The following is a 56,697-nucleotide window of genomic DNA, read 5'->3' on the forward strand; positions in this document are numbered from 1 at the left end:
GCAAGGAAATTTGGCGACCCTACGGGGATTCGAACCCCGGTACCTACCGTGAAAGGGTAGTGTCCTAGGCCTCTAGACGATGGGGTCTTAACCTTGGAACTTCCGGCGCAGGCTTTTTAATTCCTGCTACAAAAATTTAAAAACTTTCTCGACCTTGGTGGAGGTAAACGGGATCGAACCGATGACCTCTTGCATGCCATGCAAGCGCTCTCCCAGCTGAGCTATACCCCCTTAGTCACCAATTTCTCAGTAACCTGTCGAGCCTCAAATTATATCGACAAAAATCAGGCTTTTGAAAACTTTCAAACTAAATTCAATTTGGCGATAACTTTTTCTCGCGCCATGAGTTCGACCACGGCATCGAGCGACGGCGTTTGCGGCGTTCCCAGAAGCAGAACGCGCACCGGCATCGCCAGTTGCGGCATCTTCAGGCCGGTGTCGAGCAGCACTTGCTTGATGGCTGCGGCAATCGCCGGCCGGTTCCATTCGCAGCTTGAGAGCGCCTGCGACAGCTTTGCCAGCGCGGGCCGCACTGCATCGGTCACATGGGTGCTGATGTCTGCCGGGCTGGCTTCGCCGCCGTTGACCAGCAGCTTGAGCCAGCCGGCCAGTTCGACCAGCGTGCTGCAGCGGTCCTTGAACAGCGCGCAGCCGCGCGCCAGCCAGGCAGGATCGACATCACTCACGCCCTGCTGCGCCAGGAAAGGCTGGACCAGTTCCGCCAGTGTGTCGTCGGCCATGGCTTTCAGATGCTGGGCATTCACCCAGCGCAGTTTGGCTTCGTCGAACTGCGCGGCACTTTTGCCCAGATGGTCGAGGTTGAACCACTGCAAGAACTGCTCACGGCTGAAAATCTCGTCGTCGCCATGGCTCCAGCCCAGGCGCGCCAGGTAGTTCACCATGGCAGCGGGCAGGTAGCCCTCGGCGGCATATTGCGTCACCGGCTTGGCGCCGTTGCGCTTGCTCATCTTCTCGCCCTGCTCGTTCAGCACGGTCGGCAGATGGGCGTAGACCGGCACTTCTTTGCCCAGGGCGCGGAAGATGTTGATCTGGCGCGGTGTGTTGTTGACATGGTCGTCGCCGCGAATCACATGCGTGATCGCCATGTCCATGTCGTCAACCACGACGCAGAAGTTGTAGGTCGGGGTGCCATCGGGCCGGGCAATCACCAGGTCGTCGAGTTCGTCGTTGCTGATCTCGATGCGGCCCTTGACCTTGTCGTCCCAGACCACTGCGCCGCCTTGCGGATTCTTGAAGCGCAGCACCGGCTTCACGCCTTCGGGCATGGCCGGCAGCGTCTTGCCGGGCTCGGGCCGCCAGGTGCCGTCGTAGCGCGGCTTTTCCTTGGCGGCCATCTGCGCTTCGCGCAGTGCATCGAGTTCGGCCACGCTCATGTAGCAGGGGTAAACATGGCCAGCGGCCACCATCTCGGCCAGCACCGCCTTGTAGCGCTCCATGCGCTGCATCTGGTAGAACGGGCCTTCGTCGTAGTCCAGGCCGAGCCAGCGCATGCCTTCGATGATCACATCGACGGCGGCCTGGCTGGAGCGCTCCACGTCGGTGTCCTCGATGCGCAGGATGAAGTCGCCGCCGGTGGCGCGCGCGAAGGCCCACGGGTACAGCGCCGAGCGGATGTTGCCCAGGTGGATGAAGCCGGTGGGCGAAGGGGCGAAACGGGTTCTTGTTTTTTGTGTCATATCAAGCTGTCCAGACCGCGTGCGAGGTCGGCTTTCAAATCGTCAATGTGTTCCAGGCCGGCCGCAAAGCGGATCAGGCCCTGGCCGATGCCCGCCGCCTGGCGCTGTGCTTCGGTCAGGCGGCCATGCGAGGTGGTTCCAGGGTGGGTGATGATGGACTTGGTGTCGCCCAGGTTGGTGGCAATGCTGACCACCTGCGTGCTGTTGATCACATGAAAGGCGTTGGTGCGCGCCGTTTCCGCGTCGCTGCCGCGCACGTCAAACGACACCACCGCGCCGCCCAGTCCAGACTGCTGGCGCATCGCCAGTTCGTGCTGCGGGTGCGACGGCAGGCCGGGGTAATGGACGCGCGTCACGGCCGGATGCGTTTCCAGCCATTGCGCAATGCCCAAGGCCGTGGCGCTTTGCGCCTGCATGCGGATGCGCAGCGTTTCCAGGCCTTTCAGCACAACCCACGCATTGAAGGGCGCCAGCACCATGCCGGCGGTGCGCACGATCGGGCCGAACACATCGACGATCAGCTTCGAAGGTCCACAAATCGCGCCCGCCATGACGCGGCCCTGGCCGTCGAGGTACTTGGTGCCCGAATGGATGATCAGGTCGGCGCCCATCTCGGCTGGCCGCTGCAGCGCGGGCGAGCAGAAACAGTTGTCAACGGCCAGCAGTGCGCCGCCTGCATGCGCTATATCGGCCAGCGCCCGGATGTCGCAGACTTCAGTCAGCGGGTTGGTAGGCGTTTCGGCAAACAGCAGTTTGGTATTGGGACGCATCGCCGCGCGCCACTGCGCGATGTCGGTCTGCGAGACAAACGTGGTCTCGACACCGAACTTGGCGAATTCCTTGGCGAACAGGTTCAGCGTCGAGCCGAACACCGACTGCGAACACACCACATGATCGCCAGCGCGCAAGAGGCCCATGCCCATCATCAAAATGGCGCCCATGCCGCTCGATGCGGCAATGGCCGCCTCCGTGCCTTCGAGTGCGGCCAACCGCTGCTCGAAGCCGGCCACCGTCGGGTTCGCCGTGCGCGCATAGGTAAAGCCTTCCTCGGTGCCCGCAAAGCGGCGCGCCGAGGTTTCAGCATCGGGCTGCACAAAGCCGCTGGTCAGGTACAGCGCTTCGGAGTTCTCGCCGTACTGGCTGCGTTCGACGCCGACACGCACGGCCAGCGTGTCAGGGTGCAGGTTGTCGGGTAGTGCGCGTTGCGTCATCTCAGGCTTCCTGCGGATTGGGCAGTGCCAGGCGCGAAACATCGACGTCGCTGTCCTCGCCAACTCTTTCAGCAGTGTCGGCACGCCCCGAATTCATCGCGGCAATGGTCTCGGCCGTCACGTCGCCGGTAACATACACGCCGTCGAAGCAGGACGCGTCAAAGCCATCGAGTTCCGGGTTCAGCGAACGGATGGCGCGCTTCATGCCCTCGACATCCTGGTAAATCAGCGCATCGCAGCCGATCACCTGGCGGATTTCTTCAATGCTGCGGTCATGCGCGACCAGTTCACCCGGCGTCGGCATGTCGATGCCATAGACGTTTGGAAAACGCACCGGCGGCGCAGCGCTGGCCAGATAAACCTTGCGCGCACCGGCGTCGCGTGCCATCTGCACGATTTCACGGCTGGTGGTGCCGCGCACGATGGAGTCATCGACCAGCAGCACGTTGCGGCCCTTGAACTCGCTGGCAATCACGTTGAGTTTCTGGCGCACCGATTTCTTGCGAACGCCCTGCCCCGGCATGATGAAGGTGCGGCCCACGTAGCGGTTCTTGACAAAGCCTTCGCGGTAGGGAATGCCCAGCAGGTGCGCCAGCTGGGTGGCGCTGGGTCGGCTGGATTCGGGAATCGGGATGATCACGTCGATGTCGCTCGGCGGCACGGTGGAGACGACCCGCTTGGCCAGCGTTTCACCCAGGTTCAGGCGCGCCTGGTAGACCGAAATGCCGTCAAGCACCGAGTCCGGGCGCGCCAGATAAACAAACTCGAAAATGCAGGGCTTGAGCTGGGGGTTGGCGGCGCACTGTTCGGCATGCACCTTGCCGTCCAGGTTCACATACACGGCTTCGCCAGGCGCAATGTCGCGCTCGAACTGGTGCGCGGTGCCTTCGAGCGCCACCGATTCGCTGGCCACCATGACGGTTGCGCCGTCTTCGTTCTGGCCATGGCCCATGCACAAGGGGCGAATGCCGAACGGGTCGCGAAACGCCAGCAGGCCATGGCCGGCAATCAGCGCCACCACGGCATACGAGCCCTTGACACGCTTGTGTACGCCGCGCACGGCGGCAAACACGTCGGCCGGCGTCAGCGGCAGGCCGCGTGTGGTTTTTTCCAGCTCATGCGCCAGCACGTTGAGCAGCACTTCGGAGTCGCTGTCGGTGTTGATGTGGCGGTGGTCGGTATTGAACAACTCGGCTTTCAGCTCGGCTGCGTTGGTCAGGTTGCCGTTGTGCGACAAGACCAGGCCGAACGGCGCGTTGACATAGAAGGGCTGCGCTTCGTCCTCGCTGAAGGCGTTGCCCGCCGTCGGGTAGCGCACCTGGCCCAGCCCGACATTGCCCGGCAGCGCGCGCATGTTGCGGGTGCGGAACACATCGCGCACCATGCCCTTGGCCTTGTGCATGTAGAACTTGCGTCCCTGCTGGGTGACGATGCCGGCGGCATCCTGGCCACGGTGCTGCAGCAGCAGCAGCCCGTCGTAAATCAGCTGATTGACCGGAGCCCGGCTGACGATTCCAACTATTCCGCACATGGTGTGTTACTCATGGTGTGTTGATTTCTCAACGTAAAGACAAAACAACAAAACAATCAACCCAGAAACCTTGCAAAGGGCTCCGGCAGCAGCGGCTTCAGGCTGGCAAGCGCCGCCGTCAGCGCTTGTGCCCCGGTGGACTCCTGCCACCAGTCGCTGGACTTGAGCGCCGTCATGTCAATCACGACGGTGGCGGCCAGCAGCAGGATCATGCCGCGCAGCATGCCGAACGCCGCACCCAGCGTGCGGTCCACAGGCCGCAGGCCGATGGCGTCCACCAGCCGTTTCAACAAGGCGGCCAGCAAACCGGCCGCAAACAGCGCGGCGATGAAGACGAGAACGAAAGCGGCTGCATAACGCATCGGCTCGGTGGCCGACGGCCAGGGAAGCAGCAGCGCCACCTGCGGCGCAAACCATTGCGCGGCATAAAAAGAAACCGCCCAGCCCAGCAACGACAGCACTTCATAAACCAGCCCGCGCCAGGCACCCAGCAACAGGGAAAAAAACAAAACCCCCGCCAAAATCCAGTCAAGCGTCATCACAGCGCCGCACTCAAGACTAGAAACTCAGGATGGCAACCGGCAAATCAAGTGCCCTGATCTTGTTCACCGCCCTTTCAGCCTCGGCCTTGTTGGCAAAGGGCCCAACGCGAACCCGAACGCGCTTGCCGTCCTTGGTGTCTGCCACCTGGGTGTAGGTGTTGAGGCCGGCCTTTTCCAGCTTGCGGCGTGTTTCCTCGGCCTTGGCGGCATCGGCAAAAGCACCCACCTGCACCACCATGCGGCCCTTGGTTTCAGCGGCAGCGGCCTTGGTTTCTTCGGTGGCCACCGGCTTGGTCGGCGCCGCTACCTTGGGGGGCAGCGCTGCAGGCCTGGCGTTGAGCAGCGCCATCGCCCGTGCGCCGTCGTCGCTTGAAGGAGCCGGCTTGACGGGCTCGGGCTTGACAACCGGCCGAGCTTCAACTTTTTCGACGGGCCTGGGTTCCGGCTTGGGTTCCGGTTTGGCTTCGGGCTTGGGTTCCGGACGCGGCTTGGCCTCTGGCCGGACTTCAGCTTTCGCCTCTTGCCGGGGCTCCGGCTTTACTTCTTTTTTAATAGCTGGAGAAGCAGGCTCAGCAAGCGGTGGTGCGGGTTTTGACGAGTAAATCTCTTCGGTGGGCGACAAGCTGGCGGCCGCCGTCACCGTCTGCGCTGCAGTCGCGGTCGTTTTGGCCGGTGCAGGCGCAGTGGCCACCGCAGGCGCAGGCGCGGGAACCACCAGCGGCTTGAGGGCATTTTTTCCCGGAATTTCAATCGGAATGTCGACGTCCACCGGGCGTGGCTGGGTTTCGAACAGGATTGGAAAGCCGACGACGCCCAGCAGCACCAGCACCGATGCACCGATCAGCCGGTGCTTGGCGCGCTTGCGCAGCACTTCCACGCTTTGCGCCTGGGTGGCTGAACCGGCAGGAGGGGTTGGACTGGCGTCGCCCCGGCGGAACTTGAAAAACGGCATGGTGTGTATGGAATCCGTTGAGGGCCAGGTAGGGGTGGCAGACCGCTTGCCGTTCTGGCGCAGGCGGTGGCTCCGGTTGATTCGGCCTCAGGCCGAAAAGTGTGGCGCGGAAAAACGCGGCACGCCGTTCTTGAGGATTCCGCCCACGGTGTAGAACGAGCCAAAGACGACGATTCTATCAGTGGGGTTTGCCGCCTTGACAGCTGCCTGCAATGCTGAGTCGGGGCTTTTGTAAGCACTGGCTGTCGCGTCTGTCCGGGTGTTGCCAGCCTGCCAGGCGGCGCACAGCGCCTCGCCGGTGGCCGCACGCGGCGTCGGCAGGTCGGTGAAATACCACTTGTCGACCAGCGGGCCGATGCGCGCCAGCATGGGGCCGACGTCCTTGTCAGCCATGGCGCCAAACACCGCATGCGTGCACGGATAAAAACCCATGGCGTCAAGGTTTTCGGTCAGCGCGGCCACCGAATGCGGGTTGTGCGCCACGTCAAGCACCAGCGTTGGCTGGCCGGGAATGATCTGGAAGCGTCCCGGCAGTTCGACCAGCGACAGGCCGTTGCGCACTGCCTGCGCGGTGATGGGCAGCCGGTCGCGCAGCGCCGTCAGCGCCGCCAGCACGCCCGAGGCATTGACCAGCTGGTTGGCGCCGCGCAGTGCCGGATAGGCCAGTCCGGCATAGCGCCGACCGCGGCCGGCCCAGCTCCACTGGAGCTTGTCACCCGAGAAATTGAAGTCGTTGCCAAAGCGCCACAGGTCGGCGCCCAGGGCGGTCGCATGGTCCAGCACGCTTTGCGGCGGCACCGGGTCGCTGACGACGACGGGCCGGCCGGCGCGCATGATGCCGGCTTTCTCGAAACCGATGGCTTCCCGGGTCTGCCCGAGCAATTCCATGTGGTCCAGGTCGATGCTGGTGATGACGGCGCAGTCGGCGTCCAGGATGTTGACGGCGTCGAGCCGGCCGCCCAGGCCGACTTCCAGGATCACCACGTCGAGCTTTGCATTGGCCAGCAACTGCAGGATGGCCAGGGTGGTGAATTCGAAGTAGGTCAGCGAGATTTCATTGCCATTTTGGCTTCTTGCGCTTTCCACACGTGCGAAGTTTGCTATTAAATCCGTAGCGCCGACAATATCGCCGCGCACCCGGCAGCGCTCCTCGAAATGCACCAGGTGCGGCGAGGTGTAGACGCCGGTCCGGTAGCCGGCTTCCATCAGGATGGCTTCGAGCATGGCGCAGGTCGAGCCCTTGCCGTTGGTACCGGCCACGGTGATGACCGGGCAGTCAAACTTCAGCCCCATGCGTTCGGCGACGGTCCGGACGCGGTCCAGGCCCATGTCGATGCTTGTCGGGTGCAGGCGCTCGCAATGCGCCAGCCAGTCGTCCAAAGTAGTCAGATTTTGCATAGAGATGCGCATTGTCGCGCAAGGCGCAATACCCGTGTTCGGAAGCGTTTCAACGCGCAAAGCGGTCGGTCGCGGCGAGCAGTTGCGCCAGGATGCCGGGCTCGTTGAAGGCATGGCCGGCGTCGGCAATCAGGTGAAATTCGGCCTCGGGCCAGGCGCGGTGCAGGTCCCAGGCGGTTTTGGTCGGGCAGGCCATGTCGTAGCGGCCCTGCACGATGACACCCGGAATGCCGGCCAGCTTGCCCGCATCGCGGATCAACTGGCCCTCCTCCAGCCAGCCGCCGTGCACGAAATAATGGTTTTCGATGCGCGCGAACGCCAGCGCAAAGTCGTCGCCACCGTGCTTGGTCGCGCCCGTCGGGTCTGGCAGCAGCGTGATGGTCTGCCCTTCCCACAGGCTCCAGGCGCGGGCGCAGGCCAGTTGCGCGGCCCGGTCACTGCCGACCAGCCGCCGACGGTAGGCAGCCATCAGGTCGCCGCGCTCGGCCGATGGAATCGGTGCCAGAAAGTCTTCCCACAGATCGGGAAACAGCCAGGACGCGCCTTCCTGGTAATACCAGTTCAATTCAGCGCGGCGCAGCGTGAAGATGCCGCGCACGATCAGTTCGGACACTTGCGCCGGGTGCGTCTGCGCATAGGCCAGCGCCAGCGAACTGCCCCAGGAACCGCCAAACACCAGCCATCGCTCCACGCCGATCAGGCTGCGCAGGCGCTCGATGTCGGCGACCAGGTGCCAGGTCGTGTTGTGGTCCAGCGACGCATGCGGCGTTGAACGGCCGCAGCCGCGCTGGTCGAACAGCAGCACGCAATAGCGTTCGGGGTCGAACAGCCGCCGGTGGTCTGTCGAGCAGCCCGAACCCGGTCCGCCATGCAAAAACACCGCCGGCTTGCCTTGCGGATTGCCGCACAGCTCCCAATAGATCGAATGGCCGTCGCCAGTGTCGAGCGTGCCGGTGCGAAACGGCTCGATGGGCGGGTAAAGCGCAGGAGCGGCAACGGTGGGGACGGAAGAAATCATGCGGTTTCCCTCAAAATAATCCAGGCAACGAAGGCACGGTGCCAGGGCGCTGGCAGATTCATGCATTATTCCAGCACGCAGCTAGCTAGCCAAAGCTACACAATCAATAGCTGCTTGTGCCCGTGGATATTGCGCAAAGCCACTATTTCTTAATAAAAACCTGAAAGCGACGACATGACCATTCTGTACGGCATTTCAAACTGCGACACCGTCAAAAAAGCCCGCACCTGGCTTGCGGAACACGGACAGGAGCACGTCTTTCATGACTTCAAAAAGCAGGGCGTTCCTCCGGAGCAACTGGCGCAGTGGGTGCGCGCCGCCGGCTGGGAAAAGCTGCTGAACCGCAAGGGCACGACATGGCGAAAGCTCGATGCGGCCACGCAGGCCGCCGTGGTCGATGCGGAAAGCGCCGAAACCCTGATGCGCGCCAGCCCGAGCGTGATCAAGCGGCCAGTGATGGACTGGGGCCCGGACATCACGGTCGGCTTTGATGCCGCCGACTGGGCCGGGCGGGTTTGAGCCGGTCCGGCTGCGTTGGCAGGTCACCAGCTTTACAGTGTTGAAACCGAACTTTGTGCCTCGAAACAGGTCGAATTCACTAAAATCTGGAGTTTCCGGAAGTCCGAAGACACAGCATTTGCCACAACGCATTTGCACGATGGGCGAGTTGAATTAAAAGGCCTGGCTATGAAAAACACCTTCATCAAAACCTGCATCGGTTCCGCAGTCACGGCTGCCGCCATGGCATCGGCGCCTGCATCGGCCATGGACATCCTGGCACGCGTCATCTCCAGCACGCCAGTGGTTCAGCAAGTGGCCGTGCCGCGCCAGGTGTGCAGCAATGAAGCCGTCGTGGTGCAGTCGCCCCGGTCGGGCGCAGGCGCCCTGATGGGTGCCATCGCCGGCGGCGCGGCGGGCAATGCGATCGGCAACGGCGGCGGCCGGGCGGCGGCCACCATGATCGGCCTGGTCGGCGGTGCGATGCTGGGCGACCGCATCGAAGGCCCGAACAACCAGTTGCAAAACGTCCAGCGCTGCAGCACGCAGACGTTTTATGAAAACCGCGCCAGCTATTTCAACGTGGTGTACGAATACCAGGGCACGCAGTACAGCGCGCAAATGCCCACCGACCCGGGACTGCATGTGCGCCTGAATGTCTCGCCGGTCGGCGCCATCGAAGCCGCGCCGCAGCCTTTCCAGTCGCCGCCGCAAAGCTATTACCCGCCGGCGCAAGTGCAGCCGCAGCCGGTTTATGTGCAACCTCAGCCTGTCTACGTGCAGCCGCAGCCGGTTTACGTACAGCCGGTGATGACGGCACCGGTCTACGAACCGGCCTATTACGCCCCCCGCCCCTACTACGCCCCGTATTACCCGCCCATCGGCCTGTCGCTCAACTTTGGCTACAGCCGGGGCTTTGGCGGCGGGCATCGAGGCCACTGGCGCTGAATTTTTTATCCTGAAAACAAAAAGGGACGCTCCCGTGAGCGTCCCTTTTTAACGTTTGGCCTTATGTTGCACCAGCCCAGCGGCCGGGCTCAGGCTATTCAGGCGTCCTGATCAGCGCGCCCTTGAACAGGATCGGCCCGGTGGCCGCTGTTCCGGCCGGCACGCCACCCTTGGGTTCGAGCGTGATGGCCAGCACGGGCGATCGGCGGATGTCGCTGTCGGCAGCGGTCAGCTGGACCACCGCGTCGCCGCTCATCACGCCCAGCGACTTGGCCGGCGCGCCCGGCGGCAAGGCCCACAGTTCGAGCGACTTGTCGGGCTGCTCGCGGAAATCGCCCACGCGTTTGAGCATCAATTTCTGGCTCTTGGGGTCAAACGTCACCAGGATCGATGCATTGGCCTTGTCGTCTGCCAGCACGGCGACGTATTCAATGGCCGGGGTGTTTGTAAGTTTGGCGCTGAGTTCCTGCACCTGTCCGCTCAGCTGCCGGGTGAAATTCACGCCGGTCACCACGGCCAGCAGGGTCGCAAACGCGCCCGCTGCGGTGGCGCCGCGCCACAGGCCCAGGCTGGACCACCAGCGGCCCCCGGCAGGCGCTGGCACGGCAGGTACGTTTCGGGCCGCCTGCATGGCGTGGGCCTGTTTTTCTGCATGGATGAGGTTTTCGATACGCTTCCAGACCACCGGGCTGGGCGCCACTTCAGGCTGCAGTTCGGCCACCGATGCCAGCCGGCTTTGCCAGATCAGCGCGGTCACGCGCAAGGTCGCGTTGTCACGCGCCAGGGTTTCAAAGCGGCGCCGCGCGCCACCGCGCAAGGTGCCCAAGGCGTAGCTGGCGGCCAGTTGATCCATCAAGCCGGGATTTTTATGGATATTCATGAAGCTGTTTCAAAAAAAGGCGCACGCCAACCGGCAGGCGAAGGAGCTGCGCTCCAGCAGGGGCCACGGAACTGTCTTCGCCAGGCCGCAGGCGCAGCGGCCCCCTCGGGGGGCAGCGCAGTACGCGAAGTGGGGAGCGTAGGCGTGCCCGTACCCAACCAGCAGGGGCCGCGGAACTGGCTTTGCCAGGCCGCAGGCGCAGCGGCCCCCTCGGGGGGCAGCGCAGTACGCGAAGCGACAAGCGTGGGGGCCACACTCATGCGAACCTCGCCATGCAGCCGCGCAATTGCTCCAGCCCCCGGCGAATCCAGGTTTTCACGGTTCCCAGCGGCAGCTTGAGCTGTTCGGCCAATTCGCTGTGGCTGAGGTCGCGCAGGTAGGCCAGGCTGACCACTTCGCGCTGTTTGTTTTCGAGCTGGCTCAGGCACTGGTGCAAGGCCCAGGCCTGCTCGCTGGCCTGCGTGGTGTCCATCGGGTTGGGCGAGTCGCCCGCCACCGTGTCGGAAATCACTTCATCCAGTTCCTGCATGCGGTCGGCGCGGTCGGAGGCGCGGCGACGCAAAAAGTCCAGCCCCCGGCTTCGCACCAGCAGGCCCATCCAGGCCATGGGCGGCGACAGCGTGGCTTTGTAGGTTCCGGCAACCTTCCAGATGTTGAGGAAAGCCTCCTGCAGCACGTCTTCGGCCCACTCCCGGTTGGTGACCACGCGCACCGCCACGCCGTAGAGCTTGGAAGACGTCAGGCCATACAACTCTTTGAGGGCCGATTCGTCGGCCAGCGCCACGCGGTCAAGGAGTGCAATCAATTGGCTATCCGGGCTTTCTGGTTTCATGAACGACATTGTCCACACTATTCATACGCCGCAAACAGGCGATTGGATTCATGCGGCGCCCGGCCAGGCTGCGGGCTGACCTAAAATCCGGGCCTGATCCGCCCGCCTGCCCTGCGCAGCGTTTACACCCTGAAAAATCCTCATGACCACCGAAAAAATCGACAACGTCAACATCACCACCCAAGCCAATGTGTACTTCGACGGCAAATGCGTGAGTCACAGCTTTACGCTGGCTGACGGCACCCAAAAATCGGTGGGTGTGGTGCTGCCGTCCACCCTCACTTTCGGCACGGGCGCACCTGAAACCATGCAATGCGTGGGCGGCGCCTGCGAATACAAGCTGGCGGGCAGCGACGAGTGGCTGAAGTCCGTCATCGGCGAATCCTTCAGCGTGCCCGGCAACTCGAAGTTCGATATCCGCGTCGAGCAGGCCTATCACTACATCTGCCACTACGCCTGAACCCCGAATCACGCAGCAACCAGGAACACCCCATGGCCACCATTCTCCAAAACCTCCCCGCCGGCCAAAAAGTCGGCATTGCCTTTTCCGGCGGCCTCGACACCAGCGCCGCATTGCACTGGATGAAGCTCAAGGGCGCGATTCCCTATGCCTACACCGCCAATCTCGGCCAGCCCGACGAGCCCGACTACGAAGACATCCCGCGCAAGGCGATGCAGTACGGCGCTGAAAAAGCCCGCCTGATCGACTGCCGCCAGCAACTGGCCGCAGAAGGCCTGGCCGCACTACAGGCCGGCGCCTTTCACATCACCACCGCCGGCGTGACCTACTTCAACACCACACCGCTGGGCCGCGCGGTGACCGGCACCATGCTGGTGGCCGCCATGAAGGAAGACGACGTCAACATCTGGGGCGACGGCAGCACCTACAAGGGCAACGACATCGAGCGCTTTTACCGCTACGGCCTGCTGACCAACCCGTCACTGAAAATCTACAAGCCGTGGCTTGACCAGCTGTTCATCGACGAACTGGGCGGCCGCGCCGAAATGTCCGAATTCATGACGCAAGCCGGTTTTGGCTACAAGATGTCGTCCGAAAAAGCCTATTCGACCGACTCCAACATGCTGGGCGCCACGCACGAGGCCAAAGACCTCGAATTCCTCTCCAGCGGCATGAAGATCGTCAACCCGATCATGGGCGTGGCCTTTTGGAAAGACGACGTCGAGGTCAAGCGCGAAGAAGTCAGCGTTCGCTTTGAAGAAGGCCGCCCGGTCGCGCTGAACGGCGTCGAATACACCGACCTGGTCGAGCTGATCCTCGAAGCCAACCGCATTGGCGGACGCCACGGCCTGGGCATGAGCGACCAGATCGAAAACCGCATCATCGAAGCCAAAAGCCGTGGCATTTACGAAGCACCCGGCCTAGCGTTGCTGTTTATCGCCTACGAGCGCCTGGTGACCGGCATCCACAACGAAGACACCATCGAGCAATACCGCGACAGCGGCCGCCGCTTGGGCCGCCTGCTGTACCAGGGCCGCTGGTTTGATTCACAAGCCATCATGCTGCGCGAGACCGCCCAGCGCTGGGTGGCCAGCGCCATCACCGGCGAAGTGACCCTCGAGCTGCGCCGGGGCAACGACTATTCGATTTTGAACACCGAATCCGCCAACCTGACCTACCAGCCCGAGCGGCTGAGCATGGAAAAAGTCGAAGGCGCCTTCACGCCGCTGGACCGCATCGGCCAGCTGACGATGCGCAACCTGGACATCGTGGACACGCGCGCCAAGCTGGGCATCTATGCCAAGAGCGGCGTGCTGTCGTTGGGTACGGGTGGGGATTTGCTGAACCTGACGGGCAAGGCCGCCGAGTAAAGCTGCGCCGCTGGCCGTTTCAAGCCGCCTTCGGGCGGCTTTTTTCTGCGTATCTGAAGCGACGACCTCCCCTACTCCCGTCCTTGTTTTCGCGTGTTTCAGGAGGTGACATTAGGCACACATCAAGATAGAATTTCAGGATGAAACCATTCCGCTGGAATCACGATAAAAACGCGACGTTGAAAATTGAGCGTGGAATTTCATTTGAGGAAATGGTGCTGGCCATCGAGGCCGATGGCCTGCTTGATGAGTTGGGCCACCCGAACCCTGAAAAGTATCCGAATCAGTCCATTTTTGTCATCGCACTGGATGGCTATGTTTATTTGGTGCCTTATGTGGAAGAACCCGGCTACTACTTTTTGAAGACGGTGATTCCCAGCCGCAAGGGAACCCGTGACTATTTACGCAGGAGCAACCCCGATGAAAAAACCTGACGCATTCGAGCAAGAAATTCTGGCTGCCTACGAGAAGGGCGAGCTCAAGTCCACATCGCCCTCCAAGGACAGGCTGGCCAAATTCAAGGCCGCCGCAAGCGCTACTTTCCTGAAGGAAAAGCGGGTCAACATCCGCATTTCAACGCCGGACTTGATGGACATTCAGGCTCGGGCGCTTGAAGAAGGCATGCCTTACCAGACCCTGATTGCCAGCGTGTTGCACAAATACGTGTCCGGGCGTTTTGTGGAGTCTTCATCCAGCCTGAAATCGCGCTCCAGTGGGACGAAGGAAAAGCGCCGTACGTCCTGACGGGGTTCAACCGCCAAAACCAGTTTCATGCCCTAAATTGATGCCTGACCCAATACACACGGGCGCAAGGAGCTACTGAAAATATAGCGATTTCAGTGCAAGGCGAAACTCAAACCACCACCGGCTCCGGCTCCGGCTCCAGCCGCAGCCCAAAGCGCTCATAGACGCTGGTCTGGATCGCATTGGCCAGCGTCATCACTTCGCCGCCCAGTGCCATGTGGGCGCTGCCGTCGCAGTTGACCTGCATCAGCACCAGCACCCGCTGCTCGCAGAGGCCAGATTTTTCGATGAAATTGCCCGTAGCGCTTATGCTGCGGGCGCGGCCAGCTCTCATTCCAATAGCGCACAAGATGGCTTTCAAGCCATCCTGATTTCATTCAGCAATTCGGGATGGCGGTCAAGCAGCTTGAGGAGCTTGACCAGGGCCAGCGGCGGCTTGGTCTTGCCATTTTCGTAGCGTGAAAAAGCATTCACGCCACCGCCAAAAATTTCGGCGGCCTGGCGCTGATCCAGGTCCAGCTTCTTGCGCACGTTGACGATATAGGCAGGGTCAACATAGGCGGCATTGATCTGGCGCTGAAATATTCCCATCAATTCGCTGTAGCGGTCGCCGTGTTCCCGGGTCAGGACGACTTCGCCGCAGGCAGGGCAAAAGTCGCCGGTGACGGCGGGAATGAGGGTGGTTTCGCCTTTGTAAACGTAGGGCATATCGCGGGTATCGTGGAGCAGTTCGGCCGCTCCGCAGCATGGGCATTTCATGGTCACAGCTCCTTGAAGGAAACAATCAGCACGCCGTCCATGACGGTCAGCTTCAGGTAAACGTCACATCCATTGGCGACCTTGGCGTGATACACGTCTTGCCAGATCAGATGGTCGGCATGGGTGGTCATGCTCTTGTGGAAATGGCTGGACGTCAGCGCCAATACAACGCCACACATACCCGCCAGGTCATGGACACCCAAGGCACGGGCGCCACCAAAGCCTTGACCACGGTCAGCTTGCAATGGGGCGTGAGTTTTTCCATTTGACTATTTTAACCTTGTTGGTTAATTTTCATCCTCAAACCACCACCGGCTCCGGCTCCAGCCGCAGGCCAAAGCGCTCGTACACGCTGGTCTGGATCGCCTTGGCCAGGGTCATGACTTCGCCACCGGTCACAGGGTTGGCGCTGCCGCCCCGGTTGACCAGCACCAGCGCCTGCTTGTCGTAGACACCGGCGTTGCCGATGGACTTGCCCTTCCAGCCGCAGGCGTCGATCAGCCAGCCGGCGGCGAGCTTGACAGAGCCGTCGGCCAGCTGGTAGTGCACGATTTTCGGGTCGCGCTGGATGATGTCCTCGCACTGTTCGGGCGAGACGGTCGGGTTCTTGAAGAAACTGCCGGCATTGCCGATGACTTTCCAGTCGGGCAGCTTGGCGCGGCGAATCTCGCAAACCCACTCATAAATCTGTAGCGCATCAGGCACGTCCACCTTGCGCTGGAGCCTCTTTTTATCGATATCCGCGTAGCCGAGCACCGGTTTCCAGGCTTTGGGCAACAAGAAGCGCACGCGGGTGATCAGTGCCTTGTCCTTCAGGCCCAGGGCTTGCGCGCCCGACGCTTCGCCGGGTTTGCTGGCGTGCTTGAACACTGAATCGCGGTAGCCGAACGCGCATTGCGCGGCGATCAGGGTGAAGGTCTTGCCGGTCGTCAGGTCCACGGCATCGAGCGACTCGAAACGGTCTTGCAATTCGACACCATACGCGCCAATGTTCTGCACCGGTGAGGCACCGACCGTGCCGGGAATCAGCGCCAGGTTTTCCAGGCCGGGGTAACCGTTTTGCAGCGTCCAGGCGACCAGTTCGTGCCAGTCTTCACCGGCGCCCGCCTCGACGATCCAGGCCTTGACGGTCTCTTGGACCAGGCGCTTGCCCATGATCTCGACCTTGAGCACCAGCGGCTTGACATCGCCGGTCAACACGATGTTGCTGCCGCCGCCCAGCACAAATTTGGGCGCTGCCTGCAAGGCCGGGTCTTGCATCACGGCTGCAATGTCCGCTTCGCTCTTGACGCGCACAAGATGAAGCGCCTTGGCATTGATGCCGAAGGTGTTGGAAGACTGGAGGGGAACGTTTTTCTCGACTAACATTCCGGGATTGTCTCACCCATGCGACACCTCTTTTTTTTCAGGAAACCATCACCATGCCTTCATTCGACACAGTTCTTGAAACCGACCTGGTCAAGGTCAAAAATGCGGTGGAAAACACCGCCAAGGAAATCGGCACCCGGTTTGACTTCAAGGGTACGGCTGCCTCGGTCGAACTGAAGGAAAAAGACAAGGAAATCATCCTGATCGGCGATGGCGATTTCCAGATCGAACAGATCCACGACATCTTGCGCAACAAGCTGACCAAGTCCGGCGTAGATGTGCGTTTCCTGGACATCGGCAAGGTCGAAAAAATCGGCGGCGACAAGGTCAAGCAGGTCACCAAGGTGCGCGACGGCATCGAGACCGAGGAGGCCAAGAAAATCCAGCAGCTCATCAAGGGCAACAAGATGAAGGTGCAGGCGGCTATCCAGGAAGGAAAAGTCCGGGTGACGGGCGCCAAGCGCGACGACCTGCAGGCCGCCATGGCCTTGATTCGCGCCGAGATCAAGGATTTGCCGCTGAGTTTTGACAACTTCAGAGATTGATGGCCCCCACGGTCGCCCACTTCGTGTGGCTTCCTGCCCCCCGAGGGGGCCGCTGCGCCTGCGGCCCGGCGAAGCCGGTTCCGCGGCCCCTACCTGCATTGAACTCCGTGAGCTTTTTCGCCGCCTTGATGCTGACGATACTGACATGGCTTCCGTCTGGCGCGCAGGCTGAAAGCGTCGCGCTGGCCGGCATGATGGGTGGCAAGGCGCTGCTTGTGGTCAATGGCACGGCGCCCAAGACCGTTGCGGCGGGTGAAACGCACCAGGGCGTGAAAGTTGTCTCAACTTCGGGGGACGAAGCCATCATCGAACAGTCGGGCAAGCGCCAGACGCTGCGGGTGGGTCAGGCGCCGGTCAGCCTGGGCGGCGCCAGCGGACGTGGCAGCCGCATTGTCCTGACGGAAAGCAGCGGCGGCCACTTCATGACCGCCGGCCAGATCAACGGCCGCGCCGTGCAGTTCATGGTCGATACCGGCGCCACCAGCATTGCCATGGGCGTGCCAGATGCCGAACGCGCCGGGATCCATTACAAAAATGGCATGCCGGTGCAGATGACCACCGCCAACGGCATGGCCCCGGGCTTTCGCATCAAGCTCAATTCGGTGCGCGTCGGCGATGTCGAGGTGTATGACGTGGACGCGGTGGTGATACCGCAGTCCATGCCGTTCGTATTGCTGGGCAACAGCTTTTTGTCGCGCTTTCAGATGAAACGCGACAACACGCTGATGACGCTGGAAAAGCGCTACTGACGCGGTTTTTTTCCGGGCTGCCTGGAAGCCCCGAGTTTCGATTCGGTCCCCTTGAGCAGCTTGCTGATGTTCTCGCGGTGGCGGTAGACCAGCAGCGCGGCAATCGCCACCAGCGCCAGCACGATGCTTTTATCGACATTCCACGCCGCCCGGTCCCCCAGCAGGTAGAAAAACGGTGCAAATACGGCAGCGGCAATGGACGCCAGCGACACATAGCGCGAGAAAAACACCATGATCCCGAAGGTGGCCAGCGTGGCAACACCCAGCACCCAGTTGATGCCCAGCAGCACGCCGGCCGCCGTGGCCACGCCCTTGCCGCCCTTGAACTGGAAGAACACCGGGTACAAATGGCCGATGAAAGCGGCCAGCGCCACCGCCGCCACGGTGCCGTCGCCCATGCCGTAGTCGGCCCCGAACCACTTGACCAGCACCACCGGCAGCCAGCCCTTGAGGCCGTCGAGCAGCAGCGTGGCAATGGCCGCCGCCTTGTTGCCAGAGCGCAGCACATTGGTTGCGCCGGGGTTCTTGCTGCCGTAGCTGCGCGGGTCACTCAAGCCGGACAGGCGGCTGACGATGACGGCAAACGACAGCGAGCCGATCAGATAGGCCAGCAGCGTGGCACCAATAAAGTAGGCGTAGTTCAAGGTCAGGTCTCCTTGTTGTTGTTTTATTCAGCCAGTGCGCACTGCACCGGATTGGCGCCCAGCAGCGTAACGCAAACCTGCGGGTCGAGGCGCACCAGGTAACCGCGCCGCCCGCCATTGATGGCGATCTCGGGCAACGCCAGGATGCTTTCCTCGATGTACACCGGCATGGTTTTGCGCGTGCCGAAAGGCGAGGTACCACCGACCAGGTAGCCGCTGTGGCGGTTGGCGACTTCGGGCTTGCACGGCTCGACCGACTTGGCACCGATCTGGCGCGCCAGGCTCTTGGTCGAGACCTTGCGATTGCCGTGCATCAGCACCAGCAGCGGTTTGGCGTCCTGGTCCTGCATCACCAGCGTCTTGACGACGGTGAACGGATCGAAGCCCAGCACCTGCGCACTGTGCTGCGCGCCGCCGTGCGCCAGGTATTCGTAGGGGTGTTCGGTAAAAGCCACCAGGTGCGCCCTGAGCAATTGCGTGGCGGGTGTCTCGGACACGTGGTCTTTTTTAGCCATGATTTTGATGAAAAACAGTCAGGACAGACACGACTTTTACAGCGCCGGGTCGCGGGCGTCCCAGCGAATCCGGTCGATTTCCGCCAGCACCTCGGTGCTCAGCGTCGTGCTCCAGACATCCAGGTCTTCGTCAAGCTGCGCCACCGAGGTCACGCCGATGATGGTGCTGGCAACCTGCCACTTGGTGTAGCAAAACGCCAGCGCCATCTTTGCTGGCGTCAGGCCGTTGTCGCGGGCCAGCTGGTTGTAGCGGCGGGCGGCCGCCAGCGATTCGGGGCGACCCCAGCGCTGCTTGCGCACCGATGCATACCGGGCGATGCGGGCGTTTTGCGGCGCATTGGCGCCCTCGGTTCCGGATGCGTCGTACTTGCCGGTCAACAGGCCGAAACCCAGTGGCGAATACGCCAGCAGTGACACACCCAGGCGGTGCATGGTTTCGTCCAGGCCGTTTTCCACGGTGCGGTTGACCAGGCAGTACGGGTTTTGCACCGTGGCCACGCGCGGCAGGCCATGCTGCTCGGCCAGGCGGACAAACTCGTGCACGCCGTAAGGCGTTTCGTTCGACAGGCCGATGTGCCGCACCTTGCCCTGGCTGACCAGCCGGCCCAGCGCTTCGAGCTGCTCATGCAGGGAGGTCGCACTGCGTTCCAGGGCCGGCTGGTAAGCAAGAACGCCTAGACCCGGCACCTGGCGCTCGGGCCAGTGGATCTGGTAGAGGTCGATCACGTCGGTCTGCAGGCGCGTCAAGCTGGCATGGCAGGATGCGGTGATGTCATGGGCCGTCATGCCTTTGCCTTCGCGAATCCAGGGCATGCTGCGCGACGGTCCGGCGACCTTGGTGGCCAGCACCAGTTGCCGGCGTGCACCGGGATTGCGGGCCAGCCAGTTGCCGATGATGGTTTCTGTCGCGCCAAAGGTTTCGGCGCGCGCCGGCACCGAATACATTTCAGCGGTGTCCAGAAAATTGATGCCGCGCGCCAGAGAGCGGTCCAGGATGGCGTGGGACGCCGCTTCATCGACCTGCTCGCCAAACGTCATGGTGCCCAGGCAGACCGGGGTGACCTGCAGGTCGCTTGCGCCGAGTTGGACTTTGTTCATGAAATGAAAGGGTTGGAGTGAACGGTCTGAAAAAGAAACCAGCCTTTGCGGCAATGGCTGAAAAGCGCTAGTTTAAGGGCAGTAAAAGTGCCTTCATCGCACCCTTGTCTGGGTATTTGTCTGACACTTTGACACAATTGCAACGTTTAGCATCGGTCCACTGGCGCTCTAATGCGCAGTTCGAATCAAGCAACATTCATATTTTGAGGATCCTCCCATGAGAAAAGCATTCACCACCACCGTCACCTGTGCAGCACTGTCCCTGGCCGTCCTGTCGGGTTGCGCGAACATGAGCGAAACCCAGCGCGGCACAGCACAGGGCGCGGGCATCGGCGCCGGTCTGGGCGCTTTGCTGGGCGCCGCCACGGGCGGCTCCAAGGGTGCGGCGCAGGGCGCGGTGCTGGGCGGCGCGGTGGGCGCGGGCGGCGGCTACATCTGGTCCAAGAAAATGCAGGACCAGAAAGTCGCCATGGAACGCGCCACGGTCGGCACCGGTGTGGGCGTGAGCCAGACGCAGGACAACCGCCTGAAGCTGGACATTCCGAGCGACGTGTCGTTTGACGTGGGCCGCTCGGCCATCAAGTCGAACTTTGCGCCGGTGCTGACGAATTTCGCCACCAGCCTGAACCAGAACCCGATCACCACCGTGTCCATCATCGGCCACACCGACAGCACCGGCTCGGATGCCATCAACAACCCGCTGTCGTTTGACCGCGCCAATGCCGCCCGCGACTACCTGGTCGGCCGTGGCGTGGCCGCGCAGCGCATTGCCACCGACGGCCGTGGTTCGCGTGAAGCGATTGCCGACAACGGCAGTGAACAGGGCCGCGCCAAGAACCGCCGCGTCGAGATCTACGTGGCCGAACCGGCTCAGCGTTGATTCCCGCCTGACGGGTTGAACTAATAAAAAGCGCCCGAGGGCGCTTTTTTCATGTCCGGCAACGACGCAGGCAGGCCGGTCAAGCCTGCTTGAAGCGCGCTTCCTCCTGCAGCCGTAGCACCCGGCGCTGCACCTTGCCGGTGGTGGTCATGGGCAGCGCGTCGATGAATTCGATTTCCTTGGGGTATTCATAGGGCGCCAGCAAATTTTTGACGTGGGCCTGCAATTCCGCCACCAATTTTTGGTCAAATTCGGCTTTTCCGCTTGCTGCACCAGCACGGGCAGCTATTGAATCAGGAGCAAGCACGACGTAGGCCTTGACCACCGCACCGCGCTCGCTGTCGGGCTTGGGCACCACGGCGGCGTTGGCCACGGCCGGATGCTTGACCAGGCAGTTCTCGATCTCGCCGGGGCCGATGCGGTAGCCGGCGGCCTTGAACAAATCGTCGGCCCGGCCTTCGTACCAAAGGTAGCCGTCTGCGTCAACCCGCGCCAGGTCGCCGGTGCGGCACCAGTCGCCGGTGAACTTGGCGCGCGTGGCGGCTTCGTTCTTCCAGTAACCCAGAAAAAAGATCGGGTCCGCATCGCCGTGGATGTCAAAGCGGTTGACCGCCACGTCGCCCGGCACGCCGACCGGGCATTCATGGCCGTCGTCGTCGATCACCTTGACCTGATGGCCCGGATAGGCCTTGCCCATGCTGCCCGGCCGGGCCGGCCAGCCGGCGCGCGCGCCCAGCGCCGACAGCACAGGAAACAGGTCCGCCGACCGGCCGCCCTGAAGCGGCACGAAGCCCCGGGACGGCAGCGCGGCCAGCGAAGCGGCCGCGTCATGGCAGTTGCCGACCACGTAATTGATTTCGGTCTGGCCGAACATCTCGTTGACCGTCACGCCGAGCTGCTCGCGGCAGTAGTCAAAGACCGCGTCACCCACCGCCTCGCCGGCGCTCATCAGGCCCTGCAGGTGCAGCGTGAACTGCTCGCGCGGGCGCGCAAAAGCCTTCATCATGGCCTTGAGCGCAGTCGGGAACAAAAAGGTGTGCGTCACGCCGTGTTCGGCCATCAGGCTGAAGGCGAGTTCAGGGCTGAAGCGGCCGTTGAACGCCACAATCGGCCGGCCGAAATACAGCGTTGGCAGCAGCGCATCCATCAGCCCGCCGGTCCAGGCCCAGTCGGCCGGGCTCCAGAACACGGCGCTGGAGGATTGATTGCCGATGCCGTCAAAGCCGAACCCGTTCTGGCTGCAGACGAAGCCGGGCAGGTTGCCGATCAGCGCGCGGTGCGCCAGCAGCGCGCCCTTGGGCGGGCCGGTCGTGCCGCTGGTGTAGATCAGGATCGCGGCATCGTCGGCGCAGGTGCGGGCGGCGGTAAATTCGCCCTGCTGCGCCTGCAAACTTGCCGTGTAGTCCACGTCGCCCTGCCCTACTGCGCCACCTGCGGCCATCAACGTGCGCAGCGCCGGGCATTCGGCCTTGATGGCGTTCACGCTGCCAATCGAGCTTTCATCGCAGATCGCCAGCACCGCCGCGCTGTCCTGCAACCGGAAGGCCAGCGCTTCAGGCCCGAACAGCATCGACAGCGGCATGGCGACGGCGCCCATCTGCAGCACTGCCATGTAGGCCACGGCTGTCTCGAAGCGCTGCGGCATCACGATGGCCACCCGGTCGCCGCGCTGCACGCCCAGCGCGAACAGGCCGTGACTGAGCGCATCGGCCGCCTGTTTTAGCTCGTAATAAGTATGAAAAACAGCTTTTCCGCTTGTCTGGTGGGCGCGAATAGCTATTCTTTCAGTAGCATCCGGCTGCGCGTTCTCGGGCCTGGCCCAGCGGCTGCAGCAGACCTCGGCGATGTTGAAGAATTCATTAACGGGCCAGCGAAAGCCGCTGTGCAGCTGCGCATAGTGGTCGGGCGGGTCCTGCGCCGGACGGTGGCCGGGCTTGTCGCTGTCTTGACTGCTTCTCAAAGCGTGTCTCCTTATGATGTGCGTCCAATGTACAAAGAAAACCGACTATTTCGCAGCGAGTTTGTCCCTATGCGCGGACTCGACCACCATGTGCTGACCTGGAGCAGCGGGCAAGCCCCGGCGCTACCGCCGCTGTTTTTAGTGCATGGCTGGATGGATGTGGCGGCGTCCTACCAGTTCATGGTCGATGCCTTTACCGACGCCTTTGCTGCCGGCCGCACCATCATCGCGCCCGACTGGCGCGGCTTCGGCCTGACCGGCCTGTCGCCCTCGGGCTGGCAGGCCGACAGCTACTGGTTTGCCGACTACCTGGCCGACCTGGACCATTTGCTCGACCATTACGCGCCCGGCCAGGCGGTGGACCTGGTGGGCCACAGCATGGGCGGCAACGTGGCGATGCTGTATGCCGGCGTGCGGCCGGAGCGTATTCGCCGGCTGGTCAACCTGGAAGGATTCGGCCTGCCAGCCAGCCGCCCCAGCCAGGCGGCCGGACGGCTGGCGCAATGGATGGACGGAGTGAAAAGCGTGCAGCGCGGCGAGCTGGCGCTGAAAAGCTATGACGATGTCGGCGGCGTCGCGCAGCGCCTGATGAAGACCAATCCCCGGCTGACGCCCGACAAGGCGCTCTGGCTCGCCAGCCACTGGGCGCGGCCGGATGCGTCGGGCCAGTGGCGGATTCTGGGCAATCCGGCGCACAAGGTGCCCAGCGCGCAGCTCTACCGGGTCGATGAAGCGCAGGAGATCTACCAGCGCATCAGCGCGCCCGTGCTGGCGGTCGAGGCATCAAGTGACTCGATGGCGCAGTGGTGGAAAGGCAAGTATTCGCTGGACGAATACCATGAGCGGCTCAAGTACGTGCCCGACGCACGGGTGGCCGTGGTCGAGGACGCCGGCCACATGCTCCACCACGACCAGCCCGAGGCGCTGGCCCGGCTGATCGAAGCCTTCCTGGCCTGAGGCCAGGCAGGTTGATCGCCCGGCGGCATTATGCTACCAAACTGATAGCTATCAATGCCCGCCAGTCGTGCGCAAAATGCCTTTTTTGATGCAAAAATTCCGTTTCATCCTGAAACGGCCGCGCCGTAGGGCAAACTTGACGCTTTTTTCCCTCCGTCGCGCAAAGCCCTCTCCATGAACGATTCGCAACCCGTCAGCCAGGACAGCTTTCGCCGCATCCTGTCGCGCAACATCAGCTTTCCGCTGGGGCTGGGCGCCCTGAGCGCGGTGCTTTTCCTGGCCTTGATCGTCTACCTCCTGTCCGTCCTGAACTGGGTGGAACACTCCGAGCGCGTCATTGGCAATGCCAACCAGGTGGCCCGGCTGAACTCGGAAATGGAGTCGGGCATGCGCGGCTATCTGGTAACCGGCGATGAATCCTTCCTGGAACCCTACGAAATGGCCTTGTCCCGTTTTAACAGCGAGGTCGCGACCCTGTCCGCCATGGTCAGCGACAACCCGGTCCAGGTGACCCGGCTCCAGCGGATCACCGGCCTGCATCAGCAATGGAACGAGTTTGCCAAGGAGTCGATTGCACTGCGCCGCGGCAACCTGGACTATGTCGCCCTGGCACGCACAAGCCGTGGCAAGCGCCTGAAAGACGAGATTCGGCAGGAACTGGCGGGCTTCATCACGATGGAGCAACGGCTGCTGCTGGAGCGCAATGGAGAAGCGCGCAGCACCACGTTCTGGAGCGTGCTGGCTTATCTGCTGTTCACGCTGGGCGTCAGCGGACTGCTGGCGTTTCGGGGACGGCGCGAACTGCTGGGCCTGTCGGTCAATTACAACGAAGTGCTCACGCAGCAGGCCGGCCATGCCGCCTTGCTGCAGCAGCAGGCCTGGCTGCGCAGCGGCCAGACGCGGCTGGCCGAGCAGATGCTGGGCCAGCCGGACATGGCGCGGCTGGGGCACAGCGCGCTGGAATTCCTGGCGCACTACCTCGATGCTCCGGTGGCGGCGCTTTACACCCGGGACAGCGATGGCGTGCTCAGGCGCGTGGCCGCCCACGGCTTCACCCCGGCAAGCGAGGCCATCGAGCAAACCTTCTACAGCACCCAGGGCCTGGTGGGCCAGGCGGCGCTGGAAAACCGCATTGTTCGGATCGACGACGTGCCGCCCGACTACCTCAAGGTGACATCGGGACTCGGACAGGCCGCGCCGCGCCATGTGCTGGTGGTGCCGCTGCACCACGATGCGCAGGTGACCGGCGTGGTCGAGATGGCATTTTTCCGCGGTCTGCAACCGCGCGACATGGAACTGGTTGAGTTGGTGGCGCACACCATTGGCACCGCGCTGCATGGCGCGGTGTACCGCCAGCGCCTGCAGGATGCGCTGGGCGAAACGCAGCAGCTCAATGAAGAGCTGCAGGTCCAGCAGGAAGAACTTCGCACGGCCAATGAAGAGTTGCAGGAGCAGTCGCAGATCCTGCAGCAGTCGCAGGCGACGCTGGAAAACCAGCAGGCCGAACTGGAGCAGACCAACGAGCAGCTGGCCGAGCAGGCCATGTCGCTGGACCACAACAATGCGGCCCTGCGCAAGGCGCAGGCCGACCTGGAAGCACGCGCCGAGGAACTGACGCGCGCCAGCCGCTACAAGTCCGAGTTCCTGGCCAACATGTCGCACGAGTTGCGCACGCCGCTGAACAGCTCGCTGATCCTGGCACGGCTGCTGTCCGAGAATCCGAAAGGCAACCTGACCGACGAGCAGGTGCGGTTTGCCCGGGCTATCCATTCGGCCGGCAATGACCTGCTGAACCTGATCAATGACATCCTGGACATCTCCAAGGTTGAAGCCGGCAAGCTCGAACTGGTGCCGGAACAGGTCACGCTGGCCGCCTTGGTCGATGCGCTCAAGACCAGCTTCGAGCCGCTCGCCCGGCAGAAAAAGCTGACCTTTGAAGTGCAGATTGCGCCGGGCACGCCGGCTGCCCTGCTGACCGACCGCCAGCGGGTCGAACAGATTTTGAAGAACCTGCTGTCGAATGCGCTCAAGTTCACCGAAACCGGCGCTGTCCGCCTGCAGGTGGTGCCCGAAGCCGCCGGCGGCATTTCGCTGGCGGTGCAGGATTCGGGCATTGGCATTGGCCAGGAACAGCAGGACATCATTTTCGAGGCCTTCCGACAGGCCGACGGCACCACCAGCCGGCGCTACGGCGGCACCGGGCTGGGGCTGTCGATCTCACGCGACCTGAGCCTGCTGCTGGGCGGCTCGATCTCCGTGCAAAGCGTTCCCGGCCAGGGCAGCACCTTCACCCTGCACCTGCCTGCCGCCCTGCCCGCGCCGCCCGACAATTTGCCCGACAAGCCGCCAGCCGCCGCGCAGCCTGCGGTTCAGCCCGCTCAGCAAGCGACGGTCCAGCCAACACCGCCAGCCCCATCGCAGCCTGCGCTGCCGGTTTTTGCCGATGACCGCTTCATGAAGGGCCAGGGCCGGGTGGTGCTGGTGATCGAGGACGACGCGGTCTTTGCCCGCATCCTCTACGACCTGGCGCACGAGCTGGGCTTCAACTGCCTGGTGGCGCACAGCGGCGAAGACGGATTCATGCTGGCCGTGCAGTTCATGCCCGATGCGGTGCTGCTCGACATGGGACTGCCGGACCGCTCGGGCCTGTCGGTGCTGCAGCGCTTCAAGGAAACGCCCCGGACTCGCCATATTCCTGTGCATGTGGTGTCCGGCCAGGACCATCGGGAAGCCGCCTTGCTGCTGGGTGCCGTGGGCTATGCCGTCAAGCCGTCGAGCCGCGAACAGCTGAAGGAGGTGTTCACCACCCTGGAGCACAAGCTGACGCAAAAGCTCAAGCGCGTGCTGCTGGTGGAAGACGATGAACTGCAGCGTGAAAGCGTGATGCGGCTGATTGCCGACGACGAGGTCAACATCACCGCCGTGCGGACCGGCGCCGAAGCGCTGGCGCTGCTGGCCAGCACGATCTTCGACTGCATGATCGTGGACTTGAAGCTGCCCGACATGCAGGGCAATGAACTGCTCAGGCGCATGTCGGCGGGCGACATCTGCTCGTTCCCGCCGGTGATCGTGTACACCGGCCGCAGCCTGAGCCGCGCCGAAGAGGCCGATCTGCTGAAATACTCGCGCTCCATCATCATCAAGGGCGCGCATTCCCCCGAGCGCCTGCTCGATGAAGTCACGCTGTTCCTGCACAAGGTGGAGTCCAGCCTGTCGGCCGAACAGCAGCAACTGCTGAAAACCGCCCGCAGCCGCGACGAGGTGTTCGAGGGCCGGAAAATCCTGCTGGTCGATGACGATGTGCGCAACATTTTTTCGCTGACCAGCGCGCTGGAGCAAAAGGGCTTCCTGGTGGAGGTTGGCCGCAACGGCTTTGAGGCGCTGGAGCGGCTCGACGAGGTGCCGGGCATCGAGCTGGTCCTGATGGACATCATGATGCCTGGCATGGACGGGCTTGAAGCCATGCGCCGCATCCGCCAGAATCCACGTTTGCAAAAACTTCCCATCATCGCGGTGACGGCCAAAGCCATGAAGGACGACCAGGAACAATGCCTCGCGGCCGGCGCCAACGATTACCTGGCCAAGCCGATTGACCTGGACCGGTTGTTCTCCCTGCTCAGGGTGTGGATGCCCGTGGCCGGGCGGATTTGAGCCATGCCCCAAAAAAACAGCCCGGCAGGCCCACCGGCGGCGACTGGCCCGGCGGCTGAACCGGGCGATATCCTCCAGGCCGCCGCCACGACCGACATCGAGCTCAAGCGCCTGATGGAGGCGATCTACCTCAAGTACAGCTACGATTTTCGTGATTATTCCGGCGCCTCGCAAAAACGCCGCGTGCTGTATGCGCTGACGCAACTGGCCTGCCCGAGCATTTCCGAGCTGCAGTCCCGGGTGCTAGACGACCCGAGGATGTTTCAGCAGGTGCTCCAGTACCTGACGATACCGGTCAGTGAAATGTTTCGCGATCCGTCTTTTTTTCTGGCCCTGCGCCAGCAGGTGGTGCCGCACCTGCGCACCTATGCGTCCATCAAGGTGTGGATCGCCGGCTGCAGCACCGGGGAAGAGGTGTACTCGCTGGCCATCTTGCTGCGTGAGGAAGGCTTGCTTGAGCGTTCGCTTATTTATGCCACCGACATCAACCCGGTTTCCCTGGACAAGGCGCGGCAAGGCATCTTTCCGCTGAGCAGCATCCGCGGCTTCACCGCCAACTACCAGCAGTCCGGCGGCCAGCAGGCCTTTGCCGACTACTACACCGCCGCCTACGCGGCGGCCATTTTCGACAAGTCGCTGCGGGAAAACATCGTGTTTGCCGACCACAGCCTGGCCACGGACAGCGTGTTTTCGGAAACCCAACTGGTGCTGTGCCGCAATGTGCTGATCTATTTCAACAAAAAGCTGCAGGACCGCGCTTTTGGACTGTTTCACGAATCCCTGGGGCATCGCGGCTTCCTGGGCCTGGGCAGCAAGGAAAGCATTGATTTTTCCAGCTATGCCACCCGTTTCGAACCGCTGGTGCGCGCCGAGCGGATCTTTCGCAAACGACCAGGGCTGGTGTGATGGACGCGTTGACCCAGGCGAAAGTGCAGCGCGTCCAGGCGGTGGTGATCGGCGCTTCGGCCGGCGGCGTGGATGCGCTGATGGAGATCCTGCCCGGACTGCCCGCCGGCTTTGGCTTGCCGCTCGTGGTGGTGCTGCACCTGTCGGAAAGCCATCACAGCCAGCTGGCGGCGATTTTCCGGCGGCGCATGTCCATGCAGGTGCGGGAGGCAGCGGACAAGGAAACCTTGACGCCGGGAACGCTCTACTTTGCACCGCCGGGCTACCATTTGCTGGTCGAGACAGACCATTCGCTGTCCCTGAGTTGCGAAGCGCATGTGCATTTCTCGCGTCCGTCGATCGATGTGCTGATGGAGTCGGCCGCCGACGCCTACGGCTTGAATCTTGCGGGAATCCTGCTGACCGGCGCCAATGCGGATGGCGCCCGGGGGCTGGATAAAATTGGCCGACAAGGCGGCCTGAGCGTGGTGCAGGACCCGGCCGAAGCGCGCATGCCCGTGATGCCGGAAGCGGCCATCCGCCTGCGCCAGCCCGACCTGATTCTTGATTTGAAAAGCATCCACAGCCTGCTGCTGGAAATGGGAAAGAATTCATGCTGAACGACAACAACGTCAACGTTCTGATCGTTGACGACCTCCCCGACAACCTGCTGGCGCTTGAAGCCGTCATCCGCCTGGAAGGCCGGACAATTTTTCAGGCTTCCAGCGGCGAGGAAGCGCTGGCCCTGCTCTTGAGCCATGAATTTGCGCTGGCCATCCTGGATGTCCAGATGCCGGGCATGAACGGCTTCGAGCTGGCCGAGCTGATGCGCGGTACCGAAAAAACGCGCCATATTCCCATCGTCTTCGTCACGGCGGCGGGCAAGGAGTCGAACTTCGCGTTCAAGGGCTATGAAAGCGGCGCCGTTGACTTTTTGTACAAGCCGCTCGATGTGCAGGCGGTGCAATCCAAGGTGAATGTGTTTGCCCTGCTTTACCGGCAGCGCCTGGAGACCCGGCGCCAGGTGCTGGCGCTTGAAAAAAGCAGGAAGGAGCAGGAAGCGCTGCTGGCAAGCCTGCAGGCCACGCAGATGGCACTGCAAAAGGCCCTGAACATGCGCGACGAGTTCATGTCGGTGGTGGCGCATGAACTGCGAACGCCCCTGAACACGCTCTTCATGGATGTCCAGATGCGCAAAATGCTGCTGGAGCGCGGCAAGCTGGCCGTTTTCGATGCCGCCTACCTGGAAAAAATGGTCGCGCGTGACCAGCGCCAGGTCCAGAGCATGGTGCGACTGATCGACGACATGCTCGATGTCACGCGCATCCGCAGCAACCGGCTGTCGATCCGCACCGGCCCGGTCGATTTGCCGGCATTGCTCGGCCGCGTGGTGGGCAACCTGAGCCACCAGGCACAGGCTGCCGGCAGCGCCATCACCCTGCATGCCGACCAGCCGGTGACCGGTTGCTGGGACGAATTCAGGATCGAGCAGGTGGTGACCAACCTGCTGACCAATGCGCTGCGTTACGGCAACGGCAAGCCGGTGGAGGTCAGCCTGGTTTTGCTGGGCGACAGCGTGGCCCTTCAGGTTCGCGACCAGGGAAAGGGCATACCGGCCCGGGACCAGCAGCGTATCTTCGATCCCTTCGAGCGGGCCGTGGGCCAGGACGACAGCACGACCGGCCTGGGGCTGGGGCTGTACATCACCCGGCAGCTGGTCGAAGCACATGGCGGAACCATCAGGGTGCAGAGCCGGGAGACCGAAGGCGCGTTGTTCAGCGTTGCACTGCCGCTGGCGGTGCCTGCCACCGCACCCCTGTAACCTGCCCGCATGCCTGCGTACAGGCGGGCACGCGGCGCACGGCCAGGGAGCATGAGAAAATGGCCGATTGAATTCAGACAACGACAGGACTTTCCCCATGGACGCAGAACACATCAACACCATTTCCAACCAGATCGAGGACCTGAGCAACCGGGTGAATGAACTCAGGGGGTATCTTTGACTACCCTGCCAAAGCCCGAAAACTGAACGAAGTCAACGCCGCGCTCGAAGATCCGAAGGTCTGGGACAACCCCAAGCGCGCGCAGGAACTCGGCCGCGAGAAAAAATCGCTCGAAGACGTGGTGCTGATCCTGGACCGGCTTGAGCAAGAGCTGGCGGACAACACCGAGCTGTTCGAGATGTCGAAGGACGACAACGACGAAGCCGGCATGCGCGCCATCGAAGGTGAAGCTGCCAAGGTGGCCGCAGAAGTCGAAAAAATGGAATTTCGCCGGATGTTCAACAACCCGGCCGATCCGCTCAATTGCTTTCTCGACATCCAGTCCGGCGCCGGCGGCACTGAAGCCTGCGACTGGGCCAGCATGCTGCTGCGCCAGTACCTGAAGTACGCCGAGCGCAAGGGCTTCAAGACCACGATTGAAGACGAGTCCGCAGGCGACACCGCCGGCATCAAGGGCGCGACCATCAAGATCGAAGGCGAATACGCCTTTGGCCTGCTGCGCACCGAAACCGGCGTCCACCGGCTTGTGCGCAAGTCGCCGTTCGACTCGTCGGGCGGACGCCATACGTCGTTTGCCTCGGTGTTTGTCTATCCGGAGATTGATGATTCGATCGAAATCGATATCAACCCGGCTGACGTGCGCACCGACACCTACCGCGCCAGTGGCGCCGGCGGCCAGCACATCAACAAGACCGACTCGGCCGTTCGCCTGACGCACATCCCGACCGGCATCGTCGTGCAGTGCCAGGAAGGCCGCTCGCAGCACGGCAACCGCGATGTCGCCTGGAAGCGCCTGCGCTCGCGGCTGTACGACTTCGAGTTGCGCAAGCAGCAGGAAGCGCAGCAAAAGCTCGAAGACACCAAGACCGACGTCGGCTGGGGCCACCAGATCCGCAGTTATGTGCTGGACAACAGCCGCATCAAGGACTTGCGCACCAACTACGAAACCTCTGCCACGCAAAAAGTGCTGGACGGCGACCTGGATCCGTTTATTGAAGCGTCCCTGAAACAGGGCGTCTGATGGCGGCACACACCGTCTGTTTTTGAATTTTTGGATGTTTTAGGAACCAGCCATGCTGCAAATGCTTGACGGAACAGGACCCGGCGCTGCCGTGGTCATCAACCGCGCCGACTACCTGGCCCCGGCCTACTGGATCGACACGGTTGACCTGTGCTTTGACCTGGACCCGGCCAAAACCCGCGTGCTCAACAAGATGACGTTGCGCCGCAACCCCGAGGTGCCGGCGCAGCCGCTCCGGCTGGATGGCGAGGAACTCAATCTGGCGCGGGTGCTGGTCAACGGGCAAGGCACGTCCTTCAAAATGGAAGGCGGCCAGCTGGTGCTGTGCGACCTGCCCGATGCATTCGAGCTGGAAATCTTCACCACCACCTGCCCGTCCAAGAACACCAAGCTGATGGGCCTGTACGTCAGCAACGACTCCTTTTTCACCCAGTGTGAAGCCGAGGGTTTCCGGCGCATCACCTATTTCCTGGACCGCCCGGACGTGATGGCGAGCTACAGCGTCACGCTGCGCGCTGACAAGGCGAAATACCCGGTGCTGCTGTCCAACGGCAACCTGGTGGCGCACGGCCCGCTGGAAGACGGGCCGAACGGCGCGCGGCATTTCGCCAAATGGGTCGATCCGCACCGCAAGCCCAGCTACCTGTTTGCGCTGGTGGCCGGTCAATTGGTGGCGCGCGAGCAGCGCATCACCACGCGCGCCGGCAAGGACCACCTGCTGCAGGTCTATGTGCGGCCCGGCGACCTTGACAAGACCGAGCATGCCATGCTTTCGCTGATGCATTCGGTCGCCTGGGACGAAGCGCGCTTTGGCTTGAAGCTCGACCTGGAGCGCTTCATGATCGTCGCCACCAGCGACTTCAACATGGGCGCGATGGAAAACAAGGGCCTGAATATCTTCAACACCAAGTACGTGCTGGCAAACCAGGCCACCGCCACCGACGTTGATTTCTCGAACATCGAAAGCGTCGTCGGCCACGAGTACTTCCACAACTGGACCGGCAACCGCATCACCTGCCGCGACTGGTTCCAGCTGAGCCTGAAAGAAGGCCTGACGGTGTTCCGCGACCAGGAGTTCTCGCAGGATTTGTGCGCCGCGCCTTCAGCCCGTGCCGTCAAGCGCATCGAGGACGTTCGCGTGCTGCGCACCGCCCAGTTCCCCGAAGACGCCGGCCCGATGGCGCACCCGGTGCGGCCTGACAGCTACATCGAGATCAGCAACTTCTACACCGTCACCATTTACGAAAAAGGCGCCGAAGTCGTCCGCATGATGCAGACGCTGGTGGGCCGCGAGGGCTTCGCCAAGGGCATGACGTTGTACTTCGAGCGGCACGACGGCCACGCCGTGACCTGCGACGATTTTGCGCAGGCCATTGCCGACGCCAACCCGGCGTCCGACCTGTCGCGCCTGTTGCCGCAGTTCAAGCGCTGGTACAGCCAAGCCGGCACGCCACGGCTGCAAGCGCAGGGCGTGTACGACGCCGCCGCGCGCAGCTACACGCTCACGCTGGCGCAAAACTGCGCACCCACGTCGGGCCAGCCAGACAAGGAGCCGTTCGTGATTCCGGTCAGCCTGGGCCTGCTCGGCGCGGACGGCCAGGATTTGCCGCTTCAACTGGACGGCGAAACCGTTCCGGCTGCAGGCACACGCACCGTCGTGCTGACGCAGGAGCGCGAAAGCTTCACTTTCGTCAACATCGACGCCGAACCGGTGCCTTCCATCCTGCGCGGCTTCACCGCGCCGGTCGTGTTGGAATTTGCCTATACAGATGCCCAGCTGCTGCACCTGCTGGCGCACGACAGCGACCCCTTCAACCGCTGGGAAGCCGGCCAGCGCCTGGCTGTCAACCAAGCTGTTGACGCTATTAAAAAAATAGCTGCAAGTGCAGACAGATCAAGCGCAAACGTGCTAAATGATGCCTATTTGAATGCCATGCGCGAGGTATTGCGCCATCCGTCGCTCGATTCGGCCTTCAAGGATTTGGTGCTGACGCTGCCGTCCGAAACTTACCTGGCCGAGCAACTTGACGTGGTCGATCCGCAGCACATCCATGCGGTGCGCGAAGCCATGCGCCAACAGCTGGCCTCCGCACTCCAGCCCGACTGGGAAGCGGCGTACGAAGCGAACCACGACACCGGTGCCTACACACCCGACCCGGTGTCCAGCGGACGCCGGGCGCTGACCGGCATGGCGCTGACGCACCTGTGCCTGGCCGCGCGGGAAAGTGGCGACAGCGTATGGCCAGGCAAGACGCTGCAGCGTTTCAAGGACGCCGGCAACATGACCGATCGCTTCAACGCCCTGGCGGCCCTGGTGTCCAGTAGCCATCCGCTGGCGGCCCAGGCACTGGTCCTGTTCCATGCCATGTTCAAGGGTGAGCCGCTGGTCATCGACAAATGGTTCAGCCTGCAAACCGGCGCGCCCGACCGTGGCGGCAATATCCTGCCGGCTGTCAGGCAACTGATGAAACATGCTGACTTCAGCCTTAAAAACCCCAACCGCGCCCGCAGCGTCATCAGCACGTTCTGCCAGGGCAACCCGGCTGGTTTTCACCGGCTTGACGGCGCCGGCTATGCCTTCTGGTGTGAACGTGTGGTGGAACTCGACGCCCTCAATCCACAGGTCGCCGCCAGGCTGGCACGCGCGCTGGACCGCTGGAGCAAACTGGCCGAACCCTACCGCAGCCAGGCGCACCAGGCGATTTCCCGCGTTGCTGCCCGAACCGACCTGAGCAAAGACACGCACGAAGTGGTGACGCGCGCCCTGGGCCATTGACCGGCTGGCATTCCAATTACCCACCCCACCCTGTTAACGGAGTTCCTGATGCCCAAAAATATTTCCCTTACACGCTACCTGGTCGAGCAGCAGCGCATCGACGGCCATATTCCGCCCGAGTTGCGCTTGCTGATCGAAGTGGTGGCCCGCGCCTGCAAAGGCATCAGCCAGGCCGTCAACAAAGGCGCGCTGGGCGATGTGATGGGCACGGCCGGCAGCGAAAACGTGCAGGGCGAGATCCAGAAAAAGCTCGACATCATCGCCAACGAAGTGCTGATCGAGGCAAACGAATGGGGCGGCCATCTGGCCGCCATGGCCTCGGAGGAAATGGACAGCATTTACGTGGTGCCCAACCGCTACCCGCAGGGTGAATACCTGCTGATGTTTGACCCGCTCGACGGCTCCAGCAACATTGATGTCAATGTCAGTATCGGCACCATTTTCAGTGTGCTGAAAAAGGCCGAGGGCAACCATGGCGTCGAGGAAAGCGATTTTCTGCAGGCGGGCTCCAGCCAGGTAGCGGCCGGTTACTGCGTCTATGGTCCGCAGACCACGCTGGTGCTGACCGTGGGCGACGGCGTGGCCATGTTCACGCTGGACCGCGAGCAGGGCTCGTTCCTGCTGATCGAGGAAAACGTGAAAATTCCGGACAACACCCAGGAATTTGCCATCAACATGAGCAACATGCGGCACTGGGACGAGCCGGTCAAGCGCTACATCGATGAATGCCTCCAGGGCAAGGAAGGCCCGCGCGGCAAGGACTTCAATATGCGCTGGATTGCCTCCATGGTCGCCGACGTGCACCGCATCCTGTGCCGGGGCGGCGTATTTTTGTACCCGTGGGACAAGCGCGAACCCGAAAAAGCCGGCAAGCTGCGCCTGATGTACGAAGCCAACCCGATGAGCTGGCTGATCGAACAAGCCGGCGGCGCCGCCACCAATGGCAAGCAACGCATCCTCGACCTCCAGCCGACCAAACTGCACGAGCGTGTCAGCGTGATACTGGGCTCGAAAAATGAGGTGGAGCGGGTTACCGCCTATCACTCCGGGCTATAATCAAGGGCTTAAGCCGGTGTAGCTCAGTCGGTAGAGCAGCTCATTCGTAATGAGAAGGTCGGGTGTTCGATTCATCTCTCCGGCACCAAATTGGACAAGGGTTCATTGCTATGAAAATAGTAGTGAGCCCTTTTTCTTTGGCGACTGCAGACCAGTTACACAGTTATCTCAGCTTGTCGAGGCTGACGATTCACAGGGTTGTTTGTCAAGGTTTGTGCTGCTTGACTTTCTTTGCGGTTATTCTTGTTTTCCACTGTTGAACCAGGCCAGCGGCTGGCTTGGGGTACAAAGCAGAAAATTTGAATGAATCAGTCAACACAGCTTCAATAAACCCTTCACTCCTGATACAAAAGACTGAAAAATTTTCAGCCTTTGGATCACCAAAGCGGGTAAAACGGTGCGCCCTGGAAATTGATACTGCATTTTTTTATACACTGAACTTTCAAGACGCCCTCGCCTCCCACTACGCCATGCGCCATCTGTTCCTCATCTTCATGATCGCCCTGCTGCCTTTGCGCGGCTGGGCCAGTGATGCAATGGCGACGGGGATGGTCACGGCGCTGCAACAGCAAACTGCTGCAAAAACACCAGCCACTCACGCCCATCAAGCAGGGGTGAAAGCGCATCAGGATGCCGAAACCTTGGTGGCCGATCCAGCTCGAACGGCAGCCGACTGCGCAAGTCATGCCGCCGGCGGAAACGACCATGCAGATGACACGCACTGCAGCACCTGCAGCGTCTGTCAGACCTGCCATACGGTCGCGTTGACGCCTGCGGCTGCCGATGTGAACACCGCTTTCAACCCACGCACACTGCCCCGCGCAGTCGCCTGCCAATTTGTCAGTGCCGAACACGCACTCGGCGAAAAACCACCGATTTCCTGATCTTCAGGCCCGTATTGGGTCTGTACTTGCTGCCGGCACAGCCCTCTGTGGCTTCTGCATCGCACGCGATGCCCCGACAACCGCGATTTCCCCATCGCACCGCTTGTATTTCAGGAGATTTTCGTGAGCATTCACCCCTATTCAAACCTGCCCGTTGCACTGGCCCTGCTGGCGGGGTCCCTGTGGATTCCCCAGGCCAGTGCGCAGGACTCTGCTTCTGCAGCCTCGCCATCAAACCCCGTCACGCCAGCCGCCACGGCACAGGCAACTCCATCGCCTTACCGATCGGCGCTTGAGGACTACCAGCGCTACACCGACGAAAAGACGGTCAACTGGAAAGACGCCAACGACGCCACCGCGCGCATCGGGGGCTGGCGCGAGTACGCCAGGGAAGCCAGTCAAGCGCAGGCTCAAGAGCGTTCTTCCATGCCCGATTCCGGCGCAGCACCGGCCAAACCGTGACAGGAACAACCACCATGAAAAAGATTTTTCGATTGACCGCGCTGACTGCGGCCAGCCTCGTGCTTGCCGGCTGCGCATCGGTCAATATGGACCAAGCCGTGCGGGACACGAATGACTCCACGAGCACATTTACCCAAGGCAAACTCGAGCTCAGCCGCACCGGGCAGCAAAACCAGGCCAGGGCTAAGCTGAGCAGCGAGTTGCTGGCCAAACCCCTGAACATGGATGAGGCCGTACAACTCGCGCTGGCCAACAGCCCGGCGGTGCAAACCCTGCTGGCCCAAAGCTGGTCCGACATGGCCCAGGCCAACCAGACTGGCCGCATCGCCAACCCGGTCTTCACATTCGAGCGAATCCGCTTTGCCGACGAACTGGAGCTCGGCCGGTTGTTGTCGTTCGGCTTGCTGGATTTGCTGACCCTGCCACGGCGCCTGGAGATTTCGCGCAGCCAGATGGCACAGGCCAGGGTACAGCTCAGCGCCAATGTGGTCGAGCAGGTCACGCAGGTTCGCCAGACCTGGGTGCGCGCTGTCGCCGCGCAGCAGTCCTTGGCGTATGCAAACCAGGTCAACCGCAGTGCCCAGGCCAGCAGCGAACTGGCCAAGCGCATGCAGCAGGTCGGTAACTTCACGAAGCTGCAGCGCGTGCGCCAGCAAAGCTTTTATGCCGACAGCGCGGCCCAGCTGGCGTCCAGCCAGCATGCCAGCACCACGGCCCGGGAAGAACTGGTCCGGCAACTGGGCTTGACCGACGCGCAAGCCGGGCAACTCCAGCTGCCCGAGCGCCTGCCCGACCTGCCCAAGGCGCCTTTGCAGGCTGCCGTGGTCAATGCCAACGCCCCCCAGCAGCGCCTTGATGTGCAGATTGCCCGCAACCAGCTGGAAATGGCGGGCAAATCGCAAGGTTTGAACCTGATCACCAGTCTGGTTGACGTGGAGCTTGGGGTGCGCCGCGACACCGTGTTCGACAACGCAGCAGGCACCAGCACGCCACGCAAAGGCTACGAGCTGGGCATTCGCCTGCCGATTTTCGACTGGGGCACGGCCAAGCGGGATGCCATGAACGCGCAGTCGCTGGCAGCGGCCAACCGCTACGAAAGCACGGTTCGCGGCGCATCGTCGCAGTTGCGCGAAAGCTATTCGGCCTACCGCACCGCCTACGACGTGGCGCGCCACTACCGCGATGAAATCGTTCCGCTGCGCAAAATCATGGCTGAAGAAAACATCCTGCGCTACAACGGCATGCTGATCGGGGTGTTCGAGTTGCTGGCTAACAACCGCGACCAGATCGCCAGCGTCACCGCCGCCCTCAACGCCTACCAGCAGTTCTGGCTGGCCGATGCCGCACTGGCTGCATCGATGACCGGCAAACCGACCGCATTGGCCATGGCCTCGCCTGCCGCCGGTGGTGAGCAAGCGGCTGGCCACTGAATCCAGTCACGCCCAGATTCACAAAAAACATTGAACAAAACTCCCATGAAAAACAGAAGAAATTTCCTGACCGGTGCAGGCGCCATCACCACGGCGGTGGCAGCCGCGGCGGTGAGCCGGGTGGCCATGGCCGCATTGCCCGAGCCCGTCTTCCAGACCACGCCCGACACCATGGCGCCGCTGGTGCCCAGCACGGGCCGACCCTACAACCCGGTGGTCACCCTCAATGGCTGGACGCTTCCCTGGCGCATGAACAATGGCGTGAAGGAATTCCACCTGGTGGCCGAACCCGTGGTGCGCGAGATGTCGCCCGGCTTCAAGGCCCATCTGTGGGGCTACAACGGCCAGTCGCCCGGGCCCACGATCGAAGTGGTCGAAGGCGACCGGGTGCGCATCTTTGTCACCAACAAGCTGCCCGAGCACACCAGCGTGCACTGGCATGGCCAGCGCCTGCCCAACGGCATGGATGGCGTGTCGGGCCTGACGCAGAAAGCCATTCCGGTGGGCAAGACGTTTGTCTATGAATTCGTGGCCAGGCGTCCCGGCACCTTCATGTACCACCCGCATGCCGATGAGATGACGCAAATGGCCATGGGCATGATGGGTTTCTGGATCACGCACCCCCGGGCGTCTCATCCCTTGATTGACGAGGTGAACCGCGACTTCGTGTTTTTGCTCAACGCCTACGATATTGATCCGGGCGCCTACACCCCCAAGATCATGACCATGCTGGACTTCAACCTGTGGAGCTGGAACAGCCGGGTCTTTCCGGGCATCGACCCGCTGGTGGTACGCAAAAACGACAAGGTGCGCATCCGCATGGGTAACCTGACGATGACCAACCACCCCATGCACATCCACGGCCACGAGTTCACGGTGACGGGTACCGACGGCGGCCCGACCCCGAAGTCAAGCCGCTGGCCCGAAGTCACCACCGACGTTGCGGTGGGACAGATGCGCCAGATCGAATTTTTGGCCAACGAAGAAGGCGACTGGGCCTTTCATTGCCACAAGAGCCACCACACGATGAACGCCATGGGCCATGACGTGCCCACGATGATCGGCGTGGACCACCGAAAAGTCGCCCGGGACATCACCAACCTCATTCCCGACTACATGGTGATGGGAGAGCGCGGCATGGCCGACATGGCCGAGATGGAAATGCCCTTGCCGAACAACACCGAACGGATGATGACCGGCGAGGGGCCCTTCGGCTCGGTGGAGATGGGGGGCATGTTCAGCATGGTCAAGGTGCGCAAGGACCAAAAGGCCGGCGACTACAAGGACCCGGGCTGGTACCAGCATCCGGCAGGCAGTGTGGCTTATGAATGGACAGGTGCCTTGCCCAATCCGGCACGCTTTGCCGCTGAAGGCGGCCAGTCCATGAAGGCGCAGAACATGCCGCTGAAGGAAGTCGAAGTTCAGGTCCGCAAGCCCGTCATGGGCGGTATGGGCGGTATGGGTGGTATGGGCGGTATGGGCGGTATGAAGCACTGACTGTCAGCACGTCATCAATCCAAAAAAGGCATCTCATGCACCATCGATTTACTATTAAAACAATAGCTGAAAACGCCCTGTTTACTGGCGCATATGCCTGCTTTTATCAAAATTTCAATCATTTGGCCAGCATGCAGGCTGGCGCTGGCCCGGCCACCTCACTTTCCCTATTCCCACTCTTGAAAGGTATCTCATGAAATCACGCAACCTCCTGATCGCGATTCCCGGAATTTTTCTGGCCATCACAGCCATGGCTGGAGGCAACCACGCAGGCGGCCATGGCGGTGTCGATGAAATCGGCAAGCCCGGCGTCGCCGCCAATGTGACGCGCACCGTGAACGTCGACATGACTGACGACATGCGATTTCACACTTCTAAAATCGCCGTCAAACAGGGGGAAACCATCCGCTTTGTCGCCAAAAACTCGGGTCAGGTCAAGCACGAAATGGTGCTGGGAACTGCCAAGGAGCTCAAGGATCACTACGAGGTGATGAAGAAGAATCCCGAGATGGAACACGCCGATGAAAACATGGTGACGGTTGCGCCGGGCAAGAGCGGCGAAATCATCTGGCATTTCACCAAGGCCGGCAAGGTGGACTTTGCCTGCCTGCAGCCTGGCCACTATGACGCCGGCATGAAAGGTTCACGTGACCAGGGTCAAAACACCAGTGGGCCTCTCGCAGGCCTCTCGTTAATTTTTTGTCTGTGAGTTGGTTTTAACCTGTCGGAACTTATTATGAAAAAACGTTCTTTTCTTCAAGCTGCAGCCGTGCTGGCTGCCGGCGCTGGAACAGCTTTTGGTTTGCCCGTTTTTGCGCAAGCCAGGCCTTTGGTGGAAGTGTGGAAAGATCCGAGTTGTGGCTGCTGCGGCGACTGGGTGAGCCACATGCAAGCCAGCGGCTTTCAGGTCCAGGTTCACGATACGGGCAATGCATCGGCAAGAAAACGGTTAGGCGTGCCAGACAAAATGGGTTCCTGCCACACTGCAGTGGTGGCGGGTTATGCCCTTGAGGGGCATGTGCCCGCACGCGAGGTGCACCGTCTGCTGAAGGAACGACCACGTGCGGTCGGCCTGGCGGTGCCGGGTATGCCGGTTGGCTCACCGGGCATGGATGGACCCGCCTACAACGGGCGCAAGGACCCGTATGACGTCGTGCTTTTGCTCTCAAGCGACAAGTCGCGGGTGTACCAGTCCTACCCCACCCAAATTTCTGCCAAATCCTGAAAGAAAACACCATGAACTCAAAATCAGTCAAGTCAATGTTGATCCTGACCGCCATCCTGGTCAGCACTTCGACTGCCTATGCAACCTCCCATGGCAGCGCACCCATGATCAAGGACGATGCGAAAAAAGAAATATCTGTGGCGGCATCCGTCGACATGACAGAAGGCGAAATCAGAAAAGTGGACATGTCCACCAAGAAAATCACCATCAAGCATGGCGAGATCAAGAACCTGGACATGCCGGGCATGACCATGGTGTTCCAGGTCAAAGACCCGGCCCTGCTGGAACAAGTAAAGGCGGGCGACAAGGTTCGCTTTAAGGCAGAAAAAACCGGTGGGGCAATTGTCGTGACGGACATTCAGTCAGCCAAGTAATCAAAAAGCCGAATCGGGACCTGCTAATGCAGCCTGGTCCCTTCCTGTTCAGACCACGCTCAAAAACGGACGCTGCGCCGGAATAGCCTCAAGCAAGCTCAATGTCTCGGGGATATGCTGGCAGCAAGGCACGGCGCAGAAACGCGAAGTACAGGCACTGCGCAACAAGCCAGCGGCCGCAAACAAGCAGCATCCGGGCGGGCACCTGCAAACGCCGGGAGACTGTCAGGGTGTCACGCTGATGCCATTGGGGCCCTTGCCTACGGAAACGGTCTTCACGACCTTGCGGTCCTTCACATCGACCATGGAAACCGAGTTGGCGTAGCTGTTGGTCACATAGGCATACCTGCCATCACGATCGACGACCACGCATGGGCACCAGCGCCGGTCACCACTGTCTTTACGACCTTGAAACTCTCCAGATCGATCATGCTGACGGTCTTGCCAGGTTTCTTGCGCGTGCCCTGGTTGGCCACGAGCAGCATGCGCGAGTCCGGCGTGGCATACAGCTGGATCGGCACTGTTCCGACCGCAACCTTGCGAATCACCTTGGGCGTGGCGGTATCAATCACTGCGACCGCGTTTTCTTCCGACAGCGAGACAAAGGCAAAGCGACCGTCCGGCGTGAAGCCGACCTGTGCCGGGCCCCTGCCGGCCGGCACCTGCCCGACCTCCTTCTGGCTGGCGGTATCGATGACTGACACGGTACCGCCCTTGAGGTTGGCGACCCAGACCTGCTTGCCGTCCGGGTTGAACCGAAGGCCGTGGGGAAACTTGCCGACCGGAATTGTCGCCACGAGGCGTTGTGCGGATGTGTCGATCACGCTGACCGTGTCATCGCCACCGTTGGTGACGTAGGCAAAGCGGCCATCGGGCGACACCACCACGTGGGCCGGATGCATTCCAACCGCAACCTTGGCGACGACAGCATTTGTCACGGTGTCGATAGCCCAGACAGCCCCCGGCTTCCCCATGGCATCATGGTCGCCATTGGCCATGTCCTTGTGCGCAGACGCATCGGCTGCCTGACCACGCTCGCCATTGTTGGTCACCCATACGAGCTTGCCGTCGGGCGAAACCTGCACGTTGTGCGGCATCTTGCCGACAGGCACGCTTGCCAGTGCCTTGAACGACACGGCATCGAGCACGCTGACCGTGTCAGAGCGCTCGTTGGCCACATAGACCTTGTCAACGGCCAATGCAGTGCCGGACCAGGCCAGCAGGCCAATTTGTATCGTCGTTAAAAACCATTTATTTTTACTTGCAGTCATCAATCAATCCTTCTTGTGTACCAACAGTTGGTTCGTCAGGTCGGGCTTGAGCCTGCACTGGCGGGTTATGGATGCCATCGCTCGGCACGCCCTCTTTCTTGTGCTTTCACATCTCCGGCAAGGGCAGTCGTTGCCGGCGACACGACCAAAAGAGCAGCCTCATAAGCGTCTGTTTCGCAAACGCAACGCATTGCCGATCACCGATACCGAGCTCAAGCTCATGACCAGCGCTGCGATCATCGGAGACAGCAGCCATCGTCCCGGATGTGACGTGCGGTCTTGGGCGCCAGGCCCAGCAGCGACTTGATGGCGGCTGAAGTCTGCGATCTGGCCCTGGGTTCGAGCACCTGCCCCAAAAGCGTGAGGGAGATGATGACGGCCGCTGCTTCGAAATACTCGGCCACGCGCCCCATGGAGATGAACGACTCCGGAAATACCTGCGGCGCCAGGGTCGCCACGACGTTGTAGACATAGGAGGCGCCCGTGCCCAGACCAATCAACGTCCACATATTGGGACTGCGATTCACCACGGATGCCCGTACATCACCAGCAGGACGTGAACATCACCTGGATCAGCAGCATTGGCCACCGCAACAAGAAGCCCGGCAGGATCAGGACAAAACTCACGCTGTGGATGCCGAATCACGGCATAAGGTCAGTGAGGGCCGGCTCAAGTCCTCTACGGAGCCGTTTCATGAGATTGGTTTCGTTATTTCGCTGGCGCAGACGGCATCCGGTCCATCATCATTTTCATCATGGTCTGCATCATCTCCATGCGCTTTTCCATCATCTGCTGGTGCGAGCCCATGTCGCCTGTCATCCCCTGCATGCTTTTCATTGCGCCCATGCCAGCGCCGGACATGCCCTCCATCATGGCCATGCCGTCCTGCATGGTTTTCATGTGTTCGGTCATAAGCTTGCTGCGCTCTTCCGGGGTTTTGGCGTTCATCATCTTGTCGTGCATACCCTGCATGGTCTTCATCTGTGCATCCATCCTGCCCATCTGATCAGGCGTGCCCATGCTGCTGGCAGACGCGCTGCCCATGGGCATCATCGGCGGAGCCGTGTTGCAGGCGGTCAATGCGATGGCGGCGGTGAGGGCAACGGCAAGGGGAACGAATCGGGAATGGGTCATGACAGACTCCTGGTTGGTGCAAGAAAAGTGGACAGCAGTGTGCTGCAGGAAAGCATCGAAGCGGGGGGTGATCTTCATATCTGTTTTTTGCGCCTGGGGCGCAAAAGCAAAAGCAAAAGCAAAAGCAAATTGGATTGGGGTGCGGACGCAGGCAGCAGAGCGCGAGGCCCAGCACCAGCGCCGGCGTGCTGCTAAATGGCCAGTCGCGAGAAGCGGACGCGGATGGGCAACTCAGGCGTGGCTGGCTGCACAACATTCATGTGGCGAAGCGTCGATATGACCGGTGCTACTTTGTTCCAAAGAACCAGAACCAGAAGCGCTGGGCCAGGATCGGCCTGGACGACCGTCGAGTCCTGCTTGGGAAAGGATCGGGAGCCATCGTCGCAAACCTTCAGGCACGGCGCCTTGAAATGCGGCTCGTCAATGCCATCGGCAACGGCGCCGGCGTGACCAGGCAATATTACGGACGCTTGCGCAGCAACTCCGGATGATGCATCTGTAGCGATGTGGGAATGCGTTTGACGCGCTTCCAGCAGGCACGCGTTAGCAACCCCTGAAGCCAGGGCAAACAGCCACACCAGCAACAGCATGAATGCGGTGTTGTGTATGGCACGGGTATTGTGAAAAAGCTTCATGTCAGTTGAAATCAGAGAAATTTCATCGTACGCGCATAGGGCAACAAACAACTGATTCACATCAACACACGCGGCATCAGCTTACAAGATGGACAAGCCACCGCTGAAGTCATGAGCCCGAGAAGAAGGAGTATGGGATCGTCACAGGCAAAAAACACGCAGCCATCAGCTGGTTTCGGATTCAGCACCGTGTGGAACTGTTCAGACTTGTAAAACCACTGGCATGAATTTTCGGGCAGCCAGCGTGTTGTGCTAGGTGCTGAAAGAGGGCTTGAAATGGATCGTAATTTTCATGGTGTTCAGAATTTCCTCTTCAACTCAGCCAAAGGGCAAGCGCTGAGAGCGTGATCAATAAAACAGGCAGCGTCAGCTCAATGCCAAAGTAGTAAGACCATGAAATTTTTATGCGCTCGATGGCCAGCAGATGCAGCCATTTCAGTCCCAATTCACAGCCTGTCACGTTGGCATAAATCATCGCTTCACGCACTGCTCCCTGGACAGAAGAAGCATCGATGGCCAAAGCGCCGATCAGCACGGTCGGCATGTTGTTCGTCACCGATAACAAAACGACTGTGAGCAATCCTGTCTCCATCGCTGCGTGCCATAAGCCCGTCCTCTGCGAATTGACTGAGCACTCCAGTCAGGTAGCCCGTGAGACCGGCATTGCGCGGACCATAGCCAACCAAGTACATGCCCAGAAAGAACCAGACAATTTTCCAAGATGCGGTTTTGATGATCTCGCCCGTAGTTATCACCTGCCCTTTCACAGTGGCTCCAGCAGCAAGGTGTAGTTAAAGTTGCAGACAGTCCAAAACCGCTGGCCATGGCTGCTATAAATGGCAACTCTGGGCATGAATCGTGCGTTCGGAACCATCGTCCAGTTTTCAGCGATACGGCCCAGTCCGCGTCCTACCTTCATTCATCGAAAGGCACCCTCAATGGCCATCCGTGTTGCGCTGCACCACAAAACCAGCTACCACTACGATCGCCTGGTCGCACTGTCACCGCATGAGGTTCGCCTGCGTCCGGCGCCCCATGCGCGTACCCCGATTCTTTCGTACTCGCTAAGCGTCACGCCAGAAGACCATTTCATCAACTGGCAGCAAGACCCGTACGGCAATTACATCGGTCGCTACGTATTTCCTGAAAAATCAGACAAGCTCGAATTCACGGTTGACCTGGTGGCGGACATGACCGTCATCAATCCGTTTGATTTTTTCGTCGAAAAATATGCCGAATTTTTCCCGTTCAGCTACCCGGTGCAACTGGCCGCCGAACTGAGCCCCTACCTGAAGGCAGACAAGCCCGGAGAATTGCTGGCGGCCTGGGTGGCGGCGGCGCGACGCGACCTGCTGAAGAAAAACCTGGCGACCAACGACTTTCTGGTGGCGGTGAACCAACGCCTGCAGGGCGACATTGCGTACTTGCTGCGCATGGAGCCCGGTGTTCAGACGCCGGAAGAAACACTGCAAAAACGCTCGGGATCGTGTCGTGACAGCGGATGGCTGCTGGTGCAGATCATGCGCGAGATGGGACTGGCCGCACGCTTCGTGTCGGGCTACCTGATCCAGTTACGCGCCGACCAGGCTTCGCTGGGCGGCCCGAGCGGAACCGAAGTCGATTTCACCGACCTGCATGCCTGGACCGAGGTGTATGTTCCCGGCGCCGGCTGGATCGGGCTGGACCCGACATCGGGCATGCTGGCCAGCGAAGGCCATATTCCGCTGGCCTGCACGGCCATGCCGTCGTCGGCGGCGCCGGTGACCGGCTTTACCGACAAGGCCGAAGTGACGTTCTTCCATGAAATGACGATCACGCGCATTCATGAAGACCCGCGTGTGACCAAGCCTTACAAGGAAGAAGACTGGCAAAAAATCAACCTGCTTGGCCAGCAGGTCGATGCCGACCTGAAGCGCCAGGATGTGCGCCTGACACAGGGCGGCGAGCCGACCTTTGTGTCCATCGACGACATGGACGGCGCCGAATGGAACACTCTGGCGCACGGCGACAAGAAGCGCGAACTCGCCGGCCAGCTCATGCATCGCCTGAAAAATCACTTTGCCCCGGGCGGGATGCTGCATTACGGCCAGGGAAAATGGTATCCCGGCGAACCCCTGCCGCGCTGGGCCCTGAACATTTACTGGCGCATTGACGGCCAGCCCATGTGGCTCGATCCCACGCTGTTTTCGGACGAGGCCCAACCCGACGGCTATGGCAGCGAAGAGGCCGAGCGCTTCTGCGCCGAGTTGGTCAAGGCGCTGGGCTTGCCGGCCCACAGCCAGATTCCCGCCTACGAAGATGTCCTGCAGCAAGCCCGGCTGGAGCAAGGCCTGCCGGTGAACCTGGACCCGCTGCAGGTTGATCTGAAGGCCCCGGAGCAGCGGCGGCGCCTGGCGCGCCTGCTGGAAGGTGGCCTGGGCCAGGTGGTGGGCTATGTGCTGCCGCTCAAGCCCCGGGACCTAGACCCGAGCATCGCCCTGGGAACCGCCTGGCGCACATCCCCCTGGCCGCTCAAGCGCGAGCATCTTTACCTGACCGAGGGGGACTCGCCTCTGGGGCTGCGCCTGCCGCTGAATGCACTGCCCTGGGTGAAGCCCGACGAAAAAGAGCCTGAATTCGATGTCGATCCCTTCGCACCGCAGACGCCGCTGGATGCCGGTCGAAAGGACAAACGCAGCACGGCCAAGGTGAAGAAGCCTGTTCCTGCCGATGAGCCGCCCGAGCCGCGCGAAGTCATCCACACCGCGCTGTGCGTGCAGGTGCGCGATGGCCGGCTGCATGTCTTCATGCCCCCGGTCAAACGCATCGAAGACTACCTGGCGCTGGTCACCTCGGTCGAGAACACAGCAGCCAGGCTCAAGCTCAAGCTGTGGATCGAAGGCTATCCGCCGCCGCGCGACCCGCGCATCAAACTGCTCAGCGTCACGCCCGATCCGGGTGTCATCGAGGTGAACATCCACCCGGCGGCGAGCTGGAACGAGCTGGTTTACAACATGACCACGCTGTACGAAGAGGCCCGGCTTACGCGCCTTGGCACCGAGAAGTTCATGGTCGATGGCCGCCATACCGGCACCGGCGGCGGCAACCACGCCACCCTCGGCGGCGCGACCGCCGAAGACAGCCCGATGCTGCGCCGGCCCGACCTGCTGAAAAGCCTGATCACCTACTGGCAGAACCATCCGGCGCTGTCGTATCTGTTTTCAGGCACCTTCATCGGGCCGACCAGCCAGGCGCCGCGCGTCGATGAAGCGCGGGACGACAACCTGTACGAGCTCGCCATTGCCTTCCAGCAGATGGACAAGGTGCTGCCCACCCTGCAGCCGGGCGACAAGCCCTGGATGGTGGACCGGCTGTTGCGTAACCTGCTGGTCGATCTGACCGGCAATACCCATCGCTCGGAATTTTCCATCGACAAGCTGTATTCACCTGACGGCCCGACCGGCCGCCTGGGTCTGGTTGAATTCCGCGCCTTCGAGATGCCGCCGCATGAGCGCATGAGCCTGCTGCAGATGCTGCTGCTGCGCGCGCTGGTGGCGCGTTTCTGGCGCCAGCCCTATCAGTCCAAGCTGGTTCACTGGGGCACCGCCCTGCATGACCGCTGGATGCTGCCGCATTTCGTGGCGCAGGATATCCGCGACGTGGTCAAGGATTTGCGCGCCTCGGGCTATGCCTTTGAAGAGCACTGGTTCGACCCGTTCATCGAGTTCCGGTTTCCCCGTTTCGGCACCGTCGTCTATGAAGGCGTCGAGATGGAACTGCGCCAGGCCATCGAGCCGTGGAATGTGCTGGGCGAGGAAATGACCGGCGGCGGCACGGCGCGCTATGTCGATTCGTCGGTGGAGCGCATGCAGTTGCGGGTGCGCGGGCTGACCGACGGGCGCCACGTGATTGCCTGCAATGGGCGCATGCTGCCGCTGCACCCGACCGGCGTTCCGGGCGAGTTTGTGGCCGGCGTGCGTTTTCGCGCCTGGAGCCCGTGGTCGGCCCTGCACCCGACCATCGGGGTGCAGGCGCCGCTGACCTTCAACCTGGTGGACACCTGGAGCGGCCGCGCCATTGGCGGCTGCACCTACCACGTCGTGCATCCGGGCGGTCGCAGCGAAGAGCATTCGCCGATCAATGCCAACGCGGCCGAGGCACGCCGGTTCGCGCGCTTTTGGTCGCACGGGCATACCCCGGGACCGATGAACGTGTATAAAGAAGAGTTGAATCCAGGCTTTCCCATGACGCTTGATTTGCGTTGGCAGCCTTATTGACCGTGCCCCTGCACGGTCGCCCGACGCGGATGCCTCGTTCTGAGTCATCCGCGTTTTTGCTACAGAAATAACCGATCCGATGTTGAATCAACTACTTGCCGGTTACCCGGCTTCGCCGGATAGTTTTGATGAAATGCTGGACGGCTCGGGCCAGCCACGCGCGCATTGGCGCACCCTTCTGGACAGCATGGCGCACGAAGCGCCTGATGTCATGCGCAAGCGCACCGAATCGGTGCAGCGGCAGGTGCGTGAAAACGGTGTGACCTACAACGTTTACACCGACGACAAAGGCGTGCAGCGCCCCTGGGACCTGAATGTCCTGCCAATGATCCTGCCGCACGGCGAATGGGCGGGGATCGAGGCTGCCGTGATCCAGCGCGCAACGCTGATGAACCGGCTTCTGATCGATGTCTATGGCGAACAAAAAATGCTGGCGGAAAGATTGCTGCCGCCCGCGCTGATTCACGGCCATGCCGGCTTCCTGCGGCCATGCCATGGCATGCAGCACAAGGACGGCGTCGCCCTGCACTTTTACGCCATCGACCTGGCCCGGGCGCCCAACGGCGGCTGGTGGGCCGTGGCCGACCGGACACAGGCGCCTTCGGGCGCCGGGTATGCACTTGAAAACCGCTCGGTCATCTCGCGGACCTTTCCAGATATGTTGCGCGATTTGAACGTTCAGCACCTGGCGGGCTTTTTTGACACCCTGCGCGACAGCCTGGCCAACTGGGGACGCCAGTGCGCCGCCAATGGCCATGGCATACCGCTGCGCGGCAGCGAAGCGCCGCTGATCGTCCTGCTGACGCCCGGGCCGTATAACGAAACCTATTACGAGCAAGCCTACCTGGCGCGTTATCTTGGATTGCCGCTGGTCGAAGGCAACGACCTGACGGTGAGGGACGGCATCGTCTGGCACAAGACATTGTCCGGCTTGCAGCGGGTGCATGTGATCATGCGCCGGGTTGATGACGACTACTGCGACCCGCTTGAGTTGCGCACCGATTCGGCGCTGGGCGTGGCCGGACTGACCGAGGCCGCCCGGCGCGGCAACGTGCTCATTGCCAACAGCCTGGGGTCAAGCCTGCTGGAGTCGGGTGCGCTGCTCGGCTTCCTGCCCTTGCTGTGCAAGCGCCTGCTGGGCGAGCCGCTCAAGATGCCATCCGTGGCCACCTGGTGGTGCGGCGAACCCGCTGCGCTGGAAGTGGTGATCAACCGGCTCGACCAGCTCATCATCAAACCGAGCTTTCCCCAGCTCCGGGAATTTCCTGTCTTTGGCAAAGACCTGACAGGGCCGGCGCGCACAGCCTTCATCAACAAGATGCGCGCCAATCCCAAGAACTACGTGGCGCAGGAACTGGTCCGGCTGTCCCAGGCGCCGGTATTGAATCCTGATGCGGGCGGCGGCCTGAGCGCCCGTGCCATCGGCCTTCGGGTCTATGCCTGCGCCACGCCAAAAGGCTATGTCGTGATGCCGGGCGGACTGACCCGCGTCGCAACCGGCCTGGATTCACGCATCATCACCATGCAGCGCGGTGGCGGCAGCAAGGACACCTGGATACAGGCCAGCAACCAGGTCGAGGTGCCCAGTCTGCTGAAACGCACCATCACCCGCCAGGATCTGGTGCGCGACGACACCCATATCTCCAGCCGCGTGGCGGAAAATCTTTTCTGGTTCGGCCGCAATGCCGAGCGTTGCGACAACACCGCCCGCCTGCTTCGGGTCGCGCTTAATTTCCTGTTCAATGTGGGACCGGCCAATCGCGGCGACGAATGGCCGACCGTGGTGGCGCTGTGCACCTGGTTCGGCCTGATCGAATTGAAGGAAAGCACGCCAGGTCAAAGCCATGCACAGGCCGGCAAGGCAGCATCTCTGCTGAGCGACAGCAAGGTTGAGGCAGAACTGATGCTGGCAGTGGCTTCACCCGACGTTCCGGGGCTGGCCAGGCAGCAGCAGCAGCTCTACCAGAGCGCCGGCCAGTTGCGCGAACGCTTTTCGGTTGACAACTGGCGCGCCTTCAACCAGATGGTGCAAGGCGTGTCCGGCGCTGACGCGCGGCTGTCGCAGTCGGAAGCCATGACCATTCTTGACGACGCCACCACCGCGCTGATGACCATGTCGGGCTTTGCTCTCGATGGCATGAGCCGCGACCTGGGCTGGCGTTTCATGTCCCTGGGTCGGCGGCTGGAACGCCTGCAGTTCCAGGCAGTGACGCTGCAGCATGCGCTCGGCATGCAAGCCAACGGCAGACTGGACTGGCTGCTGGAGCTGTCCGACTGCATCATCACCTACCGCGCCCGCTACCGTGCACAGCCCGAATGGCTGCCGCTGCTGGACCTGCTGCTGCTGGACGAAAGCAACACCCGCTCGATCCTGTTCCAGCTTGAAGGCGTGCTGAAGAGCCTGACGAAGATATCGCTGACCTACGGGCCGTGCGGCGAACAGGAACTGGCGCTGTTGAGGAACGAGCTGGTGTCGCTGGCGCCCGACACCGATCTGTATTGCGGCAATGCGCGTCTGATTGACCTGCTCCACCGTATCCGGGTGGCAAGTGCGGAGATGTCGGAACGGGTCAGCGTTCAATTCTTCAGCTACACCGGCCGTCACCCCACCAGGACGCACACAGCATGAATCCCTTGCCCCTGAGCGCTGTCGTGCGCGCCCGCTACCATGTCGTTCACGAAACCCAGGTGACCTACGGGAGCCCGGTGACGCTGTCGCAGCAATACCTGCACATGACGCCGAGGTCCTTTGCCTATCAGCAGATCGAGTCGCATGCGCTCTGGGTGACGCCGACAGAAAACGATGGTGTGGACGGGATGGATTATTTTGGCGACAAAACCCGCCAGATCACCATCACCGCACCGCACCAGAGCCTGCTGGTGCATGCCGAATCAACAGTCGCGCTGATGCAGCGGCCCGATCTGGACCGCCTCAAGGCAAGCGCTTCCTGGGAAAGCCTGCGAGACCGGCTGCAACAAGGCATGGATGCCCCCATGGCCGATGCTTTCCGCTATCTGTATGCCTCGCCGCATGTGATGTGCAGCCTTGAACTGGAAGCGTTTGCGCGCATCAGCTACACGCCGGGCCGGGCGCAACTTGATGCCGCACTCAACCTGACCCAGCGGATTTTTGACGAGTTCGATTTCGACGACACCGCAACCGACATTTCCACGCCACTGGACGAGGTGCTGCGCGGCCGCCGGGGGGTTTGCCAGGATTTTGCCCAGTTGATGATCGGCTGCCTGCGCAGCCTGGGCCTGCCCGCGCGCTATATGAGTGGCTACATCCTGACGCACCCGCCGGCCGGCCAGCCACGCATGATCGGTGCCGATGCGTCGCATGCCTGGGTGTCGGTTTTTTGCCCCGACCTGGGTTGGGTGGATTTCGACCCGACCAACCGCTGCCTGGTGCAGCACGAGCACATCACCCTGGGCTGGGGCCGCGACTTCAGCGATGTCACGCCGATGCGCGGCGTGGTGCTGGGCGGCGGCGAGCAGGAGCTTGAGGTGCGGGTGACCGTCACACCGCTGCCGCTGGACAACCTGTAGCGGCCGGGCAACCAGGAGCCGGCAAGTTACCCGGTTTGAGCGGCGATGGACGCTGCTTGCCGGCAGGCCGTGTCAACCCGTTGAAATCCGGCCCCCGTGCCGGTGCATCCTGTTTTTCCATTTCACCAAATTGAGCTATTTTCATGAAACAACTTTCAACCAGCGGCCAGCAGGCCGTCAACGACATCGCCCAGTGCCACGGATTCAGCCCCGACGCGGTCACGAGCATGCTTGAATCCGTCATCCATGGCAACGGCAGCATGGCGCAGTTCAACCACCCCGAATTCAGCGGCTCCGGCCAATGGATGAGCGGCGGCATGACCATGGTGTCCGACATGTTCAACAACCAGCTCAAGGGCCGCGTCGATGCCCTGTGCGCCGAACTTTCAAGGCTGGTGGCAAGCCAGCCCGACCTGATCAGGACCGGCAGTTTCCAGTCGCAAAACCAGAGCGGCCAGCAGCAAACCAGCCATGACAGCGGCGCGTACCCGGACGCCAATGCGACGATGAGTCCGTCGGCAAGCCTGTTTGCCGCGCCGGCCCCCGGCGCGTCGTCCGACTGGTGGCCGTCTGACCTGCGCTGGCCCAACAGCACCGGCGCCCAGAACGGCGTGCGCTATGCCTGCTTTGCACAGGCGCGCCGCCTGGCCATCGAAATCAATGGCAGCGTCACCGTCTATGACACGCAGGACCACCAGCTCGGCGGCTTTTCGCAGCAGCAGTCTTACGGCAGTTCGGTCACCTTTTCCAGCCAGTACGGGCTGGTGGATGTGACCCGCCTGCCGGTCGTGTCGGTCAATGGCGTGCAGCAAAACCTTGACGCAGCCGGCCACACCAACGGCTCGGGCGCAACGCAGGCAGCAACTCCTGAATTCCGGCCGGCCGCATTCGCAGCGCCAGCCCCCTTCCCGCTCCAGCCGGAATTGCAGGCCCGCCCCGGGAACAATCCCACGCCAGGCGATGCGGACATTTTCCTGATGATCGAGAAGCTGGCCGACCTGCGAAGCCGCGCCATCATCAGCGACGAAGACTTCAACACCAAGAAAACCGAATTGCTGGCACGGCTCTAAAACAGCCGGCGCAAGTTGCCCCGCGTACCCCGTCAAGGCGGGTAGGACGCATCCGACAGGCTTGCCTGTTGACCACTGATTGCACAGTTGACGCAAAAAGCGGACGCTGTGCGCTGTGCAACTCCCGAGCCTTGACGTGTCCGCCATCTTCGACATCACCCACACCACCCATTACCGGTATGCCCAGCAGGTCATGCTGGGCGAGCACTGGGTGCAATTCCGCCCGCGTGACAGCCATGACTTGCGTGTACTGGCTACGGACATGCAGGTCACGCCTGCGCCGGTGGACATCCGCATGTTTCAGGATGCCTATTCCAACTCCATCGCCAAGATCCAGCCACAAAGCCCTGCGAACGAGTTGAAGGTGGTGTGCATGTCGTCGGTCGAACACACCGGCACCCGCGCCGTCAACTTTCCCATGAGTTCGCGCGCCCGGCAGTTTCCGCTAGCCTATGGCGACGAAGAACGGCTGGTGCTGCGGCACTACCTCGCTCCCTACTACGACGATCCCGGCGGCATCCTGCAGGACTGGGCCAACCAGTTCATCCGGCCCGACGAAACCACCGGCACCCGCGAGCTGCTGGTGGAAATGACGCAATTCATCCGCGACTCCATGACCTACCATGTTCGTCTGAACCCCGGGGTGCAGACGCCGTATGAAACACTGCGGCTGAAAAGCGGCGCCTGCCGGGACTTTGCAACCCTGATGATCGAAGCGGTGCGCCGTCTTGGCTATGCGGCACGCTTCGTTTCGGGCTACCTGTACACGCCGTGGCTGGACACCGAAGACCAGCAGAGCCACGGCAATGGTTCCACGCATGCCTGGGTGCAGATTTACCTGCCCGACGCAGGCTGGATTCCGTTCGATCCGACCAATAACCTGATCGGCGGGACCGACCTTATTCCCGTCGGCGTGGCCCGCCATGCCAGTCTGGCCAAGCCGCTCAGCGGATCCTGGGACGGCTCGCCGGGAGACTTTCTGGGCATGGATGTCACTGTCCAGGTCCGCAAGCGAGGCTGAACCGGGTCCAGCAGCCCGCAACGGCTGGCTTCGTCCTACACCACCAGTTCCGGACTGCCGATGGGCTGGCTGCGCCACGGCTGGTTTAATTTACAAGTTTGTGAAACCGCTTGAGCCATGCCTCAAGACCTCCTATTGCCCTGCAGGAACTCCGATGAACGATACCTTGATGAACGACCCCGGCGTTGCCTTGTTGCCTCAGGGCAACCTGGCGCTCGCTGCCACCGTGGCGCAGCCATTCAATACCAACCGGCTGCAAATTGACTCGACGCTGGACTATGTCGTCGATGGCCCGTCCGAGTTTGTATTTCTGATCCATGTGGCCAACGGCATGGGACAGACGCTGGTTCAGGAAAACTTGCAGATCGAACCACCCACGCCCTTCAGAACCTATTGCGACGGCCAGTCGGGCAACCGCTTCCTGCGCTTTCAGGCCCAGCCGGGCCCGCTGAAGTTGGTCTATCGGGCCCTGGTGGACCGCATGATCGAGCCGGCCGATGTCAATGCCCCCGAAGTACCGGTGCACGAGTTACCGGACGATGTGCTGCATTACCTGACGCCGACCCGTTACTGCGAATCCGACCTGCTCGGGCCGAATGCCGCCGAACTGTTTGGCCAGTTGCCTCAGGGCTACGCTCGCGTGCAGGCTATTTGCGAATGGGTTCGCGGCAACGTTGAATACCGCATCGGCTCGACCAACGCGACCACGACAGCGCGCGAAGTCTTCATGCAGCGGGCCGGTGTGTGCCGGGACTTTGCACATCTGGCGCTGACCTTTTGCAGGGCGCTGAACATTCCGGCGCGGCTGGTCAGCGGTTACGCCACGTTTGACGAGCCACCACCGGACTTTCATGCTGTTTTTGAGGCTTACCTGGGCGGGCGCTGGGTGCTGTTCGACCCGACCGCGATGTCGCCGCTGGACCAGATCATTCGCCTGGCCCATGGGCGCGACGCGAAGGATGTGGCCTTTGCCACCATTTTCGGACCCGCGCACATGGTCTCGATGAGCCCTGATGTGGTGCTGGTGAACCGCAACGCGGCCCTTGCGGGATAAGCAATCAAGCGCGGTTGCCGCTGCGCAAGGTTTCAAAAAAACCTCTTTCGCTACGTATTTCATAGCTACAAATGCAAGCCAGTCCTGCGGAAAAGGCCTATTTAATCTTATTTATAGCCTTCCGGGTTGCTGCTTTGCCAGCGCCAAGCATCCAGGCACATGTCGGCCAGGCTGCGGCTGGCGGTCCAGCCCAGCAACTGCTGCGCAAGCGCCGGGTCGGCATAGCACTGCGCCACGTCGCCTGGCCGGCGCGGGGCGATCTGGTAATTGACGGGCCGGCCGCTGGCCTTTTCAAACGCCTTGACCACTTCAAGCACGCTGTTGCCGCAGCCGGTTCCCAGGTTGACGGTGAAGCTTTTCCGGGTTTCCAGCAGCGCCTGCAGCGCGGCCACATGCCCTTCGGCCAGGTCCTGCACGTGGATGTAGTCGCGCACGCCGGTGCCGTCCGGCGTGGGGTAGTCACTGCCATACACGTTCAGGAACGGCCGCTTGCCAATCGCCACCTGCGTGACGAAAGGCATCAGGTTGTTGGGAATGCCGCTCGGGTCTTCGCCGATCAGGCCGCTGGTGTGCGCGCCGACCGGGTTGAAATAGCGCAGCACGCCAAGCTGCCAGGACGGGTCGGACACCTGCACGGCCGACAGGATGTCCTCGATCACGAGCTTGGTGTGGCCGTAGGGGTTGGTGTGGCTGCGCGGAAAATCTTCGGTGATGGGCACCGACGCCGGATCGCCATAGACCGTGGCGCTGCTGGAAAACACCAGCGTCCGGCAGCTTGACGCCTGCATCGCCTCCAGCAGGCTGACTGCGCCGCCAATGTTGTTGCGGTAGTACTTGAGCGGCTGGGCCACGCTTTCGCCGACGGCCTTGTCGCCGGCAAAGTGAAGCACGGCAGCAATCTGGTGGCGCGCCAGCACGTCGCCGACCCAGGGCGTGTCGAGCACATCGCCTTTTTCGCACGCCACGGTCTGGCCGGTGATCTGCTGCAGGCGCTCCAGCACGGCCGGATGGCTGTTGGAAAAGTTGTCCAGGATCACCGGGGTAAAGCCCGCCTCGATCAGCGCGACGCAGGTATGGCTGCCGATGTAGCCGGCACCGCCGGTCAGGAGTATGTTCATGAAAAGGGTGGCCTGTTGGATTGAAAGTGTCTGCACGGCCTGCACTGCCCGGCACAGTCCCGCATGGCGGGCCGTCCCGGCAGGAATCAAGTCTGACGCCTGCGTTCCGTCTGATTATGATCAAAAAGCCCGTTTGCGCAATACCCGCCTACACAAGCCGCTATGGATTCAGGAGTTATTCAAATGCTCCGCAGGTAGCTGGACCGCAGCCCCGGCGGCCTTCAATCTAAATCAACCTACAGGGTGCGGGCGCCGAAAGTGTCGCAGGCCTTGACGCTGCCCTTCTTCAGGCCGGTGTCAAACCAGCGCTGGCGCTGGGCGCTGGTGCCATGGGTGAAACTTTCAGGCACGACGGCGCCGCGGCCCGCGCGTTGCAATGCGTCGTCGCCAATCTGGGCGGCGGCGTTCATGGCTTCCTCGACATCGCCCTGCTCCAGGATCTGCCGGGCGGACTGGGCGTGGTTGGCCCAGACGCCGGCAAAGCAGTCGGCCTGCAGTTCCAGGCGAACGCTCAATCCGTTGTATTCGACCTTGCTCACGCGGCTTCGCATCTGCTCCATTTTTTCGCTGATGCCGAGCAGGTTCTGCACATGGTGGCCAACTTCATGGGCGATCACATAGGCCTGGGCAAAGTCGCCGGGTGCGCCCAGCTTGTTTTTCAGGGTTTCGTAAAACCCGAGGTCGATGTAGACCTTCTGGTCGCCGGGGCAGTAAAAAGGCCCCATGGCCGCCTGACCCTGGCCGCAGGCAGTTTGCGTGGCGCCACGA

The 56,697-nt window shown here is 61.8% G+C and carries 52 protein-coding genes, 3 tRNA genes and 4 pseudogenes (1 of these 59 only partly in view); 32 read left to right on the forward strand and 27 right to left on the reverse strand.

The window, feature by feature from the left end:
- Nucleotides 1-11 precede the first annotated feature (11 nt).
- The 9 genes from GZ092_RS17800 to pip form a co-directional block, all read right to left on the reverse strand.
- Nucleotides 12-87: transfer RNA gene (locus GZ092_RS17800), tRNA-Glu, on the reverse strand.
- Between the two features lie 68 nt (nucleotides 88-155).
- Nucleotides 156-231: transfer RNA gene (locus GZ092_RS17805), tRNA-Ala, on the reverse strand.
- 71 nt (nucleotides 232-302) lie between these two features.
- Nucleotides 303-1,697, reverse strand: coding sequence for a glutamate--tRNA ligase (gene gltX, locus GZ092_RS17810; RefSeq protein ID WP_293638355.1), 1,395 nt, complete (start codon nucleotides 1,695-1,697; stop codon nucleotides 303-305).
- A complete protein-coding gene (locus GZ092_RS17815) occupies nucleotides 1,694-2,908 on the reverse strand; it encodes an O-succinylhomoserine sulfhydrylase (protein WP_293638356.1) in 1,215 nt (404 codons plus the stop codon). Before GZ092_RS17815 ends, gltX begins: the two co-directional genes overlap by 4 nt.
- 1 nt (nucleotide 2,909) lies before the next feature.
- The gene (purF, locus tag GZ092_RS17820) at nucleotides 2,910-4,439 is read right to left on the reverse strand and encodes an amidophosphoribosyltransferase (protein ID WP_293638357.1); all 1,530 of its coding nucleotides are present in this window, start codon (nucleotides 4,437-4,439) and stop codon (nucleotides 2,910-2,912) included.
- Between the two features lie 56 nt (nucleotides 4,440-4,495).
- On the reverse strand, nucleotides 4,496-4,981 hold the full coding sequence (locus GZ092_RS17825; RefSeq protein WP_293638358.1) for a CvpA family protein: 486 nt from the start codon (nucleotides 4,979-4,981) through the stop codon (nucleotides 4,496-4,498).
- 16 nt (nucleotides 4,982-4,997) lie between these two features.
- Nucleotides 4,998-5,933 (reverse strand): SPOR domain-containing protein, encoded by a 936-nt coding sequence (locus tag GZ092_RS17830; protein ID WP_293638359.1) that lies wholly within the window; start codon nucleotides 5,931-5,933, stop codon nucleotides 4,998-5,000.
- 87 nt (nucleotides 5,934-6,020) lie between these two features.
- A complete protein-coding gene (gene folC, locus GZ092_RS17835) occupies nucleotides 6,021-7,331 on the reverse strand; it encodes a bifunctional tetrahydrofolate synthase/dihydrofolate synthase (protein WP_293638360.1) in 1,311 nt (436 codons plus the stop codon).
- Nucleotides 7,332-7,380: 49 nt separating this feature from the next.
- On the reverse strand, nucleotides 7,381-8,349 hold the full coding sequence (pip, locus tag GZ092_RS17840) for a prolyl aminopeptidase (RefSeq protein ID WP_293638361.1): 969 nt from the start codon (nucleotides 8,347-8,349) through the stop codon (nucleotides 7,381-7,383).
- Nucleotides 8,350-8,523: 174 nt separating this feature from the next.
- On the opposite strand from pip, the gene GZ092_RS17845 reads away from it, so the two are divergent.
- Entirely contained in the window at nucleotides 8,524-8,868 is a 345-nt protein-coding gene (locus tag GZ092_RS17845; RefSeq protein WP_293638362.1) for an arsenate reductase, read from the forward strand.
- Nucleotides 8,869-9,036: 168 nt separating this feature from the next.
- A complete protein-coding gene (locus GZ092_RS17850) occupies nucleotides 9,037-9,795 on the forward strand; it encodes a hypothetical protein (protein ID WP_293638363.1) in 759 nt (252 codons plus the stop codon).
- A 94-nt stretch (nucleotides 9,796-9,889) separates the two neighbouring features.
- Here GZ092_RS17850 and GZ092_RS17855 read toward each other — a convergent pair whose 3' ends face one another.
- Nucleotides 9,890-10,675: an anti-sigma factor gene (locus tag GZ092_RS17855; protein ID WP_293638365.1), complete on the reverse strand. Its 786-nt coding sequence runs from the start codon at nucleotides 10,673-10,675 to the stop codon at nucleotides 9,890-9,892.
- 256 nt (nucleotides 10,676-10,931) lie between these two features.
- Complete coding sequence (locus tag GZ092_RS17860; RefSeq protein WP_293638366.1) at nucleotides 10,932-11,507, reverse strand: sigma-70 family RNA polymerase sigma factor; 576 nt, start codon at nucleotides 11,505-11,507, stop codon at nucleotides 10,932-10,934.
- Between the two features lie 142 nt (nucleotides 11,508-11,649).
- Here GZ092_RS17860 and GZ092_RS17865 point away from each other — a divergent pair, with 142 nt between their 5' ends.
- The 4 genes from GZ092_RS17865 to GZ092_RS17880 all read left to right on the forward strand — a co-directional run bounded on the left by GZ092_RS17865 (nucleotide 11,650) and on the right by GZ092_RS17880 (nucleotide 14,081).
- On the forward strand, nucleotides 11,650-11,967 hold the full coding sequence (locus tag GZ092_RS17865) for a pyrimidine/purine nucleoside phosphorylase (RefSeq protein ID WP_293638367.1): 318 nt from the start codon (nucleotides 11,650-11,652) through the stop codon (nucleotides 11,965-11,967).
- A gap of 32 nt (nucleotides 11,968-11,999) precedes the next feature.
- Complete coding sequence (argG, locus tag GZ092_RS17870) at nucleotides 12,000-13,337, forward strand: argininosuccinate synthase (protein ID WP_293638368.1); 1,338 nt, start codon at nucleotides 12,000-12,002, stop codon at nucleotides 13,335-13,337.
- Between the two features lie 140 nt (nucleotides 13,338-13,477).
- Nucleotides 13,478-13,771: a hypothetical protein gene (locus GZ092_RS17875; protein WP_293638369.1), complete on the forward strand. Its 294-nt coding sequence runs from the start codon at nucleotides 13,478-13,480 to the stop codon at nucleotides 13,769-13,771.
- Nucleotides 13,758-14,081, forward strand: coding sequence for a hypothetical protein (locus tag GZ092_RS17880; RefSeq protein WP_293638370.1), 324 nt, complete (start codon nucleotides 13,758-13,760; stop codon nucleotides 14,079-14,081). Before GZ092_RS17875 ends, GZ092_RS17880 begins: the two co-directional genes overlap by 14 nt.
- 109 nt (nucleotides 14,082-14,190) lie before the next feature.
- Here the strand turns inward: GZ092_RS17880 and GZ092_RS17885 are convergent.
- From GZ092_RS17885 to murB, 4 genes and pseudogenes are all read right to left on the reverse strand, one after another.
- Nucleotides 14,191-14,370 (reverse strand): annotated as a pseudogene (locus GZ092_RS17885) (UDP-N-acetylenolpyruvoylglucosamine reductase); the annotation flags it as partial.
- 68 nt (nucleotides 14,371-14,438) lie between these two features.
- A complete protein-coding gene (locus GZ092_RS17890) occupies nucleotides 14,439-14,840 on the reverse strand; it encodes a type II toxin-antitoxin system MqsA family antitoxin (protein ID WP_293638371.1) in 402 nt (133 codons plus the stop codon).
- 2 nt (nucleotides 14,841-14,842) lie between these two features.
- A pseudogene (locus tag GZ092_RS17895) lies at nucleotides 14,843-15,105 on the reverse strand (type II toxin-antitoxin system MqsR family toxin).
- Between the two features lie 35 nt (nucleotides 15,106-15,140).
- Complete coding sequence (gene murB, locus GZ092_RS17900) at nucleotides 15,141-16,208, reverse strand: UDP-N-acetylmuramate dehydrogenase (RefSeq protein WP_293638372.1); 1,068 nt, start codon at nucleotides 16,206-16,208, stop codon at nucleotides 15,141-15,143.
- A gap of 53 nt (nucleotides 16,209-16,261) precedes the next feature.
- On the opposite strand from murB, the gene GZ092_RS17905 reads away from it, so the two are divergent.
- The gene (locus GZ092_RS17905; protein WP_196868940.1) at nucleotides 16,262-16,753 is read left to right on the forward strand and encodes a YajQ family cyclic di-GMP-binding protein; all 492 of its coding nucleotides are present in this window, start codon (nucleotides 16,262-16,264) and stop codon (nucleotides 16,751-16,753) included.
- Nucleotides 16,754-16,881: 128 nt separating this feature from the next.
- Complete coding sequence (locus tag GZ092_RS17910; protein ID WP_293638413.1) at nucleotides 16,882-17,502, forward strand: TIGR02281 family clan AA aspartic protease; 621 nt, start codon at nucleotides 16,882-16,884, stop codon at nucleotides 17,500-17,502.
- On the opposite strand, the gene plsY is transcribed toward GZ092_RS17910, so the two are convergent.
- The 3 genes from plsY to GZ092_RS17925 are packed head-to-tail and all read right to left on the reverse strand — an operon-like array spanning nucleotide 17,496 to nucleotide 19,759.
- Nucleotides 17,496-18,146 carry a glycerol-3-phosphate 1-O-acyltransferase PlsY gene (gene plsY, locus GZ092_RS17915; RefSeq protein WP_293638373.1) on the reverse strand — a complete coding sequence of 217 codons (651 nt, stop codon included), beginning with the start codon at nucleotides 18,144-18,146 and terminating at the stop codon, nucleotides 17,496-17,498. The two genes, GZ092_RS17910 and plsY, sit on opposite strands and share 7 nt — an antisense overlap.
- A 23-nt stretch (nucleotides 18,147-18,169) precedes the next feature.
- Entirely contained in the window at nucleotides 18,170-18,661 is a 492-nt protein-coding gene (locus GZ092_RS17920; protein ID WP_293638374.1) for an aminoacyl-tRNA deacylase, read from the reverse strand.
- 36 nt (nucleotides 18,662-18,697) lie between these two features.
- On the reverse strand, nucleotides 18,698-19,759 hold the full coding sequence (locus GZ092_RS17925) for an aldo/keto reductase (protein WP_293638375.1): 1,062 nt from the start codon (nucleotides 19,757-19,759) through the stop codon (nucleotides 18,698-18,700).
- Nucleotides 19,760-19,976: 217 nt separating this feature from the next.
- Here GZ092_RS17925 and GZ092_RS17930 point away from each other — a divergent pair, with 217 nt between their 5' ends.
- Nucleotides 19,977-20,639 carry an OmpA family protein gene (locus tag GZ092_RS17930; protein WP_293638376.1) on the forward strand — a complete coding sequence of 221 codons (663 nt, stop codon included), beginning with the start codon at nucleotides 19,977-19,979 and terminating at the stop codon, nucleotides 20,637-20,639.
- A gap of 79 nt (nucleotides 20,640-20,718) precedes the next feature.
- Here the strand turns inward: GZ092_RS17930 and GZ092_RS17935 are convergent, their stop codons facing one another.
- Nucleotides 20,719-22,599, reverse strand: a complete 1,881-nt coding sequence (locus GZ092_RS17935; protein ID WP_293638377.1) for an AMP-binding protein — start codon at nucleotides 22,597-22,599, stop codon at nucleotides 20,719-20,721.
- Nucleotides 22,600-22,626: 27 nt separating this feature from the next.
- Here GZ092_RS17935 and GZ092_RS17940 point away from each other — a divergent pair, with 27 nt between their 5' ends.
- The 17 genes from GZ092_RS17940 to GZ092_RS18020 all read left to right on the forward strand — a co-directional run bounded on the left by GZ092_RS17940 (nucleotide 22,627) and on the right by GZ092_RS18020 (nucleotide 40,820).
- Nucleotides 22,627-23,556 carry an alpha/beta hydrolase gene (locus GZ092_RS17940; protein WP_293638378.1) on the forward strand — a complete coding sequence of 310 codons (930 nt, stop codon included), beginning with the start codon at nucleotides 22,627-22,629 and terminating at the stop codon, nucleotides 23,554-23,556.
- Nucleotides 23,557-23,730: 174 nt separating this feature from the next.
- Complete coding sequence (locus tag GZ092_RS17945; RefSeq protein WP_293638379.1) at nucleotides 23,731-27,207, forward strand: response regulator; 3,477 nt, start codon at nucleotides 23,731-23,733, stop codon at nucleotides 27,205-27,207.
- 3 nt (nucleotides 27,208-27,210) lie between these two features.
- Entirely contained in the window at nucleotides 27,211-28,113 is a 903-nt protein-coding gene (locus GZ092_RS17950) for a CheR family methyltransferase (RefSeq protein ID WP_293638380.1), read from the forward strand.
- On the forward strand, nucleotides 28,113-28,712 hold the full coding sequence (locus GZ092_RS17955) for a chemotaxis protein CheB (RefSeq protein WP_293638381.1): 600 nt from the start codon (nucleotides 28,113-28,115) through the stop codon (nucleotides 28,710-28,712). The genes GZ092_RS17950 and GZ092_RS17955 overlap by 1 nt, the downstream gene beginning before the upstream one ends.
- The gene (locus tag GZ092_RS17960; protein ID WP_293638382.1) at nucleotides 28,706-29,914 is read left to right on the forward strand and encodes a hybrid sensor histidine kinase/response regulator; all 1,209 of its coding nucleotides are present in this window, start codon (nucleotides 28,706-28,708) and stop codon (nucleotides 29,912-29,914) included. Before GZ092_RS17955 ends, GZ092_RS17960 begins: the two co-directional genes overlap by 7 nt.
- Nucleotides 29,915-30,011: 97 nt before the next feature.
- Nucleotides 30,012-31,116 (forward strand): peptide chain release factor 2 gene (prfB, locus tag GZ092_RS17965; protein WP_293638384.1). Its coding sequence is split into 2 segments (ribosomal slippage): nucleotides 30,012-30,092 and nucleotides 30,094-31,116, totalling 1,104 coding nucleotides; the frame shifts between segments, so codons are not numbered across the junction.
- A 52-nt stretch (nucleotides 31,117-31,168) separates the two neighbouring features.
- Nucleotides 31,169-33,892: an aminopeptidase N gene (pepN, locus tag GZ092_RS17970; protein ID WP_293638386.1), complete on the forward strand. Its 2,724-nt coding sequence runs from the start codon at nucleotides 31,169-31,171 to the stop codon at nucleotides 33,890-33,892.
- 48 nt (nucleotides 33,893-33,940) lie between these two features.
- A complete protein-coding gene (locus GZ092_RS17975; RefSeq protein WP_293638388.1) occupies nucleotides 33,941-34,948 on the forward strand; it encodes a class 1 fructose-bisphosphatase in 1,008 nt (335 codons plus the stop codon).
- Between the two features lie 12 nt (nucleotides 34,949-34,960).
- Nucleotides 34,961-35,036: transfer RNA gene (locus GZ092_RS17980), tRNA-Thr, on the forward strand.
- Between the two features lie 190 nt (nucleotides 35,037-35,226).
- Nucleotides 35,227-35,832, forward strand: coding sequence for a hypothetical protein (locus GZ092_RS17985; RefSeq protein WP_293638390.1), 606 nt, complete (start codon nucleotides 35,227-35,229; stop codon nucleotides 35,830-35,832).
- Nucleotides 35,833-35,955: 123 nt separating this feature from the next.
- Entirely contained in the window at nucleotides 35,956-36,294 is a 339-nt protein-coding gene (locus GZ092_RS17990) for a hypothetical protein (RefSeq protein WP_293638392.1), read from the forward strand.
- A gap of 14 nt (nucleotides 36,295-36,308) precedes the next feature.
- Complete coding sequence (locus GZ092_RS17995) at nucleotides 36,309-37,724, forward strand: TolC family protein (RefSeq protein WP_293638393.1); 1,416 nt, start codon at nucleotides 36,309-36,311, stop codon at nucleotides 37,722-37,724.
- Nucleotides 37,725-37,769: 45 nt separating this feature from the next.
- The gene (locus tag GZ092_RS18000; protein ID WP_293638394.1) at nucleotides 37,770-39,221 is read left to right on the forward strand and encodes a copper oxidase; all 1,452 of its coding nucleotides are present in this window, start codon (nucleotides 37,770-37,772) and stop codon (nucleotides 39,219-39,221) included.
- A 35-nt stretch (nucleotides 39,222-39,256) separates the two neighbouring features.
- Entirely contained in the window at nucleotides 39,257-39,418 is a 162-nt protein-coding gene (locus GZ092_RS18005; protein WP_293638395.1) for a hypothetical protein, read from the forward strand.
- Nucleotides 39,415-39,930, forward strand: coding sequence for a cupredoxin family protein (locus GZ092_RS18010; RefSeq protein WP_293638396.1), 516 nt, complete (start codon nucleotides 39,415-39,417; stop codon nucleotides 39,928-39,930). Before GZ092_RS18005 ends, GZ092_RS18010 begins: the two co-directional genes overlap by 4 nt.
- 27 nt (nucleotides 39,931-39,957) lie before the next feature.
- Nucleotides 39,958-40,446 carry a DUF411 domain-containing protein gene (locus tag GZ092_RS18015; RefSeq protein ID WP_293638397.1) on the forward strand — a complete coding sequence of 163 codons (489 nt, stop codon included), beginning with the start codon at nucleotides 39,958-39,960 and terminating at the stop codon, nucleotides 40,444-40,446.
- A gap of 35 nt (nucleotides 40,447-40,481) precedes the next feature.
- Nucleotides 40,482-40,820 (forward strand): copper-binding protein, encoded by a 339-nt coding sequence (locus tag GZ092_RS18020; protein WP_293638398.1) that lies wholly within the window; start codon nucleotides 40,482-40,484, stop codon nucleotides 40,818-40,820.
- A 225-nt stretch (nucleotides 40,821-41,045) separates the two neighbouring features.
- Here GZ092_RS18020 and GZ092_RS18025 read toward each other — a convergent pair whose 3' ends face one another.
- The 6 genes and pseudogenes from GZ092_RS18025 to GZ092_RS18050 form a co-directional block, all read right to left on the reverse strand.
- Entirely contained in the window at nucleotides 41,046-41,156 is a 111-nt protein-coding gene (locus GZ092_RS18025) for a hypothetical protein (protein ID WP_293638399.1), read from the reverse strand.
- Complete coding sequence (locus GZ092_RS18030; protein ID WP_293638400.1) at nucleotides 41,153-42,091, reverse strand: beta-propeller fold lactonase family protein; 939 nt, start codon at nucleotides 42,089-42,091, stop codon at nucleotides 41,153-41,155. Before GZ092_RS18030 ends, GZ092_RS18025 begins: the two co-directional genes overlap by 4 nt.
- 269 nt (nucleotides 42,092-42,360) lie before the next feature.
- Nucleotides 42,361-42,624 (reverse strand): annotated as a pseudogene (locus GZ092_RS18035) (copper-transporting ATPase); the annotation flags it as partial.
- Nucleotides 42,625-42,800: 176 nt separating this feature from the next.
- Nucleotides 42,801-43,226 (reverse strand): hypothetical protein, encoded by a 426-nt coding sequence (locus GZ092_RS18040; protein ID WP_293638401.1) that lies wholly within the window; start codon nucleotides 43,224-43,226, stop codon nucleotides 42,801-42,803.
- A 191-nt stretch (nucleotides 43,227-43,417) separates the two neighbouring features.
- On the reverse strand, nucleotides 43,418-43,861 hold the full coding sequence (locus GZ092_RS18045; RefSeq protein WP_293638402.1) for a hypothetical protein: 444 nt from the start codon (nucleotides 43,859-43,861) through the stop codon (nucleotides 43,418-43,420).
- 313 nt (nucleotides 43,862-44,174) lie between these two features.
- Nucleotides 44,175-44,625: pseudogene (locus GZ092_RS18050) on the reverse strand (ArsB/NhaD family transporter); the annotation flags it as partial.
- Between the two features lie 174 nt (nucleotides 44,626-44,799).
- On the opposite strand from GZ092_RS18050, the gene GZ092_RS18055 reads away from it, so the two are divergent.
- From GZ092_RS18055 to GZ092_RS18080, 6 genes are all read left to right on the forward strand, one after another.
- Complete coding sequence (locus tag GZ092_RS18055; protein WP_293638403.1) at nucleotides 44,800-48,117, forward strand: transglutaminase family protein; 3,318 nt, start codon at nucleotides 44,800-44,802, stop codon at nucleotides 48,115-48,117.
- Between the two features lie 79 nt (nucleotides 48,118-48,196).
- Complete coding sequence (locus tag GZ092_RS18060; RefSeq protein WP_293638404.1) at nucleotides 48,197-50,746, forward strand: circularly permuted type 2 ATP-grasp protein; 2,550 nt, start codon at nucleotides 48,197-48,199, stop codon at nucleotides 50,744-50,746.
- Complete coding sequence (locus GZ092_RS18065; protein WP_293638405.1) at nucleotides 50,743-51,666, forward strand: transglutaminase family protein; 924 nt, start codon at nucleotides 50,743-50,745, stop codon at nucleotides 51,664-51,666. Before GZ092_RS18060 ends, GZ092_RS18065 begins: the two co-directional genes overlap by 4 nt.
- 143 nt (nucleotides 51,667-51,809) lie before the next feature.
- Nucleotides 51,810-52,736, forward strand: coding sequence for an SHOCT domain-containing protein (locus tag GZ092_RS18070; protein ID WP_293638406.1), 927 nt, complete (start codon nucleotides 51,810-51,812; stop codon nucleotides 52,734-52,736).
- A gap of 136 nt (nucleotides 52,737-52,872) precedes the next feature.
- Complete coding sequence (locus GZ092_RS18075; protein ID WP_293638407.1) at nucleotides 52,873-53,757, forward strand: transglutaminase family protein; 885 nt, start codon at nucleotides 52,873-52,875, stop codon at nucleotides 53,755-53,757.
- 154 nt (nucleotides 53,758-53,911) lie between these two features.
- A complete protein-coding gene (locus tag GZ092_RS18080) occupies nucleotides 53,912-54,811 on the forward strand; it encodes a transglutaminase family protein (protein ID WP_293638408.1) in 900 nt (299 codons plus the stop codon).
- Between the two features lie 107 nt (nucleotides 54,812-54,918).
- Here the strand turns inward: GZ092_RS18080 and galE are convergent, their stop codons facing one another.
- The gene (gene galE, locus GZ092_RS18085) at nucleotides 54,919-55,929 is read right to left on the reverse strand and encodes a UDP-glucose 4-epimerase GalE (protein ID WP_293638409.1); all 1,011 of its coding nucleotides are present in this window, start codon (nucleotides 55,927-55,929) and stop codon (nucleotides 54,919-54,921) included.
- A gap of 236 nt (nucleotides 55,930-56,165) precedes the next feature.
- Nucleotides 56,166-56,697, reverse strand: partial view of a neutral zinc metallopeptidase gene (locus tag GZ092_RS18090; RefSeq protein ID WP_293638410.1) — the 3' portion only. Its footprint extends 359 nt past the window's final position; 532 of the gene's 891 nt are visible here — the last part of the coding sequence; the start codon falls outside the window, past its right edge; the stop codon is at nucleotides 56,166-56,168.

The organism is Polaromonas sp., assembly GCF_010365105.1.
GTDB lineage: Bacteria > Pseudomonadota > Gammaproteobacteria > Burkholderiales > Burkholderiaceae_C > Polaromonas.

Excerpts from the sequence above, each read along its gene's own strand:
- pepN (WP_293638386.1), top strand. The coding sequence starts at position 31,169 with ATGCTGCAAATGCTTGACGGAACAGGACCCGGCGCTGCCGTGGTCATC.
- GZ092_RS18030 (WP_293638400.1), bottom strand. The coding sequence starts at position 42,091 with ATGACTGCAAGTAAAAATAAATGGTTTTTAACGACGATACAAATTGGC.
- GZ092_RS17815 (WP_293638356.1), bottom strand. The coding sequence starts at position 2,908 with ATGACGCAACGCGCACTACCCGACAACCTGCACCCTGACACGCTGGCC.
- GZ092_RS18070 (WP_293638406.1), top strand. The coding sequence starts at position 51,810 with ATGAAACAACTTTCAACCAGCGGCCAGCAGGCCGTCAACGACATCGCC.
- pip (WP_293638361.1), bottom strand. The coding sequence starts at position 8,349 with ATGATTTCTTCCGTCCCCACCGTTGCCGCTCCTGCGCTTTACCCGCCC.
- GZ092_RS17960 (WP_293638382.1), top strand. The coding sequence starts at position 28,706 with ATGCTGAACGACAACAACGTCAACGTTCTGATCGTTGACGACCTCCCC.
- GZ092_RS17945 (WP_293638379.1), top strand. The coding sequence starts at position 23,731 with ATGAACGATTCGCAACCCGTCAGCCAGGACAGCTTTCGCCGCATCCTG.
- GZ092_RS17920 (WP_293638374.1), bottom strand. The coding sequence starts at position 18,661 with ATGGCTAAAAAAGACCACGTGTCCGAGACACCCGCCACGCAATTGCTC.
- GZ092_RS18080 (WP_293638408.1), top strand. The coding sequence starts at position 53,912 with ATGAACGATACCTTGATGAACGACCCCGGCGTTGCCTTGTTGCCTCAG.
- purF (WP_293638357.1), bottom strand. The coding sequence starts at position 4,439 with ATGTGCGGAATAGTTGGAATCGTCAGCCGGGCTCCGGTCAATCAGCTG.
- GZ092_RS17850 (WP_293638363.1), top strand. The coding sequence starts at position 9,037 with ATGAAAAACACCTTCATCAAAACCTGCATCGGTTCCGCAGTCACGGCT.
- GZ092_RS18040 (WP_293638401.1), bottom strand. The coding sequence starts at position 43,226 with ATGACCCATTCCCGATTCGTTCCCCTTGCCGTTGCCCTCACCGCCGCC.
- GZ092_RS17975 (WP_293638388.1), top strand. The coding sequence starts at position 33,941 with ATGCCCAAAAATATTTCCCTTACACGCTACCTGGTCGAGCAGCAGCGC.
- GZ092_RS17930 (WP_293638376.1), top strand. The coding sequence starts at position 19,977 with ATGAGAAAAGCATTCACCACCACCGTCACCTGTGCAGCACTGTCCCTG.
- GZ092_RS18015 (WP_293638397.1), top strand. The coding sequence starts at position 39,958 with ATGAAAAAACGTTCTTTTCTTCAAGCTGCAGCCGTGCTGGCTGCCGGC.
- GZ092_RS18010 (WP_293638396.1), top strand. The coding sequence starts at position 39,415 with ATGAAATCACGCAACCTCCTGATCGCGATTCCCGGAATTTTTCTGGCC.
- murB (WP_293638372.1), bottom strand. The coding sequence starts at position 16,208 with ATGTTAGTCGAGAAAAACGTTCCCCTCCAGTCTTCCAACACCTTCGGC.
- GZ092_RS17905 (WP_196868940.1), top strand. The coding sequence starts at position 16,262 with ATGCCTTCATTCGACACAGTTCTTGAAACCGACCTGGTCAAGGTCAAA.
- galE (WP_293638409.1), bottom strand. The coding sequence starts at position 55,929 with ATGAACATACTCCTGACCGGCGGTGCCGGCTACATCGGCAGCCATACC.
- folC (WP_293638360.1), bottom strand. The coding sequence starts at position 7,331 with ATGCAAAATCTGACTACTTTGGACGACTGGCTGGCGCATTGCGAGCGC.
- GZ092_RS17890 (WP_293638371.1), bottom strand. The coding sequence starts at position 14,840 with ATGAAATGCCCATGCTGCGGAGCGGCCGAACTGCTCCACGATACCCGC.
- GZ092_RS18000 (WP_293638394.1), top strand. The coding sequence starts at position 37,770 with ATGAAAAACAGAAGAAATTTCCTGACCGGTGCAGGCGCCATCACCACG.
- GZ092_RS18045 (WP_293638402.1), bottom strand. The coding sequence starts at position 43,861 with ATGAAGCTTTTTCACAATACCCGTGCCATACACAACACCGCATTCATG.
- GZ092_RS18060 (WP_293638404.1), top strand. The coding sequence starts at position 48,197 with ATGTTGAATCAACTACTTGCCGGTTACCCGGCTTCGCCGGATAGTTTT.
- GZ092_RS18065 (WP_293638405.1), top strand. The coding sequence starts at position 50,743 with ATGAATCCCTTGCCCCTGAGCGCTGTCGTGCGCGCCCGCTACCATGTC.
- GZ092_RS17950 (WP_293638380.1), top strand. The coding sequence starts at position 27,211 with ATGCCCCAAAAAAACAGCCCGGCAGGCCCACCGGCGGCGACTGGCCCG.
- gltX (WP_293638355.1), bottom strand. The coding sequence starts at position 1,697 with ATGACACAAAAAACAAGAACCCGTTTCGCCCCTTCGCCCACCGGCTTC.
- GZ092_RS18005 (WP_293638395.1), top strand. The coding sequence starts at position 39,257 with ATGCACCATCGATTTACTATTAAAACAATAGCTGAAAACGCCCTGTTT.
- GZ092_RS17860 (WP_293638366.1), bottom strand. The coding sequence starts at position 11,507 with ATGAAACCAGAAAGCCCGGATAGCCAATTGATTGCACTCCTTGACCGC.
- GZ092_RS17925 (WP_293638375.1), bottom strand. The coding sequence starts at position 19,759 with ATGAACAAAGTCCAACTCGGCGCAAGCGACCTGCAGGTCACCCCGGTC.
- GZ092_RS17845 (WP_293638362.1), top strand. The coding sequence starts at position 8,524 with ATGACCATTCTGTACGGCATTTCAAACTGCGACACCGTCAAAAAAGCC.
- GZ092_RS17995 (WP_293638393.1), top strand. The coding sequence starts at position 36,309 with ATGAAAAAGATTTTTCGATTGACCGCGCTGACTGCGGCCAGCCTCGTG.
- GZ092_RS17955 (WP_293638381.1), top strand. The coding sequence starts at position 28,113 with ATGGACGCGTTGACCCAGGCGAAAGTGCAGCGCGTCCAGGCGGTGGTG.
- argG (WP_293638368.1), top strand. The coding sequence starts at position 12,000 with ATGGCCACCATTCTCCAAAACCTCCCCGCCGGCCAAAAAGTCGGCATT.
- GZ092_RS17875 (WP_293638369.1), top strand. The coding sequence starts at position 13,478 with ATGAAACCATTCCGCTGGAATCACGATAAAAACGCGACGTTGAAAATT.
- GZ092_RS17855 (WP_293638365.1), bottom strand. The coding sequence starts at position 10,675 with ATGAATATCCATAAAAATCCCGGCTTGATGGATCAACTGGCCGCCAGC.
- GZ092_RS17940 (WP_293638378.1), top strand. The coding sequence starts at position 22,627 with ATGTACAAAGAAAACCGACTATTTCGCAGCGAGTTTGTCCCTATGCGC.
- GZ092_RS18020 (WP_293638398.1), top strand. The coding sequence starts at position 40,482 with ATGTTGATCCTGACCGCCATCCTGGTCAGCACTTCGACTGCCTATGCA.
- GZ092_RS17830 (WP_293638359.1), bottom strand. The coding sequence starts at position 5,933 with ATGCCGTTTTTCAAGTTCCGCCGGGGCGACGCCAGTCCAACCCCTCCT.
- GZ092_RS18055 (WP_293638403.1), top strand. The coding sequence starts at position 44,800 with ATGGCCATCCGTGTTGCGCTGCACCACAAAACCAGCTACCACTACGAT.
- GZ092_RS17865 (WP_293638367.1), top strand. The coding sequence starts at position 11,650 with ATGACCACCGAAAAAATCGACAACGTCAACATCACCACCCAAGCCAAT.
- GZ092_RS17880 (WP_293638370.1), top strand. The coding sequence starts at position 13,758 with ATGAAAAAACCTGACGCATTCGAGCAAGAAATTCTGGCTGCCTACGAG.
- GZ092_RS17910 (WP_293638413.1), top strand. The coding sequence starts at position 16,882 with ATGCTGACGATACTGACATGGCTTCCGTCTGGCGCGCAGGCTGAAAGC.